Origin of the sequence: Anianabacter salinae, assembly GCF_019061145.1 — a bacterium.
Lineage (GTDB): Bacteria > Pseudomonadota > Alphaproteobacteria > Rhodobacterales > Rhodobacteraceae > Anianibacter > Anianibacter salinarum.
On sequence record NZ_JAHQZS010000002.1, the window covers coordinates 618,942 to 674,388 of the forward strand.

Annotated in this window: 58 protein-coding genes, 1 other RNA gene and 2 pseudogenes (1 of these 61 running past the window's edge); 20 read left to right on the top strand and 41 right to left on the bottom strand. The window is 65.9% G+C overall.

Annotation, left to right across the window (positions count from 1 at the left end):
* Positions 1–59: 59 nt before the first annotated feature.
* Positions 60–218: a YqaE/Pmp3 family membrane protein gene (locus tag KTJ87_RS07590; RefSeq protein WP_267138495.1), complete on the bottom strand. Its 159-nt coding sequence runs from the start codon at positions 216–218 to the stop codon at positions 60–62.
* Between the two features lie 181 nt (positions 219–399).
* On the opposite strand from KTJ87_RS07590, the gene mntR reads away from it, so the two are divergent.
* Both mntR and KTJ87_RS07600 read left to right on the top strand, forming a co-directional pair.
* Positions 400–828: a manganese-binding transcriptional regulator MntR gene (mntR, locus tag KTJ87_RS07595; protein ID WP_267138496.1), complete on the top strand. Its 429-nt coding sequence runs from the start codon at positions 400–402 to the stop codon at positions 826–828.
* 114 nt (positions 829–942) lie between these two features.
* A complete protein-coding gene (locus tag KTJ87_RS07600; RefSeq protein WP_267138497.1) occupies positions 943–2,151 on the top strand; it encodes an NADP-dependent isocitrate dehydrogenase in 1,209 nt (402 codons plus the stop codon).
* 63 nt (positions 2,152–2,214) lie between these two features.
* Here KTJ87_RS07600 and KTJ87_RS07605 read toward each other — a convergent pair whose 3' ends face one another.
* The gene (locus KTJ87_RS07605) at positions 2,215–3,288 is read right to left on the bottom strand and encodes a DUF6456 domain-containing protein (RefSeq protein WP_267138498.1); all 1,074 of its coding nucleotides are present in this window, start codon (positions 3,286–3,288) and stop codon (positions 2,215–2,217) included.
* A 176-nt stretch (positions 3,289–3,464) separates the two neighbouring features.
* Here KTJ87_RS07605 and KTJ87_RS07610 point away from each other — a divergent pair, with 176 nt between their 5' ends.
* Positions 3,465–3,764, top strand: coding sequence for a DUF6477 family protein (locus tag KTJ87_RS07610; RefSeq protein ID WP_267138499.1), 300 nt, complete (start codon positions 3,465–3,467; stop codon positions 3,762–3,764).
* On the opposite strand, the gene KTJ87_RS07615 is transcribed toward KTJ87_RS07610, so the two are convergent.
* Positions 3,757–5,304, bottom strand: a complete 1,548-nt coding sequence (locus KTJ87_RS07615) for a trimethylamine methyltransferase family protein (protein ID WP_267138500.1) — start codon at positions 5,302–5,304, stop codon at positions 3,757–3,759. The two genes, KTJ87_RS07610 and KTJ87_RS07615, sit on opposite strands and share 8 nt — an antisense overlap.
* A gap of 159 nt (positions 5,305–5,463) precedes the next feature.
* Between KTJ87_RS07615 and guaA the strand changes: the two genes are divergently transcribed.
* From guaA to KTJ87_RS07660, 9 genes are all read left to right on the top strand, one after another.
* Complete coding sequence (gene guaA / locus KTJ87_RS07620; protein WP_267138501.1) at positions 5,464–7,029, top strand: glutamine-hydrolyzing GMP synthase; 1,566 nt, start codon at positions 5,464–5,466, stop codon at positions 7,027–7,029.
* Between the two features lie 118 nt (positions 7,030–7,147).
* Positions 7,148–8,035 (top strand): DMT family transporter, encoded by an 888-nt coding sequence (locus KTJ87_RS07625; protein ID WP_267138502.1) that lies wholly within the window; start codon positions 7,148–7,150, stop codon positions 8,033–8,035.
* A gap of 134 nt (positions 8,036–8,169) precedes the next feature.
* Entirely contained in the window at positions 8,170–9,261 is a 1,092-nt protein-coding gene (locus tag KTJ87_RS07630) for an OmpP1/FadL family transporter (RefSeq protein ID WP_267138503.1), read from the top strand.
* A 104-nt stretch (positions 9,262–9,365) separates the two neighbouring features.
* Positions 9,366–10,289, top strand: coding sequence for a DMT family transporter (locus tag KTJ87_RS07635; protein ID WP_267138504.1), 924 nt, complete (start codon positions 9,366–9,368; stop codon positions 10,287–10,289).
* An 82-nt stretch (positions 10,290–10,371) separates the two neighbouring features.
* On the top strand, positions 10,372–11,232 hold the full coding sequence (locus tag KTJ87_RS07640) for an ATPase (protein WP_267138505.1): 861 nt from the start codon (positions 10,372–10,374) through the stop codon (positions 11,230–11,232).
* A gap of 39 nt (positions 11,233–11,271) precedes the next feature.
* A complete protein-coding gene (locus KTJ87_RS07645) occupies positions 11,272–12,198 on the top strand; it encodes a homoserine O-succinyltransferase (protein ID WP_267138506.1) in 927 nt (308 codons plus the stop codon).
* Positions 12,188–13,162: an alpha/beta fold hydrolase gene (locus KTJ87_RS07650; protein WP_267138507.1), complete on the top strand. Its 975-nt coding sequence runs from the start codon at positions 12,188–12,190 to the stop codon at positions 13,160–13,162. The genes KTJ87_RS07645 and KTJ87_RS07650 overlap by 11 nt, the downstream gene beginning before the upstream one ends.
* A 69-nt stretch (positions 13,163–13,231) precedes the next feature.
* Complete coding sequence (ppk2, locus tag KTJ87_RS07655; protein ID WP_267138508.1) at positions 13,232–14,101, top strand: polyphosphate kinase 2; 870 nt, start codon at positions 13,232–13,234, stop codon at positions 14,099–14,101.
* Complete coding sequence (locus KTJ87_RS07660; RefSeq protein WP_267138509.1) at positions 14,094–14,711, top strand: TetR/AcrR family transcriptional regulator; 618 nt, start codon at positions 14,094–14,096, stop codon at positions 14,709–14,711. The genes ppk2 and KTJ87_RS07660 overlap by 8 nt, the downstream gene beginning before the upstream one ends.
* A 57-nt stretch (positions 14,712–14,768) precedes the next feature.
* Here KTJ87_RS07660 and KTJ87_RS07665 read toward each other — a convergent pair whose 3' ends face one another.
* From KTJ87_RS07665 to KTJ87_RS07695, 7 genes are all read right to left on the bottom strand, one after another.
* On the bottom strand, positions 14,769–15,593 hold the full coding sequence (locus KTJ87_RS07665) for a glycosyltransferase family 2 protein (RefSeq protein WP_267138510.1): 825 nt from the start codon (positions 15,591–15,593) through the stop codon (positions 14,769–14,771).
* Positions 15,594–15,598: 5 nt separating this feature from the next.
* Positions 15,599–16,678 (bottom strand): ABC transporter ATP-binding protein, encoded by a 1,080-nt coding sequence (locus KTJ87_RS07670; protein WP_267138511.1) that lies wholly within the window; start codon positions 16,676–16,678, stop codon positions 15,599–15,601.
* Positions 16,675–17,487, bottom strand: a complete 813-nt coding sequence (locus tag KTJ87_RS07675; RefSeq protein WP_267138512.1) for an ABC transporter permease — start codon at positions 17,485–17,487, stop codon at positions 16,675–16,677. The genes KTJ87_RS07670 and KTJ87_RS07675 overlap by 4 nt, the downstream gene beginning before the upstream one ends.
* Positions 17,484–18,353 carry an ABC transporter permease gene (locus tag KTJ87_RS07680; RefSeq protein WP_267138513.1) on the bottom strand — a complete coding sequence of 290 codons (870 nt, stop codon included), beginning with the start codon at positions 18,351–18,353 and terminating at the stop codon, positions 17,484–17,486. Before KTJ87_RS07680 ends, KTJ87_RS07675 begins: the two co-directional genes overlap by 4 nt.
* Before the next feature lie 161 nt (positions 18,354–18,514).
* Positions 18,515–19,009 (bottom strand): 30S ribosomal protein S9, encoded by a 495-nt coding sequence (gene rpsI / locus KTJ87_RS07685; RefSeq protein WP_267138514.1) that lies wholly within the window; start codon positions 19,007–19,009, stop codon positions 18,515–18,517.
* Positions 19,010–19,011: 2 nt separating this feature from the next.
* Entirely contained in the window at positions 19,012–19,470 is a 459-nt protein-coding gene (rplM, locus tag KTJ87_RS07690; RefSeq protein WP_267138515.1) for a 50S ribosomal protein L13, read from the bottom strand.
* Positions 19,471–19,634: 164 nt separating this feature from the next.
* Positions 19,635–21,044 (bottom strand): aminotransferase-like domain-containing protein, encoded by a 1,410-nt coding sequence (locus KTJ87_RS07695; protein WP_267138516.1) that lies wholly within the window; start codon positions 21,042–21,044, stop codon positions 19,635–19,637.
* A 98-nt stretch (positions 21,045–21,142) separates the two neighbouring features.
* Here KTJ87_RS07695 and KTJ87_RS07700 point away from each other — a divergent pair, with 98 nt between their 5' ends.
* From KTJ87_RS07700 to speE, 3 genes are all read left to right on the top strand, one after another.
* Positions 21,143–21,370: a DUF1127 domain-containing protein gene (locus KTJ87_RS07700; protein ID WP_267138517.1), complete on the top strand. Its 228-nt coding sequence runs from the start codon at positions 21,143–21,145 to the stop codon at positions 21,368–21,370.
* A gap of 277 nt (positions 21,371–21,647) precedes the next feature.
* Positions 21,648–22,160 carry an adenosylmethionine decarboxylase gene (gene speD, locus KTJ87_RS07705; protein ID WP_267138518.1) on the top strand — a complete coding sequence of 171 codons (513 nt, stop codon included), beginning with the start codon at positions 21,648–21,650 and terminating at the stop codon, positions 22,158–22,160.
* Positions 22,161–22,280: 120 nt separating this feature from the next.
* Entirely contained in the window at positions 22,281–23,132 is an 852-nt protein-coding gene (speE, locus tag KTJ87_RS07710; protein WP_267138519.1) for a polyamine aminopropyltransferase, read from the top strand.
* On the opposite strand, the gene acuI is transcribed toward speE, so the two are convergent.
* Together acuI and KTJ87_RS07720 are read right to left on the bottom strand one after the other, a co-directional pair.
* Complete coding sequence (gene acuI / locus KTJ87_RS07715) at positions 23,129–24,121, bottom strand: acryloyl-CoA reductase (RefSeq protein ID WP_267138520.1); 993 nt, start codon at positions 24,119–24,121, stop codon at positions 23,129–23,131. The genes speE and acuI overlap by 4 nt on opposite strands.
* Positions 24,122–24,189: 68 nt before the next feature.
* Entirely contained in the window at positions 24,190–24,702 is a 513-nt protein-coding gene (locus tag KTJ87_RS07720) for a DinB family protein (protein WP_267138521.1), read from the bottom strand.
* A 167-nt stretch (positions 24,703–24,869) separates the two neighbouring features.
* On the opposite strand from KTJ87_RS07720, the gene KTJ87_RS07725 reads away from it, so the two are divergent.
* Complete coding sequence (locus KTJ87_RS07725; protein ID WP_267138522.1) at positions 24,870–25,916, top strand: type 2 periplasmic-binding domain-containing protein; 1,047 nt, start codon at positions 24,870–24,872, stop codon at positions 25,914–25,916.
* A 117-nt stretch (positions 25,917–26,033) separates the two neighbouring features.
* Positions 26,034–26,387, top strand: a transfer-messenger RNA (tmRNA) gene (gene ssrA / locus KTJ87_RS07730).
* 251 nt (positions 26,388–26,638) lie between these two features.
* Here ssrA and KTJ87_RS07735 read toward each other — a convergent pair.
* The 17 genes from KTJ87_RS07735 to KTJ87_RS07815 all read right to left on the bottom strand — a co-directional run bounded on the left by KTJ87_RS07735 (position 26,639) and on the right by KTJ87_RS07815 (position 42,028).
* Entirely contained in the window at positions 26,639–27,604 is a 966-nt protein-coding gene (locus tag KTJ87_RS07735) for an amidohydrolase family protein (protein WP_267138523.1), read from the bottom strand.
* Between the two features lie 11 nt (positions 27,605–27,615).
* Complete coding sequence (locus KTJ87_RS07740) at positions 27,616–28,785, bottom strand: M24 family metallopeptidase (RefSeq protein ID WP_267138524.1); 1,170 nt, start codon at positions 28,783–28,785, stop codon at positions 27,616–27,618.
* Complete coding sequence (locus KTJ87_RS07745; RefSeq protein ID WP_267138525.1) at positions 28,785–29,735, bottom strand: D-2-hydroxyacid dehydrogenase; 951 nt, start codon at positions 29,733–29,735, stop codon at positions 28,785–28,787. The genes KTJ87_RS07740 and KTJ87_RS07745 overlap by 1 nt, the downstream gene beginning before the upstream one ends.
* Positions 29,736–29,745: 10 nt before the next feature.
* The gene (locus KTJ87_RS07750) at positions 29,746–31,029 is read right to left on the bottom strand and encodes a TRAP transporter large permease (protein WP_267138526.1); all 1,284 of its coding nucleotides are present in this window, start codon (positions 31,027–31,029) and stop codon (positions 29,746–29,748) included.
* Positions 31,030–31,037: 8 nt separating this feature from the next.
* The gene (locus tag KTJ87_RS07755) at positions 31,038–31,544 is read right to left on the bottom strand and encodes a TRAP transporter small permease (RefSeq protein WP_267138527.1); all 507 of its coding nucleotides are present in this window, start codon (positions 31,542–31,544) and stop codon (positions 31,038–31,040) included.
* Between the two features lie 51 nt (positions 31,545–31,595).
* Entirely contained in the window at positions 31,596–32,585 is a 990-nt protein-coding gene (locus KTJ87_RS07760; protein WP_267138528.1) for a TRAP transporter substrate-binding protein, read from the bottom strand.
* 73 nt (positions 32,586–32,658) lie between these two features.
* Positions 32,659–33,453, bottom strand: a complete 795-nt coding sequence (locus tag KTJ87_RS07765) for a glutathione S-transferase family protein (protein WP_267138529.1) — start codon at positions 33,451–33,453, stop codon at positions 32,659–32,661.
* A complete protein-coding gene (locus tag KTJ87_RS07770; RefSeq protein ID WP_267138530.1) occupies positions 33,453–34,382 on the bottom strand; it encodes a BKACE family enzyme in 930 nt (309 codons plus the stop codon). Before KTJ87_RS07770 ends, KTJ87_RS07765 begins: the two co-directional genes overlap by 1 nt.
* 3 nt (positions 34,383–34,385) lie before the next feature.
* Positions 34,386–35,408, bottom strand: a complete 1,023-nt coding sequence (locus KTJ87_RS07775) for a branched-chain amino acid ABC transporter permease (RefSeq protein ID WP_267138531.1) — start codon at positions 35,406–35,408, stop codon at positions 34,386–34,388.
* On the bottom strand, positions 35,405–36,268 hold the full coding sequence (locus KTJ87_RS07780) for a branched-chain amino acid ABC transporter permease (protein WP_267138532.1): 864 nt from the start codon (positions 36,266–36,268) through the stop codon (positions 35,405–35,407). The genes KTJ87_RS07775 and KTJ87_RS07780 overlap by 4 nt, the downstream gene beginning before the upstream one ends.
* A 1-nt stretch (position 36,269) precedes the next feature.
* Positions 36,270–36,977: an ABC transporter ATP-binding protein gene (locus tag KTJ87_RS07785; RefSeq protein WP_267138533.1), complete on the bottom strand. Its 708-nt coding sequence runs from the start codon at positions 36,975–36,977 to the stop codon at positions 36,270–36,272.
* The gene (locus KTJ87_RS07790) at positions 36,970–37,695 is read right to left on the bottom strand and encodes an ABC transporter ATP-binding protein (RefSeq protein WP_267138534.1); all 726 of its coding nucleotides are present in this window, start codon (positions 37,693–37,695) and stop codon (positions 36,970–36,972) included. The genes KTJ87_RS07785 and KTJ87_RS07790 overlap by 8 nt, the downstream gene beginning before the upstream one ends.
* A 53-nt stretch (positions 37,696–37,748) precedes the next feature.
* The gene (locus tag KTJ87_RS07795) at positions 37,749–39,026 is read right to left on the bottom strand and encodes an ABC transporter substrate-binding protein (protein WP_267138535.1); all 1,278 of its coding nucleotides are present in this window, start codon (positions 39,024–39,026) and stop codon (positions 37,749–37,751) included.
* Between the two features lie 39 nt (positions 39,027–39,065).
* Complete coding sequence (locus KTJ87_RS07800) at positions 39,066–39,989, bottom strand: 3-hydroxyacyl-CoA dehydrogenase family protein (RefSeq protein ID WP_267138536.1); 924 nt, start codon at positions 39,987–39,989, stop codon at positions 39,066–39,068.
* A 3-nt stretch (positions 39,990–39,992) separates the two neighbouring features.
* Positions 39,993–40,790 (bottom strand): SDR family NAD(P)-dependent oxidoreductase, encoded by a 798-nt coding sequence (locus KTJ87_RS07805; RefSeq protein ID WP_267138537.1) that lies wholly within the window; start codon positions 40,788–40,790, stop codon positions 39,993–39,995.
* 3 nt (positions 40,791–40,793) lie between these two features.
* On the bottom strand, positions 40,794–41,138 hold the full coding sequence (locus tag KTJ87_RS07810; protein WP_267138538.1) for a cupin domain-containing protein: 345 nt from the start codon (positions 41,136–41,138) through the stop codon (positions 40,794–40,796).
* Positions 41,139–41,191: 53 nt separating this feature from the next.
* A complete protein-coding gene (locus KTJ87_RS07815) occupies positions 41,192–42,028 on the bottom strand; it encodes a cyclase family protein (RefSeq protein WP_267138755.1) in 837 nt (278 codons plus the stop codon).
* Between the two features lie 225 nt (positions 42,029–42,253).
* On the opposite strand from KTJ87_RS07815, the gene KTJ87_RS07820 reads away from it, so the two are divergent.
* Positions 42,254–43,015 (top strand): IclR family transcriptional regulator, encoded by a 762-nt coding sequence (locus KTJ87_RS07820; RefSeq protein ID WP_267138539.1) that lies wholly within the window; start codon positions 42,254–42,256, stop codon positions 43,013–43,015.
* Between the two features lie 170 nt (positions 43,016–43,185).
* Here KTJ87_RS07820 and iolB read toward each other — a convergent pair whose 3' ends face one another.
* From iolB to KTJ87_RS07880, 12 genes and pseudogenes are all read right to left on the bottom strand, one after another.
* Positions 43,186–43,992, bottom strand: a complete 807-nt coding sequence (iolB, locus tag KTJ87_RS07825) for a 5-deoxy-glucuronate isomerase (protein ID WP_267138540.1) — start codon at positions 43,990–43,992, stop codon at positions 43,186–43,188.
* Positions 43,985–44,188: a hypothetical protein gene (locus KTJ87_RS07830; RefSeq protein ID WP_267138541.1), complete on the bottom strand. Its 204-nt coding sequence runs from the start codon at positions 44,186–44,188 to the stop codon at positions 43,985–43,987. The genes iolB and KTJ87_RS07830 overlap by 8 nt, the downstream gene beginning before the upstream one ends.
* Positions 44,188–45,108, bottom strand: coding sequence for a myo-inosose-2 dehydratase (gene iolE, locus KTJ87_RS07835; RefSeq protein WP_267138542.1), 921 nt, complete (start codon positions 45,106–45,108; stop codon positions 44,188–44,190). The genes KTJ87_RS07830 and iolE overlap by 1 nt, the downstream gene beginning before the upstream one ends.
* Positions 45,109–45,120: 12 nt before the next feature.
* A pseudogene (gene iolD, locus KTJ87_RS07840) lies at positions 45,121–46,912 on the bottom strand (3D-(3,5/4)-trihydroxycyclohexane-1,2-dione acylhydrolase (decyclizing)).
* 1 nt (position 46,913) lies between these two features.
* A pseudogene (locus tag KTJ87_RS07845) lies at positions 46,914–47,564 on the bottom strand (PfkB family carbohydrate kinase); the annotation flags it as partial.
* Positions 47,561–48,673, bottom strand: coding sequence for a Gfo/Idh/MocA family protein (locus KTJ87_RS07850; RefSeq protein ID WP_267138543.1), 1,113 nt, complete (start codon positions 48,671–48,673; stop codon positions 47,561–47,563). The pseudogene KTJ87_RS07845 and the gene KTJ87_RS07850, both read right to left, overlap by 4 nt.
* A gap of 79 nt (positions 48,674–48,752) precedes the next feature.
* Complete coding sequence (iolG, locus tag KTJ87_RS07855; RefSeq protein WP_267138544.1) at positions 48,753–49,763, bottom strand: inositol 2-dehydrogenase; 1,011 nt, start codon at positions 49,761–49,763, stop codon at positions 48,753–48,755.
* A 53-nt stretch (positions 49,764–49,816) separates the two neighbouring features.
* Positions 49,817–50,590 carry an SDR family oxidoreductase gene (locus tag KTJ87_RS07860; RefSeq protein WP_267138545.1) on the bottom strand — a complete coding sequence of 258 codons (774 nt, stop codon included), beginning with the start codon at positions 50,588–50,590 and terminating at the stop codon, positions 49,817–49,819.
* Entirely contained in the window at positions 50,587–51,465 is an 879-nt protein-coding gene (locus tag KTJ87_RS07865; RefSeq protein WP_267138546.1) for an ATP-binding cassette domain-containing protein, read from the bottom strand. The genes KTJ87_RS07860 and KTJ87_RS07865 overlap by 4 nt, the downstream gene beginning before the upstream one ends.
* Before the next feature lie 98 nt (positions 51,466–51,563).
* Positions 51,564–52,055: an ABC transporter permease subunit gene (locus KTJ87_RS18180; RefSeq protein WP_456061970.1), complete on the bottom strand. Its 492-nt coding sequence runs from the start codon at positions 52,053–52,055 to the stop codon at positions 51,564–51,566.
* Positions 52,056–52,204: 149 nt separating this feature from the next.
* On the bottom strand, positions 52,205–53,233 hold the full coding sequence (locus tag KTJ87_RS07875) for a LacI family DNA-binding transcriptional regulator (protein WP_267138547.1): 1,029 nt from the start codon (positions 53,231–53,233) through the stop codon (positions 52,205–52,207).
* A gap of 41 nt (positions 53,234–53,274) precedes the next feature.
* Positions 53,275–53,907: a 3-methyl-2-oxobutanoate hydroxymethyltransferase gene (locus KTJ87_RS07880; protein WP_267138756.1), complete on the bottom strand. Its 633-nt coding sequence runs from the start codon at positions 53,905–53,907 to the stop codon at positions 53,275–53,277.
* On the opposite strand from KTJ87_RS07880, the gene KTJ87_RS07885 reads away from it, so the two are divergent.
* Complete coding sequence (locus tag KTJ87_RS07885) at positions 53,881–54,144, top strand: type 1 periplasmic-binding domain-containing protein (protein ID WP_267138763.1); 264 nt, start codon at positions 53,881–53,883, stop codon at positions 54,142–54,144. The genes KTJ87_RS07880 and KTJ87_RS07885 overlap by 27 nt on opposite strands.
* A gap of 83 nt (positions 54,145–54,227) precedes the next feature.
* On the top strand, positions 54,228–55,447 hold the 5' portion of the coding sequence (chrA, locus tag KTJ87_RS07890) for a chromate efflux transporter (RefSeq protein WP_267138548.1). The gene runs 28 nt beyond the window's last position; only the first 1,220 of its 1,248 coding nucleotides appear in the window; it begins with the start codon at positions 54,228–54,230; its stop codon lies beyond the right edge, outside the window.

The following is a 55,447-nucleotide window of genomic DNA, read 5'->3' on the forward strand; positions in this document are numbered from 1 at the left end:
CCGCAACCCGCGCGGACGGGCGATCGCACCAGGGCGGTCGCCCGGCTTGCGCCTGGCCGCTACTTGCGCGCGATGATCCAGACAGCGTGAACGATTCCGGGGATATATCCCAGCAGCGTCAGAAGAATATTCAGCCAGAAATGCTTGCCAAGGCCCACCTGCAGGAAAACGCCCAGCGGCAGTAGCAGGATGGCGACGATGATCCGAACAAGATCCATGTGGTGTGGTCCTTTTTGCTTGTCGCAGGGGCAACCGGGCTGCAGCGCGCAAGGTTCCTTGGGCACGCTTCTGACGCTGCGGCACGGCGCGCGCCGGTCAGCGTCTTGCCACGTTCGGGAAATCGCTGGCCCTGACGGGATGGCGCAGCTATACAAGCCCCCGCATCACGCAGAGACCGCCGTGCCCAAGACACCCCCCCTTCCCAGCCATCCAGACCGCTTTGCGCAGGCGCGCGAAATGCAGGCTGTCGCCTTGCTGGAAGACTATGTCGAGCTGATCGGCGATCTGATCGCCGAGCATGGCGAAGCGCGCGTCGCCGACATCGCCGAGCGCATGGGCGTGGCCCAACCGACCGCGACCAAGGCGGTTTCACGGCTCAAGCGCGAGGGGCTCGCAACCTCGCGCCCCTATCGCGGCGTGTTCCTCACCGACGAGGGCGCATCGCTGGCGGACCGGGTGCGCGCGCGCCACCGCACCGTCGTCGCCCTGCTGATCGCGGTGGGCGTTCCTCCGCAGACGGCGGAACTCGACGCCGAGGGGATCGAGCACCACGTCTCGGACGAGGCGCTGCGGGCGTTCGAGACGTTTCTGGACAGCTTTGACAGCTGATCGGCACGTTTCGTATACCTTCGCATACCGCCTTCCTAAAGCCGTCCACCTGCGCTAAGAGACGCGCAAGCGCGATTCAGCCTCCGATCCAGTAAATCCAAACACGAGGGACCCATGTCCAAGATCAAGGTAGACAACCCGGTCGTCGAGCTCGACGGCGACGAGATGACCCGGATCATCTGGGACTTCATCAAGCAGAAGCTGATCCTCCCCTATCTCGACATCGACCTGAAGTACTACGATCTCGGGATCGAAGAGCGTGACCGCACGAACGACCAGATCACCGTCGACGCGGCGCACGCGATCAAGGAACACGGCGTCGGCGTGAAATGCGCCACGATCACCCCCGACGAGCAGCGCGTCGAGGAATTCGGCCTCAAGCAGATGTGGCGCTCGCCCAACGGGACGATCCGCAACATCCTTGGCGGCGTGATCTTCCGCCAGCCGATCATCTGCAAGAACGTGCCGCGCCTCGTTCCCGGCTGGACCAAGCCGATCGTGGTGGGCCGCCACGCCTTTGGCGACCAGTACCGCGCGACGGACTTCCGCTTTCCGGGGCCCGGCAAGCTGACGATCAAGTTCGAGGGCGCCGATGGCGAAGTGATCGAGCGCGAGGTGTTCGACGCGCCCGGCGCCGGTGTCACGATGGCGATGTACAACCTCGACCAGTCGATCATCGACTTTGCCCGCGCGTCGCTGAACTACGGCCTGATGATGGGCTGGCCGGTGTACCTGTCGACCAAGAACACCATCCTCAAGGCCTATGACGGCCGCTTCAAGGACCTGTTCCAGAAGGTCTTCGACGAGGAATTCGCCGACCAGTTCAAGAAGGCCGGGATCACCTACGAGCACCGCCTGATCGACGACATGGTCGCGGCCTCGCTCAAGTGGTCGGGCGGCTATGTCTGGGCGTGCAAGAACTACGACGGCGACGTTCAGTCCGACACCGTTGCGCAGGGCTTCGGCTCGCTCGGGCTGATGACCTCGGTGCTGATGACGCCCGATGGCAAGACCGTCGAGGCCGAGGCAGCGCATGGCACCGTCACGCGGCACTACCGCCAGCACCAGAAGGGCGAAGCGACCTCGACCAACTCGGTCGCGTCGATCTACGCCTGGACCGGCGGGCTCAAGCACCGCGCCAAGCTGGACGACAACGCCAAGCTGATGGAATTCGCCGAGACGCTGGACAAGGTCGTCGTCGATACCGTGGAATCGGGCTTCATGACCAAGGACCTGGCGCTTCTGGTCGGTCCCGACCAGAAATGGCTGACCACCGAAGGCTTCCTTGAAAAGATCGACGAGAACCTGAACAAGGCGCTCTGAGACTGCATCAAGCCCTACGCAAAGGCCCGCGTTCGCGCGGGCCTTTTGTCTTGCGCCCTGCGCTCAGCCGATCAGCGCAGCCGTCTCGCCAAGCTCGGCATAGTGGCGTCGCAGCCGCTCCAGCGCGATGCGCAGCACCACCTTGCCCGACCGCGCAGACCATCCAAGACGCCGCTCGGCCTGCTCCAGCCCCTCAAGGTAGCAGCAGCAGCGCAGCGCGACATCGCCAAGGCCCGGCCCCAGATCGCCAAGCGCCGAGGCGATGCGCGCGCGGGCCGCTTCCGGCCCGAACCGTCGCTCGCTTGCGAGGGCGCCGCCGTCCAGCCGCCCGGTGACGAAACGGTCCCAGTTCTGCACTGCTATGTCGCCCATCTGGGCGATCTCGAAATCCTCGCGCAGGCGTTCCCCGGCCGCGACGAGATCGCCGTTCAGGAACGGCGTGCCGTCGGCCTGCCGCCGCCGCGCCAGCGCCGCGAGAGGCGTATCTGACGGCGAGACGCCAGCCTGCACGGCGCCTGCGCGCTCGAACAGCGCGGGCGCCTCGGACATGCCATGCGCCGCGCGGCAGGTGCGCAGGAACGCGCGGCCTTCCGGTGCAAGCCTGTAGCGGGCAACCTTGGACCCGCCGCGGCCCTCGACCCAGCCTTTCAGCACGAAAGCCTCGGCAACGGGCCGCGCGACGCTGGCCACCCGGATCGTGCGACCGTCCGGCATCTCGCGCACGATCACAGAGGTGTCGAGGCCCGGCGCGATGGCAAGGCAAGCGCCGGGTTCCGCCATCCGGGGCAGCACGCGCGCCGCTTCGGCCTCCAGCGTGGTCTTGTCGGGCAGGTCCGTGGAATGGGCTGGCTTGGCAGGCATGTTCTGTCTCCTGGCGCGGGAAAGACGATCAAGAAGGGCATCGCACACCGGATCGTCGCGCAACTGCTCGATCCGGCGCACGCTGCGCAGCACGGTCGAGGCCTCGCAGCCGCACAGGCGCCCGATCTCACGGAATCCCAAGCCTTCCACGGTATGCGCAAGATAGCGGCGGTGCGCGCAATCGGTCCACTCGGGGGCGCCCGAAAGCGGGCAGGAATAAAGGGGCTTGCAGTTGGTCACAGCGGGTCGCTTCGCCTCCGGCTCGTCGGTCTGCACGGCACTCAACCTGAGATTGTAGTGGTTACTGATACATTAATTTCCACAGCTGTTTCCCGAAATTGTCTCCAAAAGATAAACAATCACGTCCCCCTGCGCGCGGTTATCCACAGGATTGCGCAACACACGCACAGGGCGAGTAAGGATTGTGGCGGAATCAGAAACGGAGTTCCCCCATGTCAAACCCGGCTCTCTCCCTCGACAGCCTGCGCCGCCCGCGTCTTCTGGTCCGCGCTGCGCGGATCGGTCTGGACAGCTACAACCGCGCCCGCGACCTGCGCCGGGTACTGCCCGGCACCGAAAGCAGGCTGTCACAGCGCACGCTCGATGCGCTGATGACCGCAGAGGCGGAAATGGAGGGTGCAAGGGGCGCGGGCGACGGCCGCTATTCGGTGACGCGGCACGTCGATTTGCTGATCGCGCTGATGGCAGAGGCGCGGCTGATGCCGCGCCCCGCCCCAAGCGGCGTCAGGTGAAGGCGTCGGGCGTCTCGCCCTTGCGGCGCGCGATGTAGTCGGCCAGCGCCTCGTTGATCGCGGGATCGAGCGCCGGCGCCTCGTAGTCGCCCAAGAGCTTGCGCACCCGCTCGCCCGCAAGCATCTGGGTGTCGCGGGCGCCGTCCTCGTCCCAGGTCTCGAACGGCTTGTAGTCGAACAGCTCCGACCGCCAGAACGCCGATTTGAAATTCGCCTGCGTGTGGGCGCAGCCAAGGTAATGCCCGCCCGGGCCAACCTCTCGGATCGCGTCCATCGCCTGCGACTCGGTATCCATCGCGATCCCTTCGGCGAACTTGTGCAGCGCGCCCAACTGGTCGGCATCCATCACGAATTTCTCGTAGGACGACACCAGCCCGCCCTCCAGCCAGCCACAGGCGTGCAGCATGAAGTTGACGCCCGACAGCAGGCCCATGTTCAACGAATTCGCGGACTCGTAGGCCGCCTGCGCATCGGGCAGCTTGGACCCGTTGAACGCCCCGGCCGAGCGATACGGCAAGCCAAGCCGCCGCGCGAGTTGCCCCGCACCATAGGTGATGAGGCTCGCCTCGGGAGTGCCAAAGGTGGGCGCGCCCGAGTTCATGTCGATGGATGTCACGAACGCGCCGAAGATCACCGGCGCGCCGGGGCGCACAAGCTGGGAATAGGCGACGCCCGCCAGCACCTCGGCCAGAACCTGCGTCAGTGTGCCCGCGACCGACACCGGCGCCATCGCGCCGCCGACGATGAACGGAGAGATGATGCAGGCCTGATTCGCGGCGGCATAGACCTCGAGCGCCCCCATCATCACCGAATCGAACGTCAGCGGCGAGTTGATGTTGATGAGTGACGTCATCACCGTGCGGTCATTGAGCCCGCCGAACAGGATGTCCGACATCTCGACCGAATGCTCGGCGCGCACGGGTTCGGTGACCGACCCCATGTAGGGCTTGTCCGACAGCGTCATGTGGGCGTGCAGCATGTCGAGATGGCGCTTGTTTACCGCAACGTCCGTCGGCTCGCACACCGTGCCGCCCGAATGGTGCAGCCACTTGGACATGTAGCCGAGTTTCACGAAGTTGCGGAAATCCTCCATCGTGGCATAGCGGCGCCCGCCTTGGGCATCGCGCACGAAGGGCGGGCCGTAGACCGGGGCGAGAACCAGCTTCTTGCCGCCGATCTCGACATTGCGCTCGGGGTTGCGGGCGTGCTGGGTGAATTCGGACGGCGCGGTGGCACACAGCTTGCGCGCAAGACCGCGCGGGATGTGCACCCGTTCGCCATCGACCGTGGCCCCGGCCTCGCGCCAGCGCGCCAGTGCGGCGGGGTTGTCGACGAAATTCACGCCGATCTCTTCCAGCACCGTCTCGGCGTTCGCCTCGATGATCTGCAACGCCTCTTCGTTCAGGACCTCGAGGTTGGGCACGTTGCGGTCGATGAAACGCGCAGCCTCGATCCGCTTGGCCGTGCGTTCCGCCCGCCGCGCCGCGCCGCCGCCTGCACCCCGGCCCCGCCGTCTTGCCTCTGTTGCCGCTTCCGTCATGCCGGCATCCTCCTTGGGGCGCAGAATGCGCCCGGTCTGTCCGTTTGGGCCGTGATAGCGGGAGTCGCGAGGCGGTCCCGGCGGAATTGCGTCGTTTGCGAACGGAAAGCGACATCGCTTGGACTTGCGCGGCCCCGCCGCCCTGCTTACGAGAGCGACATGAGCGACCAGATCCACGACCGCCTTCTCATCATCGACTTTGGCAGCCAGGTGACGCAGCTGATCGCGCGCCGCCTGCGCGAGGCGAATGTCTATTGCGAAATCCACCCCTTCAACACGGTGGACGATGCGTTCTTGCAACGCTTCGCGCCCAAGGCGGTGATCCTGTCGGGCGGCCCGGCGTCGGTGCTGGACACCGGCAGCCCCCGCGCGCCGCAAACCGTGTTCGAACTGGGCGTGCCGGTGCTTGGCATCTGCTACGGCCAGCAGGTGATGATGGAGCAGCTTGGCGGCAAGGTCGAAGGCGGCCACCACCGCGAGTTCGGGCGCGCCTTCGTGCAGCCGTCGGGGGCACACACCGCCAACCAGATCTTCCGCGGCCTGTTCACCGAAGGGCGCGAGGAAGTGTGGATGAGCCACGGCGACCGCGTCACCGCGCTTGCCCCGGGGTTCGAGATCATCGGCACCTCGCCCGGCTCGCCGATGGCGATCATCGCCGACACCGAGCGCAATTTCTACGCGGTGCAGTTCCACCCCGAGGTGCACCACACCCCGAGCGGGCGGCAGATGCTGCAGAATTTCACCCGGCTCGCGGGGTTCACCGGCGACTGGACAATGGCCGCCTACCGCGAAGAGGCGATCCGCAAGATCCGTGACCAGGTGGGCGATGCCAAGGTGATCTGCGGGCTGTCCGGCGGGGTCGATTCCTCGGTCGCCGCTGTGCTGATCCACGAGGCGATCGGCGACCAGCTGACCTGCGTGTTCGTCGATCACGGGCTCTTGCGTCTCAACGAGGCGGACGAGGTCGTGACGATGTTCCGCGACCACTACAACATCCCGCTGATCCACGCTGATGAAGCCGACCTGTTTCTGGGTGAACTTGAGGGCGTAAGCGAACCCGAGACCAAGAGAAAAACCATCGGGCGGCTGTTCATCGACGTGTTCCAGAAGCATGCCAACGACATCGAGGGCGCGGCGTTCCTGGCGCAGGGCACGCTGTACCCCGACGTGATCGAATCGGTCAGTTTCGCGGGTGGGCCTTCGGTCACGATCAAGTCGCACCACAATGTCGGCGGGCTGCCGGAAAAGATGGGCCTCAAGCTGGTCGAGCCGCTGCGCGAGTTGTTCAAGGACGAGGTCCGCGCACTTGGGCGCGAATTGGGCCTGCCCGCCAGTTTCATCGGCCGCCACCCCTTCCCCGGCCCCGGCCTAGCGATCCGCTGCCCCGGCGAGATCACCCGCGAAAAGCTGGAAATCCTGCGCAAGGCGGACGCAGTGTTCATCGACCAGATCCGCAAGCACGGTCTCTACGACGAGATCTGGCAGGCCTTTGTCGCCATCCTGCCTGTCCGCACCGTAGGCGTCATGGGCGACGGTCGCACCTATGACTTCGCCTGCGCCCTGCGCGCGGTCACGTCCGTGGACGGCATGACGGCCGATTATTATCCGTTCAGCCATGAGTTTCTTGGCGAGACGGCGACGCGCATCGTGGGCGAGGTGAACGGGATCAACCGTGTCACCTATGACATCACGTCCAAGCCCCCCGGCACCATCGAGTGGGAGTGACGGCACGGCGGGTCTGTCCGGCCCTCTCATCGGCCCGCCTATCGGTTCGCCCATCGCATTGACGGCCCCCGGCGGCTCTGCGTCTATGGCGCGGCTCAGCCCCCGAGGAGTTAAACCCGTGACAACCAAAGCTTTCATCGCCCCGGACGCGCAGCCGCTGAAGGCGGCTCTCTGGATGATCGGCGCGATCTTCTCGTTCACCTCGATGGCCGTCGCGGGGCGTGCGGTGTCGCTGGAGCTCGATACTTTCGAGATCATGACCTACCGCTCCTTCGTGGGCGTATTCATCGTGGTGGCGGCGGGATGGGGCTTTGGCACGCTGGGGCAGATCACCCGCCGGTCGCTGCACGTCCACGCGCTGCGCAACGTCAGTCACTTCACCGGCCAGAATCTGTGGTTCTTCGCGATCACCGCCGCGCCGCTGGCGCAGGTCTTCGCGATGGAGTTCTCGTCGCCGCTCTGGGTCGCGCTGCTGGCGCCGGTCGTTCTGCAAGAGAGGATGACCCGCACCCGGGCACTGGCGGCGCTGGCAGGCTTCATCGGCATCCTGATCGTGGCACGCCCAACCGTCGAGACGATGAACCCCGGGCTGATCGCCGCCGCCTGCGCGGCTGTCGGATTTGCGGGGTCGGCGATCTTCACCCGGCTTCTGACCCGCACCGAGACGCTGACCTGCATCCTGTTCTACATGACCGCGATGCAGGCGGTGTTCGGGCTGGTCTGCGGCTACTGGGACGGCGAGATGACCATGCCTTCGGCCACCAGCCTGCCCTGGATCGTCGTGATCGGCTGCGCGGGGCTTCTGGCGCACACCTGCCTGACGATGGCGCTGTCGCTGGCGCCCGCGACCGTGGTGATGCCGATCGACTTTGCCCGCCTGCCGATCATCGCACTTGTCGGCATGACGCTTTACGCCGAAGTCCTTGATCCCATGGTGTTTGTGGGCGCTGCGATCATCTTTGCGGCAAACTACCTCAACATCCTGGTGGAATCGCGCCGCCGTTGACGGGTGGCAGGATTGTCACGGTCCGATTCGCGACAAGATTGTGACGTGAGGTCAGAAATTGACCGATAACGCGTAATTTGTAGGATTTCCGCAGACGCCCGCCGCACCACCGGGCACCCTAGGGAGGATTACCTATGAAGAAGCTTGCGCTTTCAGCCGCAATGCTGGCCGGTCTTTCGACCGGTGCGATGGCGGGCGGGATCGACCGCTCTGGCCAGTCTGTCGCTCCACTCTTTGCAGAGACCGGGGCTGGCGGTGGTTTTGTGCAACTGTCGCTCGGGTCGGTCGAGCCCACTGCGAACAACCCTGCAATCCGCGATCCACTGACGGGATACACGCAGGCAGGGGCGGCCATCAAGTACCGCTTCAATGACCGGATCAGTGTTGCTTTGATCGCAGATCAGCCCTTCGGCGCCAATGTAAACTATGCAAATGGCGCCCCCTTCTTTGGCGGGTTGGCCAACATTGACAGCTTTGGATTGACGGCACTTGGGCGCTACGAGTTCGGGAACGGTTTTTCGGTACACGGCGGTGTCCGCGGCCAATCTATCAATGGTCAAATTTTCACCTACTTCGGAGTGCAACCGACCCTGCTGACAGCCGGGTCTGACTTTGCGTTCGGCGGAGTTGCTGGGGTCGCCTATGAGCGCCCCGAAATGGCCCTTCGTGTTGCCCTCACGTACTCAAGCTCGATCACAAATACACTGAATGGCACCGAGCAGGTTCTCCTCGCCGCGTCGCCCACTGCGGCACCGGCAATTTCCAGGAACACGAGCTTCCAAGTGGCAACTCCGCAAAGCGTCAACCTTGACTTCCAGACCGGTATTGCGCCCGGAACGCTGGTCTTCGGCGGCGTTCGCTGGGTCAACTGGAACGGCTTCAACGTGACCACGCCTGTTTCTGGCCAGTATGTGCGCTTCACACAGGACACCTATACCTACAACCTCGGCATTGGCCGTCAGATCACGGACAAGTTCGCGGCCTCTGTAGCAGTCACCTATGAAAGCGCGGGCAGCAGACCATCTACCACAGCCTTGTCTCCGACGACGGGCCTGACTTCATTCACCGTATCTGGAAGCTACGACGTGACGGACAGCATGACCTTCGCTGGCGGCGTAACCTACGGCTTTCCGGGCGATCAGCAGGTCCCGAGCGCTTTGGGTCTGCAATCCTTTTCAGGAAACAACGTTCTGGGTATCGGCGCACGGATCAGCATGAAGTTCTGATCTCGTAGGCAATAGCCCCATGAAAGCCCCGCCCCTCCGGCGGGGCTTTTTCGTTCGATCACTTTCCGGGTCGCCAACACGCGCGCCCGGACGTAGCGTCCCCCATGGCTCCGCAAAAGACCCTCTCCGCCCGTGCATGGTCCGAACTCTTGCTCCTGTCGCTGATCTGGGGCGCGTCGTTCCTGTCGATCCGCATCGCGCTCGACGAGGTGGCGGTGATCACCAGTGTCGCGCACCGGGTGTTCTGGGCGGCGCTGGTGCTTTGGGCCTATGTCGCGGTCTTCCGCCTGCCGGTGCCGCGCAGCCCGCGCGTCTGGGCGGCGTTTCTTGTCATGGGCATCCTGAACAACGCGGTGCCCTTTGCGCTGATGGCCTGGGCGCAGCTCCATATCGAGACCGGCCTGACGTCGATCCTGAATGCCACCACCGCGGTGTTCGGCGTCATCGTCGCCTCGGTCGTCTTCGCGGACGAGCGATTGACGCCGCGCCGGGCGCTGGGGGTCACGGTCGGCTTTGCCGGGGTCGCGACGGCCATCGGCCTTGGCAATCTTGCGCAGTTCGACCTGCGATCCGTGGCGCAGCTTGCCGTGCTGGCAGGCACCCTGTCCTATGCCTTCGCGGGCAGCTGGGCGCGCGCGACCCTGTCGGGCTTAAGGCCACAGGTGGCGGCGGCGGGGATGCTGACCGGCTCGTCGCTGATCATGGTTCCGGCGGCGTTCCTCATCGACGGCGCGCCCAGCCTGGCGCTGCAGGCGGACACGATCCTGGCCATCGCCTATTACGCGCTGGCCGCGACCGCCTTTGCCTACCTTTTGTATTACCGCGTGCTGGCGATGGCGGGCAGCGGGAACCTGATGCTCTGCACGCTTTTGATCGCGCCCATCGCGATCCTCCTGGGCGCGCTGGTGCGGGGCGAGGCGCTGCCTGCGAACGCCTATGCAGGCTTTGCCATTCTCGCGCTGGGTCTGCTGATCCTTGATGGCCGCGCGTTCCGGCGCCGGGCGCAGGCGCCGCGTCCCGCGCCCTGAGCCATGCCGCGCAGCGAAAACCCCCTACCCCTCGGGCGCGCCCCGCGCTAGTCACGCGGCAACACGATCCGAGGGACCGACGATGATCTACGCAACCCCCGACGACTGGCTACGCGCGACCGAAAAGCGCGTGCTGCTGTTCGGCATGTCCGGCCTCGGCAAGACCCATGTTTCGGCGATGCTGCGGGATGCCGGGTGGTTCCACTACTCGATCGACTACCGCATCGGCACCCGCTACATGGGCGAGCACATCGCCGACAACGCCAAGCGCGAGGCGATGAAGGTGCCGTTCCTGGCCGAGCTGCTGAAGACGGATTCGATCTACATCGGGTCAAAAATCACCTTCGAAAACCTTGCCCCGCTGTCCACCTACCTTGGCAAGCCCGGCGATCTATCGAAGGGCGGGCTGGCATTTGGTGAATACATGCGCAGGCAGGACCAGCACCGCGCAGGTGAGATCGCCGCGCTTCTGGACACCGCGCACTTCATCCGCCGCGCGCAGGACATCTACGGCTACGCGAACTTCGTCTGCGACACCGGCGGGTCGATCTGCGAGGTGGTGAACCCGGACGATCCAGCCGATCCGGTGATGACCGCGCTGGCCGCCGAGACGCTGATGGTCTGGATCGAAGGCTCGGACGCCCACACCGCCGAGCTGATCCGCCGCTTCGACCGCGCCCCGAAACCGATGTGCTATCAGCCCGAATTTCTGGAGACCGCCTGGGCCGAATATCGCGCCGAGACCGGGCTGGCCGAGGATGCCGTCGACCCGGACGATTTCGTGCGCTGGACCTATGCGCGCGCGCTGGCCCACCGCCAGCCGCGCTATGCCGCGATGGCGCGCCGCTGGGGCCTGACCGTCCGCGCCGAGGACATCGGCGCCCTCAAGACCGAGGCCGACTTCGACGCGCTCATCGCCCGCGCCCTTGAGGACGCCGCGTAAACCGCCTATCTCACCGCTTCCCCGCACAAGGTTCCGCCGATGCCGATCAAGCTGCCCGAGTCCCTGCCCGCCTTCAGCGTCCTTCGCAACGAGGGCGTGATGGTGATGGGCGAGGATATGGCTGCACGGCAGGACATCCGGCCGCTGCGCATCGCGCTGCTCAACCTGATGCCCAAGAAGATCCAGACCGAGAACCAGTTCGCCCGGCTGATCGGGGCGACACCACTGCAGATCGAGTTGTCGCTGGTGCGCATGTCCGAGCATCAGGCGCGCAACACCGCCGCCGAGCACATGGAAGAGTTCTATCGCCCGTTTCAGGACGTGAAGGACGACTACTTCGACGGCCTCGTCATCACCGGCGCCCCGATCGAACACCTGGCCTTCCAGGACGTGACCTATTGGGACGAGTTGACCGAGGTGTTCGACTGGACCCAGACGCACGTTCATTCGACCTTCGGCGTCTGCTGGGGCGGGATGGCGATGATCAACCATTTCCACGGCGTGCCGAAACACATGCTGGGCGCAAAGCTGTTCGGCTGCTACCGGCACATGAACTTTGCGCCGCAAAGCCCCTACCTGCGCGGATTTTCCGACGACATGATCATGCCGGTCAGCCGCTGGACCGAGATGCGCAAACCCGAGATCGAGGCGGCGGGCCTGCCGATCCTTCTGCACTCCGACGAGGTTGGCCCGGCATTGGTCGAGGATCCGGCGCACCGCGCGCTCTATATCTTCAACCATCTGGAATACGACAGCGGCACGCTGAACGACGAGTATCGCCGCGATCTTGCAGGCAACCAGGTCGAGGGCGCCGAGATCGCGATGCCGGTCAACTACTTCCCCGGTGACGATCCCGCGAGGGTGCCGCCGAACCGCTGGCGAAGCCACGCGCACCTTCTATATGGCAACTGGATCAACGAAATTTACCAGTCAACGCCCTATGATCTCACTCAAATTGGCCGCTAGCCTAGTCATCGCGGCGCTTGGCCTTGCGGGGTGCGGCGTGCTGGTGGACGCCCGTGCCGACCGCCGCGAGGCGGAAGCGGCGCGCGCCTACCCGCCGCAGGGGCAGCTACTGGACGTCGGCGGGCGCACGGTGCACGCGGTCGTCACCGGCTCTGGCCCCGATCTGGTGCTGATCCACGGCGCCAGCGGCAACACCCGCGACTTCACCTTCCAGTTCGTCGACCGGGTCAAGGACCGCTACCGCGTCATCGTCTTCGACCGGCCCGGACTTGGCTACACCGACCGTGTCAGCCCCGCCTATGAGGGTGCCGCGCGGCGCGATGCGGAAAGCCCGGCGGAACAGGCGATCCTGCTGCAGGCCGCCGCCGCGCAGTTGGGGGCCGACACGCCACTTGTCCTCGGCCATTCCTACGGCGGTGCGGTGGCGTTGGCATGGGCGCTGGAACGCCCCGACGACCTGTCGGGGCTGGTGATCGTGTCAGGCGCGTCGAACCCTTGGGACGGCGGGCTGGGGTTCACCTACAACCTGACCGCCACGCGCGCGGGCGGCGTTCTGGCCGTGCCTCTGATTACCGCCTTCGCGTCCGAAAGCGTCATCAAAGGTGCCGTCGCCTCGATCTTCGAGCCGCAGTCTCCGCCCGAGGGCTATCTCGAATATGTCGGCGCGCCGCTGACCCTGCGCCGCGACTCCGTCCGGGCCAACGGGCGGCAGGTGAACACGCTCAAACCGCATGTGACCGAGATGGCGACCCGCTATGACCAGATCACGGTGCCGACCGAGATCGTGCACGGCACCGCCGACGAGGTCGTGCCGCTGGCCGTCCATTCCGAACCGCTGTCGCGGCAGATCCCGGGCGCGTACCTTGTCGCGCTGGACGGTATCGGCCACATGCCGCACCATGTCGCCCCGGACGAGGTTGTCGCCGCCATCGACCGCGCCGCCACCCGCGCGGGCCTGCGCTAGGGCCACCACACCGCCGATTGCAGCCGACCGCGCCGCCCGCCATAGTGTTCCAAAGTGAAAGGGATGAACATGGACCTGCCCTTCGACGGCGCCATCAGCAAGTTCCACGAAAAGGACGCGCCAAAGGACGTCCGCAAGGCCATCGAGAAAGCGGGCAAGGACGACATCCTGTCGCCGGCCTACCCCTATGACGAAGAGATCGACAAGGACGCGTACGAGGACACGATGGCCGCGCTTCAGCGCCAGCTGGTGCGGTGGCAAGCCGACGTCAAGGCCACCGGCAAGCGCGTCGTGGTGGTCTTTGAAGGCCGTGACGCTGCAGGCAAGGGCGGCACGATCAAACGCTTCCGCGAGAACCTGAACCCGCGCGGCGCGCGTGTCGTCGCCCTGCCGAAACCCACCGAGACCGAGGCGGGAGAGTGGTATTTCCAGCGCTACGTGCGCCAGCTTCCGACCAAAGGCGAGATCGTGTTCTTTGACCGCAGTTGGTACAATCGCGCCGTGGTCGAGCATGTCTTCGGCTTCTGCACGCCCGACCAACGCACGCATTTCTTCGCGCAGGTGCCCGAGTTCGAGAAGATGCTGGTGGACGACGGCATCCAGTTGACCAAGCTGTGGCTGAACGTCGGACGCGCCGAGCAACTGCGCCGATTCCTGTCGCGCGAGAAGGACCCGCTGAAGCAGTGGAAGCTGTCTTCAATCGACGTCGAGGGGCTGTCACGATGGGATGCGTATTCGAACGCTATCGCCGAGACGATCACGCTCAGCCACACGCAGCACGCGCCCTGGACCGTGGTGAAATCAGACGACAAGAAACGCGCCCGCATCGCCGCGATCCGGGCCGTGCTGGCCGGGGCGGAGTATGACGGCAAGGACACCGATATCGCCTGCCCGCCCGATCCGGGGATCGCCGGGGGCCCAGAGATCTGGGATGCCTAAACGCGGATACCACCACGGAAACCTGCGCCAGGCGCTGGTCGAGGCGGCGCTGGAACTGATCGAGCAAAAGGGACCGACTGGCTTTACCCTGTCAGAGGCAGCCAAGCAGGCCGGGGTCACGCCCGCCGCCGTCTATCGCCATTTCGAGGGCCGCGAAGACCTGATCGCCGAGGCCGCGCGGCAGGGCTACGAGATCTTCGCCGACCTGCTGGAATACGCCTACGACACCGGCCAGCCCTCGGCACTGGCGTCCTTCGAGGCGACAGGCCGCGCCTATCTCGCCTTCGCGCGGCGCCATCCGGGCCACTACATCGCGATGTTTGAAAGCGGCATCTCGATCCAGCGCAACGCCGATCTGGCGGCGGTGTCGCAGCGCGCGTTTTCAGTGCTGGAGCGGGCGGCCGCCACGCTGTCCGAAGGCATCCCGCCCGGCAAGCGGCCGCCGACGCAGATGGTGTCGGCGCATATCTGGGCGATGTCGCATGGGGTGGTGGAGTTGTTCGCACGCGGCTCTCCGGGCACGAAATCACCGTTTCCGCCCGAGGACCTGCTGGAGTCGGGGATCGGGATCTACCTGCGCGGGTTGGGTTTGTTGCCACCCGAGGCGTAGGGTCTAGCGCGGGCGGAGAGGCTGGGGGACGCTGTCCCCCAGACCCCCTGGAGGTATTTATGGACCAAAGATGACGGGCGTTTGCGTGTCGGGCGAGAGCCGAGACGCGATGAAGGCGTAGTAGCTTTCGTGGTCACTCTGGACGGCGAAATCCAGGTTCAGCGCCTGTTTGTCCTCGAACACCTGCGCGGCGGCGGCGCGGTGCTCGGGCGGCACGCGGGTGGCGCCTGTTCGGATCGCCTGGGCGTGCTGGCTGTAGGCGTGAACGACGCGCAGGGGAAAGCTGTCCCGTGTGGTGATGCTGCCCCGCCGCAGGTTCAGCACATAGGCCGCGCGCGTCACCGGGGCCGACCCGCCCGCCTGCGCCAACGCCTCGAGCGCGTGCAGCACGTCCTGCGAGGGCAGCGCCGAGAACGGGCCCGCCAGGTCGCGCCTGAGAACGGGGTGGAACGATGCACCGGTGCGGCCGAAATCGGCGAAGGTCAATTGGCCCCGGCCGGGCAGGCGCATCAACTCCGCGCCGTCATCGCGGATCGCGGTGGCGCCAAAGGCAACGCCGCCCTTCTGCGCAAGGCTCAGGGCTTCGGCAAGATATCCCGGCTCCCACGCGTCGTCGGCATCCAGAAAGGCGATCCATTCACCGGTGGCGGCCGCCAGTGCGCGGTTGCGCGCCGCACCGGGACCCGTGGCAACCGGCCCGGGCGGCAGGATCACGCGGGCGCCGAACCCATGCGCAAAGGCCTCGTAGCCTTGTCCATCGTCAGGGGCCACGACGATCTCGACCGCGTCCGAGGTCAGGCCGCATCCCTCGACCGACGCCAGCGCGGCGGCAAGCGTGTCATGCGCCTGGTATGCCGGAACGATGACCGAGACCCGGACCACGCGCGTCAGGTGTCTCCGAAAAGGACCAGCGCCTCGGCGTCCCACGCGATGCGCGCGGTCGTCCCGCGATCGAGCACCGGGCGCCCCGCGACGTTCTTCATCGAGATCGTCATCGGCTTGGTCGTGCCCGGCAGCACGACGTCGTAATAGGTCATGTCGCCGTAGTAGAACACCTCGACCACCTCGCCGCTGGCGGTGCGGCGCGTGGTGGTTTCCCCGTCATAGAGGATCGACATCGACTCTGGCCGGATGCCCGCGCCCGCCGTGCCCTCGGGCATCCCGGACGGCGCCTGATCGGGCGTCACGGGCGCGCGGCCCAGCCCGGCGATGTCGGCCTCTTGGCCCGACACCGTGGCCGGCAGCACGTTCATCACGCCGATGAACTCGCCCACGCGGCGGGTCAGCGGGCGGCGATAGAGGTCCTGCGGCGAGGCAAGTTGGGCGATCTCGCCCTCGAACATCACCGCGATGCGGTCGGACATGATAAGCGCCTCTTCCTGGTCGTGGGTGACGAGGATGAAGGTGATGCCGACCTGCCGCTGCAACCGGCGCAATTCATTCTGCATCTGCTCGCGCAGCTTCTTGTCGAGCGCCGACAGCGGCTCGTCCAGTAGCAGCACCTTGGGCTTGAGGATCAGCGCACGGGCCAGCGCCACGCGCTGACGCTGGCCGCCCGAGAGCGCATGCGCGGCGCGGGTGCCGTAGCCCTTGAGGCCGACCATCTCCAGTGCCTCGTCCACCGCGCGGGCCTTGGCGGCGCTGTCCATCGAGGACCGTCGCAGGCCGAAGCCCACGTTCTCGGCCACGCTCAGGTGCGGGAAGATCGCGTAGGACTGGAACACCATGTTGGTTGGGCGCTTGTTCGCGGCGACGCGCGCCATGTCCTTGCCGTCCAGCAGGAGCGTGCCCGATGACACGTCCTCGAAGCCCGCGATTGTGCGCAGAAGCGTGGTCTTGCCGCAGCCCGACGGGCCCAGCAGCGAAAAGAACTCGCCCGCCCGGATGTCGAGCGTGATGCCGCGCAGGGCATGGTAGGTGCCGTAATACTTGTGCACGTCGGTCAGCGAGACGATGGCGTCTGTCACAGGAAGCCTCCGGTGTCCCTGCCCCCGGCCTTTGCGATCCCGCGGCGGCGGAAGATCTCGGCAAGGGTCAGCAGCAGGATGGAAAAAGCGACAAGGATCGTGCCAAGCGCCATGACGATGGGCAGTTTCGCGGGAAACCGCAGTTGCCCCCACAGGTAGACCGGCAGCGTCGGCTCGGCGCCGGTCAGGAAGAAGGCGATGATGAATTCATCGAGCGAGATGGTGAAGGCGATCAGGAAGGACGAGATGATGCCGGGCATCACCAGCGGCAGGGTAATCAGCCGGAAGGTGGACCATTTCGTCTCGCCGAGGTCATAGGCGGCCTCTTCCATCGAGGGATCGAGCGTGGCGAAGGCCGAGTTCAGGATCGCGATTGAGAACGGCGTGCAGATCAGCGTGTGGCCAAGGATCACCGTCCAGCTTGACAGGCTGAGGCCGAGTTGCAGCAGCGTCACCAAGAGCGACACCGCCACGATGATCTCGGGCAGCACCAGCGGGATCATGATGAAGCCGATGATCCCCTGCTTGCCGGGAAAGCTGAACCGGGCGCCCGCGCGGGCAGCGCAGATGCCAAGGCAGGTCGACAGGATCGCGGTGGAAATGGCGATGAACAGCGAATTCAGGACCGCCCCGTGCAGCGCGGGCGTGGTCGTGAGATCGGCGAACCAGCGAGTCGTGAAGCCCTTGAGCGGAAAGGCGATCACGGTGGCGTCGTTGAACGCGAAGATCGGCAGAAGGAAGATTGGCGCGTAGAGGAACACCAGGTACAGGACCGCGTAGCCCTTGAGCCAGTTCAGGTTCAGCTTCATCGCCGCACCCTCAGGAAGCGGCGGTTGAGGAACACGAACACAAGCGCGATGACGCCCACGATCAGCATGGCCAGCACCGCCGTCGTGGCCCCCATCGGCGCATTGTTCTGGCCCAGGAACAGCGTCTGGATCCAGTTCGCGATCATCAGCCCCGAAGGGCCGCCGACAAGTTGCGGCGTGACGTAATCGCCGATGGTCGGGATGAAGACGATCAGCGCCGCCGCCACCACGCCCGGCATCGCCAGCGGCAGGGTCACGCGCAGGAAGGTGCCGACGGTGCCCTCTCCCAGATCGCGCGACGCCTCGAGGAGCGGGCGGTCGATGCGCTCGAGCGCGACGAAGATCGGCAGGATGGCGAAGGGCGCGAAGGCATGGGCCAGGGTGATGACGACCGCATTCGCGTTGTAAAGGATGAAGGTCAGCGGCTCGTCGATGATGCCAAGGCCCTGCAGGGACGAGTTCAGCACGCCGTTGTAGCCAAGGATCACCTTCCACAGGAACACGCGGATCAGGTAGCTGGTCCAGAACGGGATGGTGATGAGGAAGATCCACAGCGATTTCTTCGACGGCGCGACGTGGAACGACACGAAATAGGCGATCGGAAAGGCAAGGATCACCGTCGCCAGCGTCACGCAGCCCGAAATCGCCAGCGAACGCAGCATCAACAGCCGGTACAGCGGTTCGGTCAGCGCGGTGCGGTAGTTGTCGAGCGTCAGCGTGGTGTCGAGCGTCAGGTAGGACTGGCTGAAGAACGACAGCATCAGGATCGCCGTCAGCGGCACGGCAAGCAGCAGGATCGCGAAGATGAACGGCGGCGCGATCAGCGTCAGTCCAGCCCGCGCCTCCTTGTCCAGCCTGATGCCCATCCGACCCCTTCCCCGTGTTGCCCCAATGCTTTCGCAGAAAGCGCAGAGGTTTCAACAGGCAACTGCGCGATCCGCTCCGATCCATGCGTCCGGGGTGCGCGCTGCCCACGAAAAAGGCCGCCCCTATTGGGGCGGCCTGATGCAGTGATATGAAAAAGCGATCAGCGCTTGGAGAACTGGAAGCTCTTGCGGGCCTTCGCGCGGCCGTACTTCTTGCGTTCCACGACGCGGCTGTCGCGGGTCAGGAAGCCTGCCGCTTTCAGGGCGGGGCGCAAGGACGGGTCGTAGTTCTGCAGCGCGCGGCTGACGCCATGCTTCACCGCACCGGCCTGACCGGACAGACCGCCGCCCTTTACGGTGGCCATCACGTCGAACTGGCCCTCCACACCGGCGACCGAGAACGCCTGCGCGAGGATCATCTGCAGCACCGGGCGCGCGAAGTATTCGTTCATCGGCTTGCCGTTGACGGTGACCTTGCCCGAGCCGGGCTTGATCCAGACGCGTGCGGTGGCGTCCTTGCGGCGACCGGTGGCGTAGGAGCGGCCGAGCGAATCGCGGATCGGCTCGCGCGGTTCCTGCATGACGCCCTGAAGGCCGCCGATGTCGTCGCTGACCGCCGAGGCCAGGTCTTCGAGAGAATTGATCTGGTCAGCCATCTTCAGCTCCGCGTGTTCTTGGAGTTCATGGATTTGACGTCCAGCACTTCGGGCTGCTGGGCCTCGTGCGGGTGCTCGGCGCCGGGATAGACGCGCAGGTTGGTCATCTGCACGCGCGCCAGCTTGTTGCCGGGCAGCATCCGCTTGACGGCCTGCATGACCACCCGCTCGGGGTGCTTGCCCTCGAGGATCTGGCCGGTGGTGCGCGACTTGATCCCGCCCGGGTGGCCGGTGTGCCAGTAGTTCGGCTTCATCAGCTTGTTGCCGGTCAGCTTGACCTTGTCGGCGTTGATGATGATGACGTTGTCACCCATGTCCATCGACGGGGTGAAGGTCGGCTTGTGCTTGCCCCGCAGGCGGGTGGCGACAATCGCGGCAAGACGGCCCAGAACCACGCCCTCGGCGTCGATCAGGATCCATTTCTTGTCGATGTCCGCCGGAGTGGCGGTAAAGGTTTTCATCTTGCGGTCCTCTAGACATCAAGGACCCGCGCGGGGGTCGCGCAGGCCCGGAATTGGGATTGCCGTGTTCTATTGGTTTGACGCGCACAGTCAAGGCGGTCAATCTCGGATTATTCAAGCAAAATCATATGCTTGGAAAATAGGTATCAAAATACCCCACAAATTCACACCCCGATCGTCTCTGGCGGGTTGTCCAGAAGCCCCCGCACCCGCCGCATCGCGCCTGCAAAGCTGTCCAGCGACACCTGCGCGTTGATCGCCATGCGCACGGCATGGGGCGGCGAGCCGGACCGCAGCGCGAAGTCCTCGGCGGCGCGCAGTTGCACGCCCTGCGCCTCGGCGGCGCGGGCGAAGGAGGCCGCGCGCCAGCCGTCGGGCAGCGTGAGCCACAGGAACGGCGTGTCGTCGTGCCATTGCAGGTCATGGCCGCCAAGGATGTTCACCGCCTCGCGGATGTAGGTCGCATAGGCGCCGCGCAGTCGGTCGATCACGGCATAGGTCTCGGACCGTGTCAGCAGATCCTCGGCAAGATCGGCCAGCGGACGCGCAAGGCCGAAGAAGCCGTATTCGGCCGCCCGCCGCAGCGCCGCCTGATGGACCTGCGGCGCGACGGCAAATCCGATCCGAAGCGCGGGTGTCAGCGCCTTCGAGATCGACGAGACGTGCCAGCCCTGGTCGGGCAACAGCGCGCGATACGCCGGACCAGCGGCCCGGCCGATGCGGTAGCAATCGTCCTCGAGGATGTGAAAGCCGCGCCTGCGCGCCACGTCGGCAATCGCCTCGCGCCGGAACGTGGGGGTGACGATGCCGGTCGGATTATGCACCTCGGGGCTGGTGCAGAGGATCTGGGCATCGTGGCGCGCCGCGATCTCGTCCAGCGCCTCGGGGATCAGTCCGTGCGCATCCATTGGCACGCCGACCACCTCGGCCCGCAAAAGCTGCGCCGCCCGCCGGAAGCCAGGATATGACAGTTCCTCGATCATCACGACGGGCGCCCGCCCCTTCAGGACGGCCTGCATCACCAGCGAGATGCCGGACTGCCCGCCATGGGTCAGCACGAGGTTCTCCTGCTCGATGGGGCCAAGCACGGTGCCCTCCAGCCAGCGCAGCGCGGCGCGGCGCGCGGGCGCGAAGGCCGGGGTCGTGGGATAGTCCAGAAGATCGCGGGCCGGCCTGTCCGACAGACGGGCGAACGCGTCACGGATCAGCGCGACCTGGCCCAGATCAGGAAGCCGCGGCGAGAACAGGCTGATGACGCCATCGGTCTCGGCGGTCTCGTGCTGGACCCAGGGCGCACCCTGCAGGGGCGCCGCCCCGGCCTCTGCCTCGGGATCGGCAACGAAGGTGCCGCGCCCGACTTCGGCTTTCAGCACACCGGCATCGGACAGCACCGAATAGGCCCGCGCCACGGTTCCGGGGGTGATCTTCAACTGCCAGGCAAGATCGCGCACCGGCGGCAGCCTGGTCCCGGGGGACAGGATCCCGCCACCGATGGCATCCCGGATCGCATCAGACACCGCGCGATACTTGGGCCCGCTGCGCCCGTCGAGGCTGGGTTGCCAAATTGTATCCATGACAATGTTTCCCTTTCCGACCGCATCGCCAAACTGTATCAATAAATCCACGAGAGACAAGCACATTGTGTCGATACATTCCGCGAAAGGACGCTCCCATGACACAGACCCATACCCCGCACTCCGCCCTCGATTTCCTGGGTGGCCGCCGCATCGGACCGATGTCGGAGCTGGCCCTGCGCGCGGTCGTGGTGCTCGCGACATGGGAAGAGCGTCGCCGCAGCCGAAAGCACCTCTCAAAGCTGCCGCCGCACCTTCTGAGGGACATCGGCATCGACGAGATGCGCGCCGCCCGCGAGGCCGAGCGCCCGTTCTGGCAGGGCTGACCCGGCACGTCTGATCCTGGCGCCCTGCCGCAAGTTCCCTGTGCCCCAAACTCTTCCGGGGCCAGACTGGCGGCCCGTGACATCGCGGGCCGCCCTTTTCGTCTTTCCCCCTTTCCCGAAGGAAAACCACGCAGCAGGGGTTGAACGACTCGGCCCGTGGCTTTAGTTGCAATCCTTCGAGTGAGGGACCGATCCCAACCTCGTCGCATCCCGAGGGCTGCGATGGGGGGGCGCTAAGGAACCTCTGGAACGAACTACTGGTGAGAGAGGAGCGCCCATGACCAGCGCCAACCTCTTCCAACTGGGGATCGGTCTGGAGACAGGCGCCCAAGAGGAAGATACCCGCATTGCGGACCGTGAAGCCGTGGACATTGCATCCGGCGTGCTGAACGAGGACCGCGACGATCATTTCATTCGCCGTGACGGCCGCGTCTTTGCAGGCACGCACCTTATCATCGAGGTCGTGGACGGCCACGGACTTGACGACGAGGCGCGCATCCAGACCGCATTTCGCGACTGCGTCGAGGAATGCGGCGCGACGCTGCTGCACATCCACACGCACAAGTTCTCGCCGCAGGGCGTTTCGGGCGTGGCGGTGCTGGCCGAAAGCCACATCTCGGTGCACACTTGGCCCGAGATCGGCTATGGCGCGTTCGATGTGTTCATGTGCGGCGACGCGCAGCCGTGGAAGGCCGTGGACGTGCTGGCGAAAGCCTTCGGCACCCGGGACGTTCGCGTGAAAGAGCTTTTGCGCGGCGACGGCCTTGTGAACGAGACTGCGGCGGCCTGACCGGGATCGGCTCCGGTTTCGCCCCGGCTGCGCCGGGGCGACCGGCCGGGGGGCGTTGCCCCCCGGACCCCCCAGAGTATTTCGGGACCAAAGAGGGCCAAAGAGGGGAAGGGCGCGGGAATGGCGGACATGACCGGCTGGAGCGTCGAGCGGCTGCACGGCGATCATGCGCAGGCGCTGCGCGAGGCGCGGGTTCTTTATGACAGCGAGACCGCGCACCAGCGGCTTCGGGTGTTCGAGAACCCCACATTCGGGCGGGTGTTGACGCTGGACGGCGTCGTGCAGGTCACCGAAGGCGACAACGCGATCTACCACGAGATGCTGACCCATGTGCCGATCCTGGCGCATGGCGCGGTGCGGCGGGTGCTGATCATCGGCGGCGGCGATGGCGGGATGGCTCGCGAAGTGCTGCGCCATGCGGGCGTGGAGCATGTGACGATGGTCGAGATCGACGCGGGCGTGGTGGCATTCTCGAAGGACTACCTGCCCGGCGTCTCGCAAGGGGCGTTCGACGATCCAAGGCTCGATCTGGTGATCGCGGACGGAGCCGAATTCATGAAGACGGCAGCCGGGTTCGACGTCATCATCGTCGACTCGACCGATCCCGTGGGGCCCGGCGAGGTGCTGTTCACGGACAGCTTCTACGGCCATGCGCGGCGCGCGCTGGCCGACGGCGGCATCCTTGTCACGCAGAACGGCGTGCCGTTCCTGCAGGGCGAGGAGCTGACGAACACGATGCGCGCCTTCAAGGCGCTGTTCTCGGACTGGGGCTGCTATACCGCCACGGTGCCGACCTATTCGGGCGGGCCGATGGCGTTCGGCTGGGGCACGGACGGCGCGGCGCGGGACGTTGACCTCGCTACGCTGACGGCGCGGTTTGACGCGGCCGGGCTCGCGCCGTTCTACTATACGCCCGAAGTGCACAAGGCGGCGTTCGCCCTGCCCGGCTATATCGCGCGTCTGCTGCCCTAACTGCCCGCCACGTCCACAACGACGCGGCCCTTGACCTTGCCTTGCAGGATCTCGGCGCCAAGCTGCGGAAGGTCGGCCAGCGTTGCGGGCTGCACCATCGCCTCGAGCCGGTCCATCGGCAGATCGCGCGCGATCCTGTCCCAGGCGCGCAGGCGGTTGTCATAGGGCTGCAGGACGCTGTCGATGCCCAGAAGGTTGACGCCGCGCAGCAGGAACGGAACCACGGTCGCAGGAAGCGCCGCGCCGCCTGCAAGACCCACCGCCGCGACCGAGGCGCCGTATTTCATCTGGCCGAGGACACGGGCCAGCATCGCGCCGCCCACGGCATCGACGCAGCCCGCCCAGCGTTCCGATTCGAGCGGGCGCTTGACGGTCTCGTTCAGCTCTTCGCGCGGCACGATCTGGCTGGCACCGAGGCTTTTAAGGTAATCCGCCGTCTCGGGGCGCCCGGTGACAGCGGCGACCTCGTATCCCAGATGCGACAGGATCGCCGTGGCGACCGACCCGACCCCGCCCGCCGCGCCGGTGACCAGCACCGGGCCTGTGCCGGGCGTCAATCCATGATCCTCGAGCGCCATCACCGCCAGCATCGCGGTAAAGCCTGCGGTGCCCACCGCCATCGCCGCGCGCGTGTCGAGGCCACCTGGAAGCGGCACCAGCCAGTCGGCCTTGACCCGCGCCTTCTGGGAATAGCCGCCCCAATGCGCCTCGCCGACGCGCCAGCCGGTCAGGACGACCTTGTCGCCGGGCGCGTAGCGCGGATCGTCCGACACCTCGACGGTTCCGGCAAGATCGATGCCGGGCACATGCGGATAAGTGCGCACGAGGCCGCCGCCGGGGCCGATGCACAGGCCGTCCTTGTAATTGACGGTGGAATACTCGACCGCGACCGTCACCTCGCCTTCGGGCAGATCGCCGAGCGCAAGATCCTGCACCTTCGCGCTGGTCGCTCCGTCCTCGTCCCGCGTGACCACAAGTGCCTTGAACATCGCCTGCCCTCCCTGTTGCGTGCCTTGGGGAAGCATGGCGCGATGCGTGTTCGCGTCAAGGCGCGCTGTCAGCCAGCGGGATCGGCCGGCATCAGGAACAGGTCGGTGTCCTCGGTCAGGGCGCCCGCAGCGGTCAGAATCGCGTGGACCTGCCCGCGGTGGTGCGTCTGGTGGTTGAACATGTGCGTGACGAGAAGCCACCGGGGCCTGGTCACATCGCGCCCGCTTGCGCCCGAGTGCCATGTGAGATCGCCAGCGAGGTCGCTGTCCTGCAGGCGATCGGCCCAGGCGGCGATGTCGCGGTCGGCCATCGCGCGCATGTCGCAGAAGGTGTCCCAGTCGGTCACGAGATCGGGGCTTTCGCCGATGGTCACCTGCGGGCGGTCCCAGCCGTCGAACCGGCTCATCCAGATCAGGTCGGCCCAGAGCACATGCACCAGCGTCGTCTGGATGCCGCCCCAGAAGGCTCCGCGATCTTCCAGCCGGGCGGCAGCGCCGAGGCTGTCGGCGGCCTGCACCAGGCTGCGGTTCTGCCAGCCGTTGTAGCGCGCCATCGTCTGCACATGCGCGGGCGAGATCATCCGGCATCCTCCATATCCATCACCTGGCGCGCAGAGTGACCAAGCTTTGCGCCGCGATCAACGCCTTCCTCGCGCCCCGGTGCGCAGGCCGCACCTCGGCCCTTGTGATCGCTGCGCTCTCTGCTAGCGTTTCTGCGGCAACTTGCACCCTTTCACCGGAGATACCGATGACCGCCTTCACCCGCCTTCTTGCATCCACCGCGCTTGCCGGGCTGGCCACGGCCGCCGCCGCGCAGGATTCCGACCTTCTTGTCTTCGACTACTCGGGTTTCGAGGACCCCGCCTTTCACGCCGGCTATGCCGAAAAGCACGGCGCCAGCCCGTCCTTCGCCTTCTTCGGCGACGAGGAAGAAGCGTTCCAGAAGCTGCGCTCGGGCTTCAAGGCCGACGTGACCCATGTCTGCGCCGGGTCGGTGACGAAGTTCGTCGATTCGGGGCTGGCAGAGCCTTGGGACGTCTCGAAGATCAACGCTTACGGCGATCTGAACGCGGACCTGACGGGCCAAGACATCGCCGCCGCCGCGCAGGACGTCTATTTCGTCCCGACCGATTTCGGATCGACCGCCATCGCCTACAACACCGAAGAGGTCCCGGCCGAGGATGTGGCGTCGCTGCAGGTGTTCCACGACCCGAAATACAGCCAGCGCATGACGCTTCCCGACAACGTGGACGACGCCTATGCGCTGGCGTTCCTGGCCACCGGGGTGACCAACTGGCAGAACGCAAGCGATGCCGAACTGGACGCGGCGAGCGCGTGGCTGCGCGAGGCGCACCCGCATCTGCGCACCTACTGGACCGACCCGGGCGAGCTATCGCAGCTTTTGGCCACGGGCGAGGTTCTGGTAAGCTGGGCCTGGAACGAGACGCTGCCGACGATGGTCGACGAAGGCTTTCCGATCGGTTTTCAGCGCGAGGCAAGCGAGGGCTCGTCGCTGTGGCTGTGCGGCTACGTGAACATGGCCGACGCGCAAGGGTCCGAGGACAAGGCCTATGACTATCTGAACGCGATGCTTGCGCCGTCCTCGACCGTGCCGCTGCTGGAAGCGGGCTATGGCCATTCGAACGCTGCCGCGATGGCGGACCAGGGTGAGGAGATGCTGACCAGCGTGGGCCTTGGCCAGATCGACGCGCCGGTCCTTGCGCAGCTTCCGATGAATGCCGAGCTGCGTGAGAAGATGGTTTCGGAGTTCGAGAAGATCAAGGCCGGGTTCTGATCGTCGCGGCTGGGGGGCTCTGCCCCCCAGACCCCCCGGAGGTATTTGAGGACCAAAGATGCGAAGAGGCCGGGCCCCTTCGGAGGGCGGCCGATCCGGCGTGCAATGGGTGCGGCGGCACTTGAATGCCGCCCCGGTCCCGCTTATCTTGATGGGTGCTGCGGCAACGCAGCTATGGACATAAACGCGCACGGAATAAGCGGATCGGACCCGGGGGCGGTACCCGGCGGCTCCACCAACATCCCCTTCGTTTGAGGGCGGATGGGGCCGAAACAGGATCGACGAACGTGTAAAGGTGTAGCTTTGTCCCGGTGAGCCACCACCGTTATCGGTGCAAATTGTACAGTTGCAAACGACAACCGTGCTCCGGTCGCCGTTGCTGCGTAAGCAGTAACGAGACCGAAACTTAAGCCCTTGCGCTTAGCCGCGTAAGGCGGGGTTCGCAGGCACCTGGCAACAGAAGCCTGCACTTCAATCCTTCCTCGCACGGCCTTGAACGCGCGACCTTTTCGGCGCCCGCGATCCGGGCGCGCCTGATCTTGCCCTGCTATTGACCATGCCGATCCTGCGACACCGCAGGACGGCTTGCCGGGCGTGACCGTCCATCGCGCAACCCCTGCCGTTTCGGGAACGCGATCAGGTTGGGGGTCCAGGCGTCTGGCCCGCCGCGCCAACAGCGGAACAGACACGTCTCATGGCGGTCCTCTTGCTGGCGTCTAGGGTCACAGGTTCAGCAAGGCCGCCGCGTTGTCATGGCAGACCTTGCGGCGCTCGTTGTCGTCCAGAGGCGCGGCCTCGATCCAGTCGCCCGCCTCATCGGGACGCTCGAAGGGGTAGTCGACCGAGAACATCACCCGCTCGGGGCCCATCATCTCGATCGCGCAGCGCAGGGGCGCGTCCGCGCACATGCCCGAGGTCGTCACCCAGACGTTGCGCCGGAAATAGGTCGATGGCGGATGCGCAAGACGCATGGTGCCGCGGTTCGAGATCTCCCACCGGCTGTCGAGCCGCCACATGAGGTAGGGCAGCGTTTCGCCAAGATGGCCGAGCACGAGCTTTGCCCCCGGATAGCGGTCGAACGTGCCCGCGAAGACCAGCCGCAACGCGTGGGTTGCCGTTTCCACCGTCCAGGACCAGACCGGGCCCCAAAGCTCGTTGTGGTCGTGATACATGTGCACCCGCTCGGGCGGGTTGTTCGGGTGGATGTAGACCGGCACCTCAAGGTCCGATACCCGTTCCCAGAAGACCGCATAGCGGTCGTCGTCGAGATAGGTCCCGCCGGTCTGCCCGTTGATCATGGCGCCCTGCATGCCAAGGTCGCGCACGCAGCGTTCAAGCTCGTCCGCGGCGGCGGCGGGGTCCTGCATCGCCAGATGCGCAAAGCCGCCGTAGCGCTCCGGGCGCCTTGCGATCTCGGATGCAAGGAAATCGTTCACCTTCCGCGCCTCGGTAACTGCGGTTTCCGTCCGCGTCTCGGCCTGCACACCCGGCCCGGCCAGGGACAGGATCGCCTTGTTCACGCCGATCCCGTCCATCGCCGCAAGGCGCTGCTCGCCGAAATCCTCAAGCGCAGCGCGGGCCTTGCCGAACAGGTTCGGGCTGATGTTCGGCGCCGTCGTCGCCCAGTAATCGACGAAATCGGGATGCATGAAATGCTCTTCAAGCGCGATTTTGGGGGTAAGCGTCATCTGTAAGTCCTTCAGAGTTCGAAGATTTTCTTCTCGGTCCGGTGCAGGCATTCCCCTGGACCATCGTGGCCGATCATGTAGTTGTCGCAGATCACCGCAAAGACGCGGCCGTCGTCATATCCCGGATGCACGGCCAGAAGCATGTTCTCGGCCAAGGGCATCGTCTCGTCCCGGCGGATCAGGGGGCGCTCGACCATCTCGCAGCCCTGCCCGTGGGCGTAGAGCCGCGTCTCGGGGGGCAGGCCACGCGCCTGCATCCAGTCGTCATGCGCCTGCGCGATGGCCGCCGGATCGGCGCCCGGCTTCATCAGCGACAGGGTGTGATCCTGCGCGGCCCTCACGTTGTCGAACGCCTGCAACAGGTGGTCGTCGGCGCGGCCAAGGACCATCGTGCGCGCGATTTCAAGGTAGATGCCGCCGGGGCCGCTCACCTCGATCAGGATCGACATATGGTCGCCGTCTTCGATCTCGCGCCTCTGGTAGGGACGGTTCAGGAAGCGTGACGGGTTGCCTATCGGCGCCGAGAGACCAAGTTGGATGCCCTGGTCCGAGCCAAGCCGGCGCCCGACCACCTCGGCATGGGCGGCGACATCGCGGTCGGTCACGCCGGGGCGGATGAAATCGCAGACCTCGGCAAAGACCTTGTCCTGAAGCATCGCCGTCTCGTGGATCAGGGCGATCTCTTCGGGGCTCTTGATCGCCTTGACCCGGTCAAGCGCATCGGTGGCGTCGACGGTCTCGAACCCGGCCTGAAGCCCCTGCATCAACCCGTGCGGCAGGGCCTGCGGACACAGCAGCCCGATGCGCCCTGCCCCTGCATCGCGCAGAGCGCCAACAACCAGCGCGGTATCGTAGTCGATCGTGTAGACAACCGAGTGAAAGGACGGCGTGCCCAGTACCCGGCTCACGCCCCGCGTGGCCTGCACTTTCGGATCGGTCACGCGGTCGGTGCCGAAGGCGCCCATCTCGACCACCGCCATCGGCCGGTCGGCGAACAGGATCACGGTGCGGGGATAGCCGTTGTTCGCGGGCACGTCGGTCAGCCAGCGGACATAGCCCCCGATCCAGTCCTCGCGCGCCTGGCAGACCAGCGCATCGAGGCCGAGATCGGCCATGACGCCCCGGGCCAGCGCCCAGCGACGCTCCATCTCGGCAGAGGAGATCGGGGAATTCGTTTGCATCATGTCCTCCTTGAGGCCTCGGTCAGCGCGTCCGGGCCGCCGTCCAGGTAGCGGCGAAAGTTCTCTCGCACGGTCGGGAAGCATTGCTTGTGGTAGACATCCGCGAAACCGCCGACATGCGGCGTCAGAATGACGTTCGGCGCGGACCACAGCGGGTCGCCCGCAGGCAGCGGTTCGGTCTCGAAGACGTCGACGCCCGCCCCGGCGATAGCGCCCGTCCGCAGCGCGTCCAGCAGGGCCGCCTCATCGACACAGCCGCCGCGCGCGATGTTGATGAGAAACGCCGTCGGCTTCATCGCCGCCAGGACGTCGCGCCCGACGATGTGCCGCGTGTCAGGCGACAGCGGCACGAGGACGACAAGGAAATCCGCCTCTGCCGCAGCCTCGGTCAAGCGATCGCGGGGATGGATGCGGTCGACGTTCGGCGCGGCACTGCGCCCGGACACCGCCGTGACGGTCATGCCCATCGTCCGGCAATACAGCGCCAGCGTCTCGGCAATGCTGCCGAGGCCCAGAAGGCATACCGTCTTGCCATGAAGCAGCGGTTGCGGCCTGCGGTCCCATTCGGCCCTGTGCTGCGCCGCCAGAACCTCTGGCAACCGACGGGAGAGGGCCAGCATGAACATCAGCGCCAGTTCCGACATCTGCGGCCCCTGCACGCCCGTGCATTTGCTGATCGGGACGCCCTTGGGAAAAGCCTCCATCGCCAGAAGATTGTCGATGCCCGTGGTCAGGGATTGCACCCATTCGAGCCGCGGCATCGCCGCAACCAGGTCCGGCGTCATCTTGGGGCCGATGCCTACGAAGACCTCGGTTTCGGGCGCCAGCGCCATCGCCTGTTCAAGGGAATGCGCCGCGCGGAACGTGTTGCCCGGAAAGGACTGTGACAGCTCTGCCGCGTACCAGTCGCTCCAGTCGGGCAATTCATGGCGGATGGTGACGGTCTTCATTGCGGTGCTCCTAGTACAGGACGCTCGGCAGCCAGAGCGCGAGGCCCGGCAGCAGGAAAAGAAGGCCGACCAGAACGACCGGCGCAATCAGGAACGGCGTGATCGCGCCGTAGATCGTCTTCATCTGCACGTCCGGCACCTGCGCGCGAATGATGAACAGGTTCATCCCCACGGGCGGCGTGATCAGGCCAAGTTCCACCAGGACGACGACCAGGACGCCGAACCAGATCGGGTCAAAGCCGTATTGCGTGACGATGGGCAGGAAGACCGGCACGGTGATCAACACCATGCCGATGCCTTCAAGGAAGCAGCCCAGAACGATATAGATCAGCACGATCAGCGCCATGACCTGCCAGACGGTCATCCCGGACCCTTCGGCCAGGTTCAGCAGGTTATCGGGCAGGCGCGTCTGCACCACGAAATTCGAGAAAAGCGTCGCACCGATGATGATCATGAACAGCGCGCAGGACACCAGCACAGTCGCGCCCACCGCGTCGATCAGCTTGGGCAGGTTCAGCGAGCCGCGCAGCACACCCAGCACGATCGCGCCGAATGCACCTATGGACGCAGCCTCGGTCGGGCTGAAAAGGCCCGCATAGATCCCGCCGATGGTCAGGACGAACAGCAGCACGAACTGCCACGGCTCTCGCAGGGCCCGCAGCCTTTCGCCCAGCGACGCCGCGCGTTCGACCGGCGCGGCCGCACCGCGCGCCTTCAGCATCGCCACGACGACATAGAGGCTCAGAAGGACCAGCCCCGGGATCATCGACGCCGCGAACAGCCGCGCGACCGAGGTTTCGGTGATCGAGCCGTAGATCACGAGGATGATCGACGGCGGGATCAGGATGCCCAGCGATCCGCCCGACGCCACCGTCGCCGCGGCATACCCGCGATCATACCCCGCGCGCGCCATCTCGGGCATCGCGATGCGGGTCATGCTGGCTGCCGTCGCGACCGAGCTGCCGCAGATTGCACCGAACGCGCCCGAGGCCGCGATCGTCGCGACCGCCAACCCGCCCCGCAGGCCGGACAGCAGGACGCGCGCGGCGGTGAACAGCTCGGCCGACATGCGCGAGCCGGTGGCGATCTCTCCCATCAGGATAAAGAGCGGAATGACCGAGAGGTTGTAGTTCGAGGCCACGTCAAACATCGTCGTCCCGGCCATGAACCGGGCCGACATGACCCCGTTGAGCAGCAGGTTGCCGCCAACGCCGATCACCGCGAGCGCAAGCCAGACAGGCTGGCGCAGGAACAGCAGGACCAGCATCAGGCCGATGCCGGACATCCCGAGCATGAAGGGAGTCACAGCCCACCCTCTGCGCTGGAATGGTCCGGTTCAGCGCGCAGCGCCGCGCGAAGTTGCAGCAGATAGCCCCAGAAGATGCCAAGCAGCCCCACGAAGGCCACGACCCAAAGCGGCCATTTCGGCAAGCCGAGTTCCAGCGAACGCTCGCCCCAACTCCAGGCGTCCAGCGCAGGCTGGATCATCGCCCATCCGAAGAAGGCGAAAAGCACGATGCCCGTGCAGGCAGACACCAGCGCCAGCAGGCGCAGCCCTACGGCGGGCAGCAGACCGTCGATCAGGTCGATCAGGATCTCGGTGCGCCCCGCAACGACCGGAGCGATCCCGAACATGGTCATGACCAGCAACGCCACGCTTACAAGATCGTAGGCGCCCTTGATCGGCATGTTGAAGACCGCGCGCAGAACCACATCGCCGACGACGACCAGCATCATCGCCACAAGGGCGACACCGGCGATGGCGTGCATGGTTCGCGTGATCGGGTCCGGTTTCCGGGATGCGTTCATCGGGCTGTCCTGTCGGGGAGGGGCCCGCCCCGGCGGGGCGGGCCGGGTTGGCTACTGCGTGTAGGCGTCAAGGAACGCTTGACCGGTCGGCCCGGCCTTGGAAACACCCGCTTCGATGATGGGTGCGAAGGTGGACTTCAGCGTCTCGAGACCCGCCGCGTCGAGCGACACGATATTGACGCCGGCGTCGGCCATGTACCGCCGTCCCTCTGTCTCGCCCTCGTCCCAGAGCGATCCGAACCAGGCTGCGCGGTCGGGGCCCGTGGTCTCGTCGATGACCTTCTGCAACTCGGGCGACAGGCGGTCGTAGGCCGCGTCGCTCATCACCACTGCAAAGGTCGCCGAGGCGATGCCGGGTTCCAGCGAGTACTGCGTGACCGGGGCAAGATCGAACGCCTTGGTCGCCTCGAACGGGAAGGTCGCGCCATCGACGACACCCTTGCCCATGGCATCGCCGGTTTCGGCGGGCGGCACCGGCACGGGCGCGGCCCCCATCGCTTCGATGATCTGCTGCCAGACGGAACCGGCATAGCGGATGCGAAGGCCATCCAGGTTCGACAGATCGCTCGGGTCGGCATTGGCCAGGTGCATCTTGAGCGGCGGCGTGACGGCAAGCCACAGGATCCTGGTCCCTGCATGTTCCGCGGCCAGGTATTCCGGCGCAAGCTCGGTCAGCCTGCGCGACATGATCGCGCTGGCGTTACCGGCCGATGGGTGAGTGAGCGGCAAGGTTGCAAGCTCGATCATCGGGAAGCGTCCCGGCGTCAGCGAGTGCAGGAAGATCGCGATGTCCGCCCCGCCCGAGGTCACGATGTCGAACTGGCGCGGCGGCGGGCCAAGCTGGGCAGCGGGGAACACCTCGAGCTGCAATTCGCCGCCCGATTTCTCGCCGATCTCTGCCCCCCACGCGTTGATCGCCTTCACGAAGGTGTGGACCGGCGGAAGAAAGGTCGTCACCTTCAGCGTCTCGGCCATCGCCGGGGTGGCCAGCATCCCGGCGACCAGCACCGCGCCGGTCAGTTTGAGTGCATTCAGTTTCATGTCTCGTCTCCCCTGTTGTGGCGGAAATTTCCGCCTTGTTCCCGCCGTCTGGCGGCGGGTCGCCAGTCGCGTGTCAGGCTGTGGCCTGCCAGGCGGCCTCGATCTCGGTCCAGTGTGCGGCCCCTGCCGCGCGCATTTGCTCTGCGCTGTCGCCCGGCACCCAATCGGCGATGCCGCGCGCGTAGGCATCCTGCGCCTGCCACCGCTCGAGCCACGGCGCGATCGCCAGAGAGCCCTCCCAAAGCCGCGAAAGCCCCAGCCGGTCGAGCCGGTCGACATAGGCGACAAGCGCCACGTCCACGATCCCGGGCGTCGCCCCGCCCAGCCATGATCGAGCCGCAAGCCCCGCCTGCATGTCCTTGAAAAGCCGTCGCAAGTGCAGCATGGCTTGCGCGACATAAGGCGATGCGAGCCCGTTCAGGATCAGGTCCAGCCGCTTGGCCGCCATGATCGGATCGGGCATCCGCGACGTCTGCGCTTCGATCTCGTCGCGCGTCTTCGCGGCAAGGATCGCCTGCCGCATGGCCGTGGCGAAGCTCAGCGTGTTGATCGCCGCGTGGATAGCGAGGCAGCGCAATAGCCAATGCTCCGCCGCCGCCTGCCCGGCAACATCGGTCGGCATGAGCCGTCCGCCGTGATGCACGCGGTCGAGATGGGACAGGATCAGGCTCGACTCTGTCACCACCAGCCCGTCATCCACCAGCGTGGGCACCACAGCATCGGTGTTCAGTTGCCGGTAATCCGGCGCGAACTGGTCGCCGCGCTGCAGGTCCAGCACGACGCTGTCCCAGTCCAGCCCCATCAGGGCCAGTCCTACGCGGACCTTTTGCGAGCAGACGCTGTTGGGGGCGTGGTGCAGCGTGAGCATCAGAAGTTCACCCTGTCGCCGCCCTTGAGGCCCAGGATCTCGCGCGCCTCGTCGGGTGTCGCCACGTCCGATCCCAGGTCTTCGACGATGCGGCGGATCTTGGCGACCTGCTGGGCATTCGACTCCGCCAGAACGCCGCGCGAGATGAACAGGGAATCTTCCAGCCCCACGCGCACGTTGCCGCCCATCTGGCTGGCGGTGACGGCCATCGGGATCTGCGCGGCCCCCGCCGCTAGCACCGACCAGCGATAGCTGTCACCAAACAGCTTGTCGGCGGTCTTCTTCATGAAGACGAGGTTGTCGATGTCCGCGCCGATCCCGCCAAGGATGCCCATCACGAACTGGATGAAGATCGGCGCCTTGAACAGGCCGATGTCGACGCAGAACTTCAGGTTGTAGAGATGCCCCACGTCATAGCATTCATGCTCGAACTTGATGTCGTGCGGCGCCAGCGTCTCGGAGGCTTCCTTGATGTCGCGGAACGTGTTGCGAAAGATGTTGCCGTCGGAATTGGCGACATAGTCCCTCTCCCAGTCGAATTTCCAGGTCTCGTGCCGCTTGGCGAGCGGGTGGAAGGAAAAATTCATCGACCCCATGTTCATCGAGCACATCTCGGCGCTGAAGGTCGCGGCCGGGCGAATGCGGTCCTGGATCGACAGGGTCAGCGAGCCGCCCGTCGATATGTTGACCACCGCGTCTGTCGCCTGCTTGATCCGGCCAAGGAAGGGGCGGAAATCCTCGGGATCGACCGAGGGCGCGCCGGTCTCGTTGTTGCGTGCATGCAGGTGCAGGATCGACGCTCCGGCTTCGGCGGCCTCGATGGCCTGCGCGGCGATGTCGTCGTAGGTGTAGGGCAACGCATCCGACATGGTCGGTGTGTGGATCGCTCCGGTTATGGCGCAGGTGATGACAGTCTTGGTCTTGGCCATGTCTCAGGCTCCCTTCTGGTCGGTGCGCCGGACGCGAAAGCCCAGCGGAAATAGCTCGAGGTCAAAGCGGCTGCGGATCAAGCCCCAGACGCCCTTGGGGGCCTTCAGCATCACCACGATGGCGACGCTGCCGAGCACCAGCAGATAGGTGGTGCCAAGATCGGCCAGGGTTTCCCGCAAGGCGAAGAACAGCAGCGTGCCGATGATCGGACCCTCGATCGTGCCGATGCCGCCGATCACGACGATAAAGATGACGAAGGCGGTCCAGTCGTTGACGCTGAAGGCGGCGTCGGGGGAAATCCGCAGCTTCTGCAGGAAGATCAGCGCGCCGACCATCGCCGTCAGGGCAGACGTGACGACGTAGACCACGAATTTCGTGCGCCAGATGTCGATGCCCAGCGACGCTGCCGCCAGTTCGTTGTCCCGGATCGCCGTCAACGCAAGGCCTCGGCGTGAGCGCAGGAACAGGTAGACCGATGCGACCACCAGAACCGACGCGGCCAGTGCCAGCCAATAGGCCAGCGCCTCGCGCGCCGCGCGCCCTTCGGCCAGCGAGCGCACGATGTCGGTGGGCAGGGATGTGCCGGACCCGCCCCCAAGGGCAGAGACCTGCGCGAAGGACAGCCTGAAGACTTCGGCCATGACCCAGGTGCCGATGGCGAAATAGGCGCCGCGCAGTCGGAAGATCAGCGCGGCGACGGGAACCGAGACCAGCGCGCCCAGAACACCTGCCAGCGCGATGGCGGCCAGCGGGTGCAGCCCGCCAAAGATCGTCAGCGCGAACAGCATGTAGCCGCCAAAGCCGACATAGGCCTGCTGGCCCACCGACACGAGGCCCGCGTAGCCCGCCATCAGATTCCAGAGGCTTGCAAGCGACAGAAAGAGACAGATTTCCCCGATCAGTCGCAACTCTGCCCGTCCGGCCCACCACGGCGCCGCGATCAGCAGCAGCAGGATCACCGCCCCAAGACCGGCCGCGATCCTCGCAGCCTGCGAGCTGCGGGTGACATCGTAGGTCACGCTCATCCGTCCATCCTCGGGAACAGGCCGTTGGGCCGGATGGCGAGGATCAGCAGGAACACCAGGTGCCCCGCCAGAAGCTGCCAGCCGGGATCGATGGCAGCGCCGACCGTCTGCGCGACACCAAGGATGACGCCGCCCGCCAACGTTCCCCAGAGATTGCCGAGGCCGCCGATGATGACCGCCTCGAACCCGAAGATCAGACGCCCGCCGCCGATGGAGGGATCGAAACTGGTGCGGATGCCAAGGAAGATGCCCGCCACCGCGACGACCGCAAGCGACAGCGCCATGGCAAGACCGAAGACATGCGCCTTGTTCAGCCCCATGATCTGCGCGATGTCCTGATTGTCGGACACCGCCCGAAACGCCCGGCCAAGGGCGGTGCGGTAGAACACCCATTGCAGCCCGGCGATCACGCCGACCGCCACGGCAAAGGTCAGCACAGGCAACACGCCCAGCGTCAGCCCGCCCAGATCCACGCTGGCCGTCTCGAGCCCGCCCGCATCCATCTTGCGCGGATCGGCGGTGTAGATCTCGAGCAGCGCATTCTGGACGATGACGGACAGCCCGAAGGTCACCAGCAGCGGTGGCAGGATGTCGTCGCCCAGCGTCCGGTTCAGCACGCCCCGTTGCAGGACATAGCCCATCCCGGCCATGGCGGGCACGACGGCAACCAGCACCAGCAAGGGGTGCATTCCCAGCGCGATGCTGGTCGAAAGCCCCAGGTAGGCAGCAAGGACGATCAGGTCGCCATGCGCGATGTTCACTAACCGCATGACGCCGAAAATCAGCGACAGGCCAGCAGCGAACAGGGCATAGAGCCCTCCGAGCAGCGTTCCCTGGACGATCGCGTTCAGCCAATCCATGTCACGCGATCCCGAAATAGGCGCGGCTGATCGCCTCGCGCAGCAGCGCGTCCGAGGCGCCCTCTAGCGACACCCGCCCCTCTTGCAGACAATAGACGCGGGACGACACCGACAACGCCTTCGAGATGTCCTGTTCGACGAGGATCGCGCTCATCCCGTCGCCAACGATACCGGGGAGGGCGGCATAGATGTCGCGGATGATGATCGGCGCAAGGCCAAGGCTGATCTCGTCGAACAGGATGAGGTCGGGGTTGGCCATCAGCGCGCGGCCAATGGCGACCATCTGCTGTTGTCCCCCCGAAAGCGAGGTCGAGGCCTGATTGCGCCGCTCCTTCAGGATCGGGAACAGGCGATAGACCGCATCAAGCGACCACGGCCCCTTGCGTCCCACGCGGCCACCGATGATGAGGTTTTCCTCGACCGAAAGCGACGGGAACAGCTGGCGGCCCTCGGGCACCAGCGCAATTCCAAGACCCGCCACCTGATCCGCTCGCAGCGCACCGACGGGGCTGCCGCGAAACCGGATCGCCTCGGGCCGGTTGCGTATCAGCCCGGCGATCGAACGCAGCAGGGTCGTCTTGCCTGCGCCGTTCGCACCGATGATGGCCAGCACCTCACCTGCGTCCAGATGCAGGTCAAGACCGTAGAGCGCCTGGAAATCGCCGTAGAAGGCATCGAGGCCGGTCATCTGGAGAAGACGCTCAGGCATCGGCTTCGATACCCAGGTAGATTTCCTGGACCTCGCGGCTGGCCATGACGGCCCTTGGATCGCCTTCGCCGATCTTGCGACCGTAATCGATCACGACAAGCCGGTCCACGACGGCCAGAAGCGCGTGCACGACGTGTTCGATCCAGATGATGGACACGCCCGAGGCATGAATGTCGCGAATGGTCTCCACCAAAGACTGGCATTCGGCCTCGGTCAGGCCGCCCGCGATCTCGTCGAGCAACAGAAGGCGCGGCCGGGCACAAAGCGCGCGCGTCAGCTCGAGCCGCTTGCGATCCAGCAGCGTCAGCCCTCCGGCGCGGCGGTTCGCCTTGTCCATGAGGCCAGTGCGTTCAAGCACGTCGAGGCAAAGCATCTCGGCCTCGCGCCCCCAAAAACCGGCGGCCTGCGTCGCGGCGACCATCGCGTTCTCGAAGACGGTCAGGTGCGAGAATGGCTGCGGCACCTGAAAGCTGCGCGCAATTCCAAGGCGCGAGCGTGCGGCGGCGCCAAGCCCCGTCACGTCCCGCCCGTCAAAGACCACGCGGCCCGAATCCGGCGCAAGCGTCCCCGTGATCAGATTGAACATCGACGTCTTGCCCGCCCCGTTCGGCCCGATCACGCCAAGCGCTTGCCCCTGCTGCACCTCGTAGGTCAGCGCATCGGCCACCGTGACGGCGCCGAAGGACTTGCTGAGCGAGGCGAGTTGCAGGATGGCCAAGAGGGATCTCCGGGGGGATGAGGTGTCGGCGGGACGCTCCCGCCGACAGGTTTTCAGAGCAGCTTCAGTTCGCCGGTCAGCGGGATGTCCGGCGCCTGCGCATTCGCCACGATCTTGAGATCGAAACCGTCGCCGTCCTTCTGCCACTGGCCTGCGACCAGAGGCGTCTTCGTGACGTTGTTGATCGGGCCGTTGGCCCAGTTCACGTTGCCGACGATGGTATCGAGGTTCGTGGTCCGAATGGCGGCAAGGTTCGCCTCGTAGTCCTCAAGATCGCCGGACCGGCGGATGACATCGGCCACCACCTCGAACAGGGCGTGCTTGAACCCGATGGGCTGCGTCCAGGGACGCCCGGACGCGGCGCTGTAGCCTTCGGCCAACTCCTTTGCGCTTTCGCCGGTCAGCGACGAGGCGAATGGATGGTTGGGCGACCACCAGACCTCGGACGACAGCCCGTCTCCCCGATCGCCGAGCGATGCGATGACCGAAGGGAACAGAAGCGCCTTGCCGATGGTGACGACCTTGGGATTGAACCCCTGCTGCGCCGCCTGTGCCCAGAAGGTCGCGAAATCCGGCGGGATCATGTTCCCGGTGACGATCTCGCAGCCTGCATCCTTGAAGGCCGTGATGTAGTTCGAGAAGTCATCGGACAGCGGCTGGTAGCGGCCGGGATCCGTCAGGCCGTAGCCCGCGGCGGACAGCGGCTTGGGCAGGCCAAGTTCGGCGTCGCCCCAGGCGTTGCCGTCCGCGTCATTGGGGAACAGCCCGCCGACCGTCCGCGTGACGCCCGACTGGCCCCACATGTCCAGGAAGGCGCCGATCACGTCCTCAAGGCCCCAGAAGAAGTGGTAGGTATAGTCGAACCCCTGCCCCGGAACGCCGTTGCGGCCAAAGAAATAAGGCTGCCACGGGCAGTCGGTCGTGATGCAGGGCACCTCGTTGATCTCGGCCTGATCGGCGACCGGGTTGACCGTGTCCGGTGTCGAGGCGGCGACGATGATATCCACCTCGTCGCCCAGGATCAGGTCCGCAGCCACCTCGGCAGCGCGGTTGGGGTTGGACTGGCTGTCCTTCGAGATGATCTCGACGGCCCAGGTCCTGCCGTTGTTCTCGATCCCGGCCGAGAACATGTCCTGAATGCGCTGCAGAACATGGTCGTCCGCCTCGGCGAAACCGGCGAGCGGTCCGGTGCGGGGGCTTACATGGCCGACCTTGAGTGTCGGCGTCTGCGCGTAGGCGCGCGTTGCGTGCAGGATCGCAGGTGCGGCCAGCAGCGCGGTTCCGCCCGTCAGGACGGCCCGGCGCGAGGGGTGTGTACGGTGTGATTTCATCTTGTCCTCCCTTTCACCGGCCTCCCCGCCGGCATTGTTTCAGTCGGTCAGAATCTCCTCGAGGCGCCTCAGATGCGTGACGACACCCGCGCGGACCTTGTCGGCCTCTTCCGGTGTCCAGCTGCGGAACCCCTGCCCGGTCTTCATCCCGAGCTTTCCGTCGGCCACCAGGGCTTCGAGATACGGCGACGGCCCCGGGCGGCTTTCGAGATCCGCCAGAACCGTATTGTGGATGTCGAGTGTCAGGTCCGTGCCCACGAGGTCCGCGTTCTCCAGCGGCCCCAGCACCGACAGCCTGCGGCCAAAGCAGGACTTGATGACGGTATCCACCGACTCCGCGTCACAGATGCCGCGCTCCACCAGGCTGATCGCCTCGCGCCAGAGCGCATGTTGCAGCCGGTTGCCGATGAAGCCGGGCACGTCCTTCTCGACCCGCACCGGCGTCTTTCCGGCACCGGCCAGCAGATCGGTCATCGTGGTCATGGTATGCTCGGCGGTCCATTCGGTGCGGATGACCTCGACCAGCGGGATCATGTGCGGCGGGTTCCACCAATGGGTGCCAAGCGCACGGCCGCGGCGCGCCAGCCCGGCCATGATCTCGGTGATCGGCATGACCGACGTGTTCGACGCAAGGATGCAGGTTTCGGGCGCATGCGCCTCGACCTCGGCAAAGATCGCCTGCTTCAGAGCCATCTTCTCGGGGGCGGCCTCGAACACGACGTCGGCATCGTGCACCGCGCCCTGCACCGTGTCGGCCAGGGCGACACGGGACAGCACGGCATCGATCTCTGCCTCCAGCCCCATCAACGTCAGGCTGTCGCGGATCCGCAGGTGCAGGCCCGCGCGCGCGTCGGCCACGGGGTCGGTGACGGTGACGCGGTGCCCGGCTCGTGCCATGACCAGCGCGATACCGTGGCCCATCAGCCCGGCGCCCAGAACGGCGATGTGATGCGGTCCGGTCATCCCTCAGCCCGCCGTATAGCCGCCGTCGGCATACAGGATATGCCCGGTGTAGAAATCGCTGGCGCGCGAAGCGAGGAACAGCAGCGGCCCGGCAAGGTCTTCGGGCTCGCCCAGGCGGCCCTTCGGCACACGGGCAAGGAACCCCTCACGAACGGTTTTCGCCTTTTCGGTGTCCTCGAACATCCAGGCCGTCAGCGGCGAGCGGAAGACCGTCGGCGCGATGGCATTGACCGTGATCCCTGTCGGCCCAAGCTCGCAGCCAAGCGCCTTCGTCATGCCGTCGACCGCAGCCTTGGACGCGCAATAGGCGGTGTAGCCGGCCGGATGCCCAAGAAGCCCCCGCGCCGACGACACCAGCACGATCTTGCCGCCGCTGCCTTGCGCCTTCATCTGCACGGTGGCAGCGCGGGCCAGCATCCAGCTTTGCGTGACATTGGCGTCCATGACGGATGTGAAGGTCTCGACCGGCATCTCTTCGATCCTGGCGACCTTGTTCATGCCCGACGCGACAACGAGGATGTCCAGCGCCCCGAACCGCTCGACCGCTTGCGCCACCATGTCTGCGCAGGCTGCTTCAGTGTCCGGGCGGGCGTTGACGGCTTCGACCTCGGCCCCGATGGACCGGGCCTCGGCCGCGATCTCCGCCAGCGCGTCGGCATTGCCCGCGACCAGCACCAGCTTGCAGCCCGCCCCCGCAAGAACCCGCGCCGCGACCATTCCAAAGGCGCCGGACGCGCCGGAGATCAGCGCAACCTTGCCCGTCACCTCGAACATCGAAAGGGGGTTGGTGAGATCGGGCATGGCTCAGTCCTTCGGCGGATAGGGAATGACCACGAGCATCTTGCAGACGTGGTTCGACTTGTTCTCGATGCGGCGCACCTGCCCCGGGGGCACCGTGCAGCTGTCCATCGCGCGCAGCACCTCGGTCCTGCCATCCCATTCAAGCGTCATCTCGCCGTCCAGCACGACATAGACCTTCTCGAAAGGCGTTGAATCCGGCCCCGCTCCGCCGCCCGGCAGGAACTGCGAGAACCCGACCCATTGATTGACCGGCCCGCCGTCCTCGAAGCCCTGAAGCCTGAGGCCCGAGACGCCCCAGTGGTTCGGGGCCTCGTAAGCGGTTGCATCGCTGAAACGCTTGATCAGCATGGTAGCGCCCTCCCCTGTGCGCGGCCGGGCGGGGACAAGCCCCGCCCGTGCCTTCAGAACGCCTCGCCTGCCTCGATGCGGTAGGACTGGCCCTTGTCGATCATCGCCACGAGACGGATGATGCAGCCGTCGCCGCGATCCCAGTTCCAGGGAAAGAAGGCGAAGGTGCAGCGCTTGCCGGTCACGGCATCCAGGTCGCCGCCGACGTTCTCGATCCCGAGGATGCCGTTCGAGAACAGCTTGTTGTGGACCGGCTCCCATTCCGGGAACGCTTCGTCCCAGGCGATCCCGCCGGACCATTCCTTGTATTCCTCGGCCAGGTGAGGATGCAGCGGCCCGTTGCGGTGCGGGCCGATCGCCGTCGCCAACGGGTGATCGTTGGCCTGCGTGTCATGGCCCACGACCTTGATGCCCTTCTCGACCATCCAGTCCGCGGCCGACGGCACCAGACCGGGGCAATAGGCGAAATAGTCGCCGTCCTCGTATTCCTTGTGCCAGCCGGTGTTGATGATGAGCACGTCGTTCTTGCGGATCGCGTGTCCACAGGCCTTTTCAAGGTCGTCCGCGGTGATCTGCTCCCATTTCTTCTTGGGGATCGACACCACAAGGCCCGAACCGAAGAAATGCGGCAGCGGCACCTCGTCGATGAAGGGTGTTCCCTGCACCACATGCGCGGGCGCATCGATGTGGGTCGTCACGTGCATCGTCGTCGTGATGGTCTGCGACAGCACGCCGGACTTGGCCATGTAGTGCATCCGCTCGATCTGCACGTCGCGGAAATAGGGCCAGTTGGGGCACTGGAAGCCGAAGCGATGGCTGAGGTTGTAGAACTCCAGACCCATGTCGTTGTTGGTGTCTTCCTGGAATTCAATCCCGCGGATCGTGATCATCAAGTAAGCCTCCTCGGTTCGCGCGAGGTCACATCGCGCGTCTTGGTCGGTTGGTTTTGCGGATGAACGTTTCCTCCCGTTCGTCTTGAATGACGGTACATCATGACCGCATGGTGGTCAATTTTTTCTTGAAACTATCATATTTGCACCGTATTGCGATACACATTGCCAATCTGACAATGGAATGGCTAGTGCCGGACCAAGACGACGGAGAGCAGTGAACCAATGGCGGAACAGGAAAAAGACGGCGCTTCGGGCGGCATTCAGGTGATCGAGCGGGCCGCCCGGATCTTGCGGGTCCTGAAGGAGAACCGCGCCGGAATGAGCCTCGGGCAGATTGCCGAGGCGGTTGCCCTGCCCCGCTCCACGGTGCAGCGAATCATCGGGGCGCTGATGGCCGAAGGGTTCGTGATGGCCGGGGCACGGGCCGGACGTATCCGGCTTGGACCCGCGATCGCGGATCTCGCCGGGCAATCTCGCAGCGATGTGGTCGAGGTGTGCCGGCTGCTGCTGACGGAACTCGCCCAGGCTACCGGGGAAACGGCCGACTTGTCGGTGATGCAGGGCGCGGCGATGATCTTCGTCGACCAGATCCCCGGAATGCACCGCTTGCGCACCGTATCGTCGGTTGGCGACGCGTTTCCCCTGACCACGACAGCCAACGGCCTCGCCTGCCTTGCCTGTCTCGCACCCGAAGAAGCGCGGAAGCTTGCGGTCGAGGAATGGCGGCGGCAAGGCGTGGACGCCGACATGGAGCGTTTCGAGGCGCGTCTTGCCCGTATCAGGTCGACAGGTCTCGCCTATGATCTGGACGAACATTCCAAGGGGATTTCCGCGGTCGGCGTCGCCTTCCGGGACTGGTCGGGCGAACTCTATGCGATCTCGGTTCCCGTTCCGTCATCGCGCTTTGCATCGGTAAAGGAAACGGTCGAGACGGCCCTGCTCGATGCCAAGGCCCACGCCGAGCGGTTGATCGCGTTCGAGTAGCAGCGCGGCTATCCGGGGCGCCCTTGTCGCTCTGGCCTCAAAGCGTGCCAATATCGAAGAGCGGCACTACCTCACGGCGATCAGCCACGCGATCGCTGGACCCCACGCGCAGGCATGAAGCAAGGATGTCGAACGAGGCTGGCCCTCGATGGCGTGCGCCCGGGCGAGGCTCAGGCGTCCCGCTTCATGATCCATTCGACCTCTGGCGCAGCGACGAAACGCCATTTGCGCAAGGGTCCGGCCATCACGTTGAGATAATACATCTCGAACCCGTAGGGCGCGCCGCAGGGATGATGGCCGCGCGGCACAAGGACCACGTCGCCATCCTTGACCGTCATCGTCTCGTCCAGCTGTCCGTCGTCGGTATAGACGCGCTGGAAGCCGAAGCCGTTCGCGGGGTTCAGGCGGTGATAATAGGTTTCTTCAAGATAGGTGATCCGAGGGTAATCATCCTCATCGTGCCGATGGCTTGGATAGGACGACCAGTGCCCGGCGGGAGTGAACACCTCTGTCACCAGAAGCGAGTCGCACCAGTCCTCAGCTTCCATCGCTATGTTGTTGATATAACGGGTGTTCGTGCCTTTGCCGCGTTCCGTCAGACTAATCCCCTCGGGTCCGATCCGGCGGGCTTGGTGGCCGCCCCTTCCGGGGGCCGAACAGACTGCAATGGTGCAATCGGTGGCTGCCTCTGCCTGCCAGTCGGTGCCGGTCGGCAGATAAAGGCAATGCGGCGCGGTTTTCTCGAAGACGCTCATCCGCTCGCCCAGAACGCCCCAGTCCTGGCCTGCCCCGGTGAGGTGCGCCTTGCCCTCGACCATGACGAGGATCACCTCGCGATCACCCGTCGCTTCCGCTGCTGTCTCGCCCGCGCGAAGGCGAAACAGGGAAAAGCCCACATGGCGCCAACCTGCGGTCTGAGGCGTGATCGCGTGCACCTTGCCGTGCGCGCCGAACGGCTTGCAAAGCAGGTCAGTCATCGTCGTTGTCCTTCTCGGTGACAGGAACCCATGTCAGCAAGAGGATATAGCCTGACCATGCCCCGGCAGCGCCGAACAGCATGGCCCAGCCGGGATTGCCGCTTGCCAGTTCGACCGCCGCCCAGCCGAGGGCGACCGCGACGGTCAACACCCGGCGCCAGAGCGGATTGAAGAAGCGGACGCGCAGATCGAACATCAGGCGCCTGCCCCGGGGCGCGCAGCCACGACCAGCCCCGCCGCCTTGCACAGCGCGGCGATATGATCGTAGCCGATCCTTGAGTATTCGAACGGCGGCGCCTTGGCCGGGTCCTGTTCGGCCTCGACGACGATCCAGCCGTCATAGCCCATCCCGGCCAGCCGGTCCGTGACGGCGGCGAAGTCGATGCTTCCGCCTTGATCGCCGGGAACCGTGAACGCCCCCGCGATGACCGCATCGAGGAACGACCAGCCGTGGGTCCGCGCCTGCGCCGCCACGTCAGCGCGCACGTCCTTGTAATGGACGTGCCGGATACGGTCGCCCCATTTGTCCAGCGTGCCAAGGACATCGGCCCCGCCAAAGGCAATATGTCCGGTGTCATACAAAAGCGTCACCTCGGGCGAAGACCCATCCATCAGAGCATCCACATCGTCTTGATCCTCGATCATGCTGCCCATGTGGTGGTGATAAGCAAGGGTCATCCCCTCGTCCGCCATCCATTTTGCCAGCTCCGACAGCCTGGACGCGTAGGCCGTGATCTTGTCCCGATGCAGTTTCGGGCGGTCGTTCACCGACGTGCCCTGCTGGCCCTGCACGGTGTTCGAGCACTCGGCATAGACCAGGCAGGGGGCGCGCAGATCCACGAACTGCTCGACCTGCGCACGCACCGCCTCGATCTCCTCGGCGACCGAGTTCACCATCAGGTTGCCCGAACACCACCCGCCACACAGCGCGATGTCGTAGCGATCGAGATAGGCGCGCAGGCCTGCGGTGTCCTGCGGCATCCGGCGGCCACGCTCGACGCCGGTAAAGCCGATCTCGCGCGCCTCCTGCAACGCCTGCTCCATCGTGTAGGCGGCGGTCAGGTCGGGCAGGTCGTCGTTCTGCCACGCGATGGGAGAAATCCCGATATGGATCATGAAACTGCTTTCTCAGTCGGCGCCATGCTGCGCGGCTCTCTGCTCGTAGGCCTGGCGGGCGGCACGCACCTCTGGGCGCGCCGACACTTCGGGAACGGCCACGTTCCACCAGTGCCCGCCAACGCCGGTGCCCGGATACGGGTCGGTTTCGATGACGATCACGGTCGGGATGTCCCGGCCCCGCACCGCGCGGACCTGCGTCTCAAGATCACCGATGTCGGCGGCCTTGACAGCATGCGCGCCCATCGAGGCGGCATGGCGCACAAAGTCGATCTGCGGCTGGGTCTCGACGTTGGACGAGGCGTAGAGATTGTTGAACTCGGCCCCGCCGCAGCCCATCTGCAGCCGGTTGATGCAGCCATATCCCCGGTTGTCGGTCAGGACCACGGTGAAAGGGATGCGCCGCATGACAGCCGTCGCAAGTTCCGAATTGGCCATCATGTAGGAACCGTCGCCGACGAAGCAGACCACGTCCTTGCCGGGCTGCGCCAGCTTGAGGCCCATCGCACCCGCGATCTCGTAGCCCATGCAGCTGAAGCCGTATTCCATGTGATAGCCGCCCCGCGCCGCGCGCCACAGGGTGTGCAGCGCGCCCGGCATCGTGCCCGCGGCGCAGATCACGGCTGTGTCCGCGCCTGCCTGCCGCTGCACGCCGCCGATGACCTGCGCGTCGGTGGGCAATCCGGCGGCATTCGGCGCAGCCATCACCGCATCCGCCGCCTCGAACCAGCCTGCGCGGGCCTCGGTATCGCGGTCCGGCCAGGTCTTGTCGCCAAGCGCCCCCGACAGCGTCTCCAAGGCGACCCGCGCATCCGAGACAACGCCAAGCGCCCCGTGCTTGGCGGCGTCATAGCCGCTGACGTTGATCGACACGAGCCGCCGTTCGGGGTTCGCAAAAACCGTCCACGATCCCGTCGTGAAATCCTGGAACCGTGTGCCGACACCCAAGACGAGATCGGCCTCGCTCAGCGCGCGGTTGGCTGCATCGCCGCCGGTGACACCTGCGGGACCAAGGTTCAGGCCGTCCTGCCAGTTCACGGCCCCTTTGCCTGCCTGCGTTTCCACAAGGGGAATGTTGTGCGCATGAGCGAAGTCCACCAGGGCCCGCTCGGCGCCCGAATAGATCACCCCGCCCCCGGCAACGATCACGGGCCGCGCGGCGCGCTTCAGGGTCTCGGCCACGTCCGACAGCTCTTGCGGGTCGGGCTGCGGTCTTCTGATCCGCCAGACGCGGGGGGTGAAGAAGCTTTCGGGGTAGTCATACGCCTCGGCCTGCGGGTCCTGGCAGAAAGCCAGCGTGACCGGGCCGCACGCCGCCGGATCGGTCATGGTCTGCAGGGCGCGCGGCAAGGCGGTCAACAGGTGTTCCGGTCGCGAAATGCGGTCGAGATTCCGGCTGACCGGGCGCAGGCAGTCGTTGACCGACACCGTGCCATCCTCGAAATCCTCGACCTGCTGCAGCACCGGATCGGGCGCACGGTTCGAGAACACGTCACCGGGAATGAACAGCACCGGCAGCCGGTTGACATGGGCCAGCGCGGCGGCAGTCACCATGTTGGTCGCGCCCGGCCCGATCGAGGACGTCACCGCCATGGCGCGCCTGCGCCCGGACGCCTTGGCATAGGCGATGGCGGTGTGCGCCATGGTCTGCTCGTTCTGCCCGCGCCATGTCGGCAAGGCGTCGCCGATACCGTGCAGCGCCTCGCCCAGTCCCGCGACGTTGCCATGCCCATAGATCGCCCCGGCCCGGCCCCTCGCCAAGACCAGAATCGTCGATCATCTGCACCGACAGCCATTTCACCATGGCCTGTGCAATGGAATTCCTCTTCGGTGCCGACGATGAGATCGAAAAGGTGCAGCGTGCCCTGCAACTTGCGCGTGACCTCCGCACTTTCCACAAAGCGGCTTTCGCCGTCGCCGTGCCCCGCCACGCCCCAGAGGTTGGGGCGATAGTCGATGTCGAGCGCGGTCTGCATCCCCGCCGCGCGCGCGATCTCAAGCGCCTTGAGTGTCGCAGCCTCGACCTGCGGGTGGCTGAGGTGCGTGCCGGTCGCCACCACGGCCCGCGCCGAGCGGATGAAATCCGGGTCGATGTCGTCCTCGGTCAGGCCCATGTCGGCGCAGCGTTCGCGGTAGAAGATCAGCGGGAACTGTTCCGCATCACGGATGCCGAGCAGCACCAGCGCGGTCAGCCGGTCCGGGTCCACCTTGACGCCATCGGTGTTCACACCCTCGCGGCAAAGCTGCTCGGTGATGAAGCGCCCCATGTGCTCGTCGCCGACGCCGGTGATGACCGCCGATCTCACTCCATGCCGAGCGGTGCCGCAGGCGAAATTCGTGGGCGAGCCGCCGACATACTTCGAAAACAAGCCCATGTCCTCAAGCCGTCCGCCGATCTGGCCGCCGTAAAGGTCGACCGACGCGCGGCCTATGGTGATGACATCAAGTGGTTTCACGCGCGGTCTCCTTCGGGCTGGCGGGCAGACTGACAGGCAGACCGACCGGGCAGACTGACGGGGCGGCCCTGCGATGCGGCCATCGCATGGATCACCCGTTCGATCCGCAGACCTTCGGCAAAGTCCGGACGGCACGGCGCGCCGCCCGCGATGGCGCGGCACAGGTCGCGCGCCTCGACCACCTTCTGGTCGTTGAAGCCGAAATTGTGCCCGGGCGCCGGACAAAAGGCGCCGAAATCGGGCTGGTCCGGGCCGGTCAGGTGGCGGGTGAACCCCGCCTCTCCGGCGCGGTGCACCCACAACTCGTTCATGTTCTCCTGGTCGAAGATGATCGTGCCGTCGCTGCCGTGCACCTCCCATTGCAGGCGGCATTTGCGCCCGTGCGCCACGCGCGACGTCGCAAAGGACCCTTGCGCGCCGCTGGCGAAGCGGATCAGCGCAAGGGCGCTGTCCTCGTTCTCGACGACGCGCTTTCCGTCCGGCGCGGGGCGGTCGGCAATGGCGATCTGCGTCAGCGCGGTGACTTCGGCCACGTCGCCCATCAGCTGCACCATCTGGCTGAACAGATGGCACCCAAGATCACCAAGCGCGCCCAACCCGCCGCCTTCATGGGTCATGCGCCAGTGCCAGGGCTGTGCGGGATCGGCGCTGTAGTCCTCGTCATAAACGCCGCGAAAGGCGCGCGGCGTGCCGATGACGCCGTCTTTCACCAGGGCGACCGCCGCCTGAAAGGCCGGGGACCGGGTGTAGTTGTAGCCAAGGATCGTAACCTGTCCAGGGTGCCGCCCTGCCATCTCCGCCATCGCCTCGGCGTCGGCCAGCGTCAACGCCATCGGCTTTTCAAGCCAGACGTGCTTGCCCGCCTTCAGCGCCGCCTCGGCCATGGGACGGTGCAGGCCGTTCGGCACGGTGATCGAGACGACATCGACGGCGGGATCAAGAACCGCGCTTCGCCAGTCGTCGGTGGCGCGGGCAAAGCCGAACTGCGCCGCCTGCGCCTGCGCCTGCGCTCTGTCGCCTGGCGTGTCACACAGCACCTCAAGCTGCGGATGCGCCCCGCCGAAGACGGCGGTGACGGTCCTCCAGGCAAGTGCATGGCACTTGCCCATGAAGCCGTCCCGATCAGCGCGACCCCAAGCGGCTCCTCCGGCATCCTGTCCTGCATGATGGCCCCCTTCGCGTCTTGGGTCACGCGGCGGCGCGCGCGGCGCCCAGCTGCACGGCCTGTCCGGTGCGCGCCGATTGCAGGGCCGCATCCGCAAGCTCCAGCGCCCGCAGCCCGTCAAGGCCCGTGGTCGGCATCGCGGACCCGGTTTTGACGGCAGCGACGAACGCCGCGATCTCGGCGGCATAGGCGGCGGTGTAGCGCGTCATGAAAAAGTTCAGAAGCGGCGGCCGGGTGTATCCCGCGCCATTGGCCACCTCGATATTGGCCTCGCGGTGGTTCATCGCCGACACCGAGCCCCCGGAGCCGTGCACCTCGATCCGCTGGTCATAGCCATAGGTGGCGCGGCGGGTGTTCGTAATGGTGCACTGTTTGCCGCTGGCGGTGCGCAGGATCACGTTGACGCTGTCGTAGTCGCCAAGATCGGCGATGCCGGGATCGGTCAGGACCGATGCCTGCGCCATCACCGTCTCGACTTCCTCGGCCAGCAGCCAGCGCGCGACGTCGAAATCGTGGATGGTCATGTCGCGGAATATCCCGCCGGAGCTCTTGATGTATTCGGCAGGCGGGGCGCCGGGATCGCGCGAGGTCAGGGTGATCATCTCGACCGCACCGATGGCGCCGTCGTCGATGGCCGCCTTGAGCGCGCGAAAGTCGGGATCAAAGCGTCGCTGGAAGCCGACCATCAGCCTCCCGTTCTCGGCTGCGACGGTCTCGATCACCTGGCGCGCACGCGCCACATCCAGATCGACGGGCTTCTCGCAGAACACCGCCTTTCCGGCCTTCACGAAGCTCTCGATCAGGTCCGCGTGGGTGTTGGTGGGCGTGCAGACGATGACGGCATCGATGTCTTCTGAGGCAAGGATCTGCTCGATGCTGCGGATGTCGCAGCCGTACTTGTCCTGAACGCTTGCGGCGGCGGCCGCGACCGGATCGGCGACGGCAACCAGCGCCGCGCCATCGACCGAGGCGATTGCCTTGGCGTGAACCTGACCGATGCGCCCGGCACCAAGCACTCCGAATCTGACTGTCATGACGATACTCTCTGAACTCTCTGATTGAACCGGGCGGGCGCCCGGGCGTTGCCTTACTCCGGGTAGGCCCCGGACACTGTCTGGTCGAAATCCACGACCGAGCCGGTCATCACACCTGACGCATCGGACAGCATGTAGGCGGCAAGTCCCGCCACATGATCCGGCTTCACCAGCATCCCGAAGGGCGCTGCAGCTTCCGCGCGGGCCAGCCAGTCGTCCCCGGCGCCGTGAAAGCGGCGCTGCACCGCGTCCTCTCCGGGGGTGTCCATCCAGCCGCAGTTGATGCCATTCACCCGGATGCGGTGCGCGGCCAGCGTGTTCGCCGCGTTCTTGGTGACGTTTGCCAGCGCCGCCTTGGAGGCCGAATAGGGCGCCAGCACGGTCTGGCCGCAATGCACCACCATCGACAGGATGTTCACCACCGACGCGGTATGGCCGTCGGCGATGGCCCGCTGCGCGACGCGCTGGATCGCGAAGAACGGAGAGCGGACGTTGGCCGTCATGATCCGGTCCCAAAGCTCCGGAGTGGTGTCGAGGATCGAACCCCGATCCGTCAGCGCCCCCGCGTTCACAAGCGCGCTGATCCGGCCCATGTGGTCCCCTGCGGCATCGACCAGCTGCAGGATGCTGCGGGTGTCCTCGAGATCCGCGGCGATGAACCGCGCACCGACTTGCGCGGCCGCCGCTTCGCCCCGCGCCGCATCGCGTCCTGCCAGCACGATGCGCGTGCAGCCTTCAGCGGCCAGCCGCTCTGCGATCGCCAGGCCGACGCCCTGCGTGCCGCCGACGATCAGCGCCGTGGTGGTGCCGTGTGCCGCCCCGGTCATGCCGCGTCCGCGTATTCGGCTTGCGTCTTTGCACCGGTGATGTAGGCGAAGACATCCCCGCCGGTGGTGTCCTCGACGCGCAGGTTGGCGCAGTTCCGGCCCTGGCGAAACACGACGATCCGGTCGCACAGGTCCATCACCTGCCGCATGTTGTGGCTGATCAGGATCAACGGCTCGCCCGCTTCTTTCAGGGTGCGGATGATGTTCTCGACCTGCGCGGTTTCCTGCACGCCAAGTGCGGCCGTCGGCTCGTCCATGATGGTCAGCTTGGAATGGAAGGTCGCGGTGCGCGCGATCGCCACGCATTGTCGCTGGCCGCCCGACATGTTCTCGATGGTGTTGCGGATCGACGGGATCTTGACCCCGGTCTTCTGCAGGGCGGTCATGGTGTCGGCACGCATCGCCTTGTAGTCGAGGCGGCGGAACGGCCCAAGCCAGTTCCACATCGTCCGTTCGCGCCCCAGGAACAGGTTGTCCGACACATCCAGATGATCCGCCAGGGCGGGGGTCTGAAACACCGTTTCTATCCCCGCCTCGCGCGCGTCGAGCGGACCCTCGAAGTTGACCGGGCGCCCGTCAAAGATGACTTCGCCGCGGGTGCGCTGCTCGACGGCGGTGATCTGGCGCACGAAGGTGGATTTGCCCGCTCCGTGGTCGCCCATGATCGCCACATGCTCACCCCGGCGCAGCGAGAAGTTCGCGCCTTCAAGGGCATGCACACCGCCGTAATGCTTGGTCAGATCGCGGGTTTCGAGGATCACGTCGCCAAGGGGCGGGCGTGTTTGTTGCCCCGTTTGTTGCACCGTTTGTTGCCCCGTTTGTTGCACCGTCTGCGGCCCAGTCTGCGCGCCGGGTCCCGTCTGGAGATCGGTCATGGTCTTTCCTCCCTTCGTCAAAGATGATTGGCCACGCGGCGCTGGCGCCACCGGTGCAGCACGACGGCGCCGACAATGATCGCGCCCTTGACCATTTCCTAATAGTAGGCGTCGAGCTTGAGGAACGTGAACCCCGAGATGATGACGCCGAAGATCAGCGCCCCCAGCACGGTGCCAAGGATCGACCCGCGCCCCCCTTGCAACGAGATGCCGCCGATGACCGCCATGGCGATGGCGTCCAGCTCGTACATCACGCCCATGCCGGCCTGCGCGGTCAGGTTCTTGGAACTCAGCACGATCGCCGCCACTGCCGCCACCGCCCCAGCAATGATCGTCTCGACCTTGCCACGGATCTCGTCCGACCAGGTGTTGAAGGCATAGACTTCGCTCATTCCCAAGAGGCGCAGGCCCCGCGACCGGGCCATGTCACCGGCCTCTGCCGGAGCCACCCCGTCGAACAGCGGCCGTCCCAGATCGTTGCGAACCTCGACGCCGATGCAGCCAAGGTCGCGGGCAAGATCGCGGGCAAGATCGAGGAAATCGACATAACCGAGATGGCGCACCGTCATCTGGTTGAGCGCTTTTTTCATGAGATCCTCCCCGAGACCCGCTGCACGACTGCGGCAGGCGTTGCGGGCAGACGTTGTCGGAGATGGCGACGAAAGGTCAATGAACGCCGACCTATATTCCGTCACGCATGACGTTTTTCTGCCGGTGCATGGTGACGTATAAACGTCATCTACAGCATTTCGGGAAGCACGATATGCGGATCCAGGAAATGTTGCCCAGAGATGCCGTCATCGCCCTCGCGGACTGAATGCACCATCAGATCGACAAGGTCGGCACACAGCGCGGCCAGCGGCGTCGAGATCACCATCGTCGCATAGCCGTCAGACAGCGCGGCCCGGCTGTCCTTGGTGGCCTCGTTCACGACCAGCGCGACGCGCGGCGTCGCATGGATCTCGCGCAGCGCGGCAATGGCGCCCTCCATTCCGCCGCCCGCAACATAGATGCCCTTGAGGTCGTGGTGGCGCCCGACCAGGTCCAGCGTCGCCTCATAGGTCAGTTGCCGGGTTTCGAGGTTCACCAGCGAATCGAGCACGGTGAAACCGGGGGCGTTCTCGCGCACATAGGACCGAAAGCCGACTTCACGCAGATCGTGCCCGTGCCAGCGGTTGCCGCCGACAAAGATCGCCAGCTTGCCGGGCTGCGGCACCGTCCTGGTGATTATCCACGCCGCGGTGCGCCCGATCTTCATGTTGTTCATACCCAGGTAGTTACGCCGCACACCTTGCGCAAAATCGTTCAACAGCGAGAAGACCGGCACACCCTGCCCCTTCAACTCGCTGACCACCTGGGTCAGGCGCTGGTGATTGACCGCCGTCGCGGCGATGGCGTCGCAGCCCGACAGCCCGCGCAGCCCTGCCGCGAAATCGTCGGGAGACTGCGAGAACGCGAAGCGGATGATCGCCTTGCCGCGAATGTCGCCCCGCGACGCGACGGCCAGTTCGATCTCGCGCGCGAAATTCTGGTAGAACTCCTGGCTTTTCTTGATGAGGAGAAAGCCAAAGGTCATCTCCGGCACCGCGACGTCCAGATTGCGCTCGATCAGGCCACGCGCATGGTATCCGACCTTGTGTGCCGCCTGCGCGATCTTGCGCATGGTCTCTTCGCGCACGCGCGAGCGCCCGTTCAGGGCGCGGTCCACGGTGGTGACGCTGACGCCGGCTTCGCGGGCGACATCCTGAACGGTCGGGCGTCTGGCCATCATGGCCTCCATGACGATTTTACGTCAAAGACGGTATCGCGTCATGAGTGCCCGTGCAAGTCCTGCACACCCGCGACAAATGCGTCGTATTCGGCGTCGGGCAAGGTCACCACATGCTCCCTGGCGGGATAACGTCCAGCCCCGACATCGGTGCGGAACTCGCCGAACGCGGCGATCCGTTCACGTTGGAGCCGGGCGTATTCGGCGGCAAAGTCGCGGTAGGCCCGGGCATGGCGCGGCCTGTGGCCCCGGGTGCAGCCCAACACGTCCTCGGCGAACAGGTACTGCGCGTCGGCGCCGGGGCCAGCGCCCATCCCAAGCATCACAAGGGACGTGCGGGCGCTGACCTCACGCGCCGCGCGGTCAGGCACGACCTCAAGCTCGGCCCCGAAGGCGCCCGCTTCTTCCAGCGCCTTCACATGCCGCCACACCGCAAGCGCGCTGGCAGACGTCTTTCCGACCGCCTTGAAGCCGCCGGTCCAGGTCGCCTTGGACGGGATCAACCCGACATGGCCCACCACGGGAATTCCGTCATCGACCAAGGCGCGGACGGTCGCAAGGGACGAGACGGTCGCAAGGGACGACGCGCAATAGACGCGATCGCCGCCAAGTTGCATCACGCGGTGCGCCGCGCGCTGATACTCCTCTTGAGTGACAAGCTGCCCGTACAGCAGGTCGCCCTGCGCGAAGGCCGCAGCGCGGACCGCGTCGCACTGATCGTGAACGAATTGACCGAAGAAAGCCGCGCCGCGCTGATCGACCGCTACGCTCATGCCGTCATCGCAACGCCGCTGGACAGCCTGTGCCGCGCGCTGGTCACAGAGATGCTTGACGCTGCGGCAGGCCAGGGCGGGCGGCCTGCAAGGTCGGCGCCGCTCGAGCCGCAGATATACACGCTTGAATCATTTTGACATGCGCTGATCTGCAGCTGCTCCTCATGACAGTTGCATGACTTCGGCTTGCGCGCCGCGCCGCACCCGCGCTTGATGCGGCGATGAGTGGCCCGACCCTGTCCGACCTGTGCCGCGTCTTCGGGCGCATCGGCGTTCTGTCCTTTGGCGGACCGGCGGCGCAGATCGCGCTGATGCACCGCGAACTGGTCGAGGATCGCCCCTGGCTGACCGAAAAGCAGTATCTCGACGCGCTGTCGTTCTGCATGTTGCTGCCCGGTCCCGAGGCGATGCAACTTGCGACCTATTCGGGCTGGCGTTTGCGCGGGGTGCCCGGCGGGCTGATCGCGGGCGGGCTGTTCGTCTTGCCGGGCGCGCTGGTGATCCTTGGGCTGGCCGCGCTTTATGCTGCGCTGGGGTCGGTGCCGCTGGTGCAGGCGCTATTTCTGGGGATCAAGGCGGCGGTCCTCGTGATCGTCGTCGAGGCACTGGCCAAGGTGTCGCGGCGCGCGCTGAAATCGCCGGACCGCTGGGTCATCGCCGCGCTGTCCTTCGTGGCCCTGTTCGTCTTTGCGGCGCCGTTTCCGCTGATCGTGGTGGCGGCAGCGGCATATGGCGCGCTGGTCGCCACGGGCGCAGCCCCGCAGGCCGCCGCACCCCCGCTGCGACGGCTGTTGCCGACGGTGGCCGCCGGGCTTGCGATCTGGTGGCTGCCGGTCGCGGCGCTGGCGGCAACGGGCGCGGACAGGCTGGTGGCGGTGGCGCTGTTCTTCTCCAAGCTCGCTGTCGTCACCTTCGGCGGCGCCTATGCCGTGCTGGCCTACATGACGCAGGCCGCCGTCGAGACCGAGGGCTGGCTGACCACCGAGCAGATGATCGACGGGCTGGGACTGGCCGAGACGACGCCGGGCCCGCTGATCCTGGTCACCGAGTTCGTCGGCTATCTGGCGGGCGTGCAGGCGGGCGGCTGGCCGATGGGGCTGGCGGCGGCGGCGGTGACGCTGTGGGTGACGTTCGTGCCGTGTTTCCTGTGGATCTTCGCCGGGGCGCCCTTCATCGACTGGATCGGCACGCGGCCGCGCCTGTCGGGCGCGCTGTCGGCGATCACTGCGGCGGTCGTCGGCGTGATCCTGAACCTGTCGCTGTGGTTCGCGGCGCACGTCGCCTTTGGCACGGTCGAGCGGACGACATGGGGACCGCTGCGGATGATCCTGCCCGACTGGTCCAGCTTTGAGGCGCGGGTGCCTGTGCTGGCTGCGCTGGCGGCGGCGCTGCTGCTCTGGCGGCGCTGGCCGCTGCCACTGGTGCTGGCGGTCTCGGCGGC

Bases quoted from the DNA above. Each gene is read 5' to 3' on its own strand.
- KTJ87_RS07675 (WP_267138512.1), bottom strand. From the start codon at position 17,487: ATGAAGCTGAACCTGAACTGGCTCAAGGGCTACGCGGTCCTGTACCTG.
- KTJ87_RS07850 (WP_267138543.1), bottom strand. From the start codon at position 48,673: ATGGGCAAGTGCCATGCACTTGCCTGGAGGACCGTCACCGCCGTCTTC.
- KTJ87_RS07830 (WP_267138541.1), bottom strand. From the start codon at position 44,188: ATGTTCGATCTGCGCGTCCGCTTCTTCAATCCGCTCTGGCGCCGGGTG.
- KTJ87_RS07860 (WP_267138545.1), bottom strand. From the start codon at position 50,590: ATGACCGGGGCGGCACACGGCACCACCACGGCGCTGATCGTCGGCGGC.
- rplM (WP_267138515.1), bottom strand. From the start codon at position 19,470: ATGAAAACCTTTACCGCCACTCCGGCGGACATCGACAAGAAATGGATC.
- KTJ87_RS07745 (WP_267138525.1), bottom strand. From the start codon at position 29,735: ATGAAGACCGTCACCATCCGCCATGAATTGCCCGACTGGAGCGACTGG.
- KTJ87_RS07760 (WP_267138528.1), bottom strand. From the start codon at position 32,585: ATGAAACTGAATGCACTCAAACTGACCGGCGCGGTGCTGGTCGCCGGG.
- KTJ87_RS07780 (WP_267138532.1), bottom strand. From the start codon at position 36,268: ATGGATTGGCTGAACGCGATCGTCCAGGGAACGCTGCTCGGAGGGCTC.
- KTJ87_RS07765 (WP_267138529.1), bottom strand. From the start codon at position 33,453: ATGCTCACGCTGCACCACGCCCCCAACAGCGTCTGCTCGCAAAAGGTC.
- iolE (WP_267138542.1), bottom strand. From the start codon at position 45,108: ATGATCCATATCGGGATTTCTCCCATCGCGTGGCAGAACGACGACCTG.
- KTJ87_RS07720 (WP_267138521.1), bottom strand. From the start codon at position 24,702: ATGATCTCGCCCGCGCATGTGCAGACGATGGCGCGCTACAACGGCTGG.
- KTJ87_RS07615 (WP_267138500.1), bottom strand. From the start codon at position 5,304: ATGACGGAAGCGGCAACAGAGGCAAGACGGCGGGGCCGGGGTGCAGGC.
- KTJ87_RS07785 (WP_267138533.1), bottom strand. From the start codon at position 36,977: ATGCCTGAGCGTCTTCTCCAGATGACCGGCCTCGATGCCTTCTACGGC.
- KTJ87_RS07680 (WP_267138513.1), bottom strand. From the start codon at position 18,353: ATGGGCATCAGGCTGGACAAGGAGGCGCGGGCTGGACTGACGCTGATC.
- KTJ87_RS07700 (WP_267138517.1), top strand. From the start codon at position 21,143: ATGACACAGACCCATACCCCGCACTCCGCCCTCGATTTCCTGGGTGGC.
- KTJ87_RS07805 (WP_267138537.1), bottom strand. From the start codon at position 40,790: ATGCCCGATCTCACCAACCCCCTTTCGATGTTCGAGGTGACGGGCAAG.
- rpsI (WP_267138514.1), bottom strand. From the start codon at position 19,009: ATGGCTGACCAGATCAATTCTCTCGAAGACCTGGCCTCGGCGGTCAGC.
- KTJ87_RS07770 (WP_267138530.1), bottom strand. From the start codon at position 34,382: ATGGCCAAGACCAAGACTGTCATCACCTGCGCCATAACCGGAGCGATC.
- iolG (WP_267138544.1), bottom strand. From the start codon at position 49,763: ATGACAGTCAGATTCGGAGTGCTTGGTGCCGGGCGCATCGGTCAGGTT.
- ppk2 (WP_267138508.1), top strand. From the start codon at position 13,232: ATGGACCTGCCCTTCGACGGCGCCATCAGCAAGTTCCACGAAAAGGAC.
- KTJ87_RS07645 (WP_267138506.1), top strand. From the start codon at position 11,272: ATGCCGATCAAGCTGCCCGAGTCCCTGCCCGCCTTCAGCGTCCTTCGC.
- KTJ87_RS07750 (WP_267138526.1), bottom strand. From the start codon at position 31,029: ATGCTCGGGATGTCCGGCATCGGCCTGATGCTGGTCCTGCTGTTCCTG.
- KTJ87_RS07755 (WP_267138527.1), bottom strand. From the start codon at position 31,544: ATGAACGCATCCCGGAAACCGGACCCGATCACGCGAACCATGCACGCC.
- KTJ87_RS07630 (WP_267138503.1), top strand. From the start codon at position 8,170: ATGAAGAAGCTTGCGCTTTCAGCCGCAATGCTGGCCGGTCTTTCGACC.
- iolB (WP_267138540.1), bottom strand. From the start codon at position 43,992: ATGACTGACCTGCTTTGCAAGCCGTTCGGCGCGCACGGCAAGGTGCAC.
- KTJ87_RS07800 (WP_267138536.1), bottom strand. From the start codon at position 39,989: ATGACCGGACCGCATCACATCGCCGTTCTGGGCGCCGGGCTGATGGGC.
- KTJ87_RS07735 (WP_267138523.1), bottom strand. From the start codon at position 27,604: ATGACGCTTACCCCCAAAATCGCGCTTGAAGAGCATTTCATGCATCCC.
- KTJ87_RS07695 (WP_267138516.1), bottom strand. From the start codon at position 21,044: ATGGATACAATTTGGCAACCCAGCCTCGACGGGCGCAGCGGGCCCAAG.
- KTJ87_RS07600 (WP_267138497.1), top strand. From the start codon at position 943: ATGTCCAAGATCAAGGTAGACAACCCGGTCGTCGAGCTCGACGGCGAC.
- KTJ87_RS07590 (WP_267138495.1), bottom strand. From the start codon at position 218: ATGGATCTTGTTCGGATCATCGTCGCCATCCTGCTACTGCCGCTGGGC.
- KTJ87_RS07610 (WP_267138499.1), top strand. From the start codon at position 3,465: ATGTCAAACCCGGCTCTCTCCCTCGACAGCCTGCGCCGCCCGCGTCTT.
- KTJ87_RS07820 (WP_267138539.1), top strand. From the start codon at position 42,254: ATGGCGGAACAGGAAAAAGACGGCGCTTCGGGCGGCATTCAGGTGATC.
- KTJ87_RS07775 (WP_267138531.1), bottom strand. From the start codon at position 35,408: ATGAGCGTGACCTACGATGTCACCCGCAGCTCGCAGGCTGCGAGGATC.
- KTJ87_RS07865 (WP_267138546.1), bottom strand. From the start codon at position 51,465: ATGACCGATCTCCAGACGGGACCCGGCGCGCAGACTGGGCCGCAGACG.
- KTJ87_RS07660 (WP_267138509.1), top strand. From the start codon at position 14,094: ATGCCTAAACGCGGATACCACCACGGAAACCTGCGCCAGGCGCTGGTC.
- acuI (WP_267138520.1), bottom strand. From the start codon at position 24,121: ATGTTCAAGGCACTTGTGGTCACGCGGGACGAGGACGGAGCGACCAGC.
- KTJ87_RS07810 (WP_267138538.1), bottom strand. From the start codon at position 41,138: ATGCTGATCAAGCGTTTCAGCGATGCAACCGCTTACGAGGCCCCGAAC.
- KTJ87_RS07875 (WP_267138547.1), bottom strand. From the start codon at position 53,233: ATGGCCAGACGCCCGACCGTTCAGGATGTCGCCCGCGAAGCCGGCGTC.
- KTJ87_RS07635 (WP_267138504.1), top strand. From the start codon at position 9,366: ATGGCTCCGCAAAAGACCCTCTCCGCCCGTGCATGGTCCGAACTCTTG.
- KTJ87_RS07740 (WP_267138524.1), bottom strand. From the start codon at position 28,785: ATGCAAACGAATTCCCCGATCTCCTCTGCCGAGATGGAGCGTCGCTGG.
- KTJ87_RS18180 (WP_456061970.1), bottom strand. From the start codon at position 52,055: ATGAAAAAAGCGCTCAACCAGATGACGGTGCGCCATCTCGGTTATGTC.
- speD (WP_267138518.1), top strand. From the start codon at position 21,648: ATGACCAGCGCCAACCTCTTCCAACTGGGGATCGGTCTGGAGACAGGC.
- KTJ87_RS07815 (WP_267138755.1), bottom strand. From the start codon at position 42,028: ATGATCACGATCCGCGGGATTGAATTCCAGGAAGACACCAACAACGAC.
- KTJ87_RS07725 (WP_267138522.1), top strand. From the start codon at position 24,870: ATGACCGCCTTCACCCGCCTTCTTGCATCCACCGCGCTTGCCGGGCTG.
- KTJ87_RS07795 (WP_267138535.1), bottom strand. From the start codon at position 39,026: ATGAAATCACACCGTACACACCCCTCGCGCCGGGCCGTCCTGACGGGC.
- speE (WP_267138519.1), top strand. From the start codon at position 22,281: ATGGCGGACATGACCGGCTGGAGCGTCGAGCGGCTGCACGGCGATCAT.
- guaA (WP_267138501.1), top strand. From the start codon at position 5,464: ATGAGCGACCAGATCCACGACCGCCTTCTCATCATCGACTTTGGCAGC.
- KTJ87_RS07640 (WP_267138505.1), top strand. From the start codon at position 10,372: ATGATCTACGCAACCCCCGACGACTGGCTACGCGCGACCGAAAAGCGC.